The following is a 57,671-nucleotide window of genomic DNA, read 5'->3' on the forward strand; positions in this document are numbered from 1 at the left end:
CCATGCCCTTCAGGTGCTCTTCGGTGCGTTTGACCAGCTCTTTGATCGGCGGCAGGCCGGAAAGCATCATCTTGCCGCTTTCGCGCAGCGTCGCGTACAGCTTGCCGGACAGGATCTGCGCCAGGTGGTTGTTGAGCGCGCCAACGTTCTCGGAAATCGACATCTCGTTGTCGTTAAGGATGACCAGCATGTCCGGCTTTACGTCGCCCGCGTGGTTCATGGCCTCAAAGGCCATGCCTGCGGTCATTGCGCCGTCGCCGATAACGCAGGCGGTGCGGCGGCCTTTACCTTCGCGCTGAGCGGCGATAGCCATGCCGAGCCCGGCGCTGATGGAGGTGGACGAATGGCCGACGGACAGCACGTCATACTCGCTCTCTTCCCGCCAGGGGAAGGGGTGCAGCCCGTTCTTTTGACGGATAGTCGGCATTTCGTCGCGACGTCCCGTCAGGATCTTGTGCGGATAGGCCTGATGGCCGACGTCCCAGACGATGTGGTCAAAGGGCGTGTTGTAGACGTAGTGCAGCGCAACCGTCAGCTCTACCGTGCCCAGACCGGAGGCCAGGTGCCCGCTGGAGCGGCTTACGCTGTTAAGCAGATATTGCCTAAGCTCTTCACACAGCTTGGGCAAACTCTCTTTGGCGATAAGGCGTAAATCGTCGGGGCTGTTGACTAACGCCAGCGTGGGATATTGGGTTATATCAAGGCTCATCCAAAACTCGTTTAAATAGTGTGCTTAAAAGTACGGTTTAATTATCGCGTTCAATAATGAAACCGGCCAGTGTTTGTAGCGCCGTCGTGTTGTAAGACAGAGACGAAAGCTCGGCCAGGGCGTCGACCGCTTCCTGATAAAGCTCCTGCGCCTTGGCCTGCGCGCCGTCTATGCCTAACAGCGCAGGGTAGGTGCTCTTCTCGTGCTGGAGATCCGCTCCCTGACGCTTGCCGGTCTTCTCGGTTGCGCCAATCACGTCCAGAATGTCGTCCTGAACCTGAAACGCCAGCCCAACGGCGGCCGCGTAGCGGTCCAGCAGCGGTAACGCCTTTTTTCCTCGTTCCCCCGCAGCCAGAGCGGAAAGGCGGATCGCGGCGCGGATCAGCATGCCGGTCTTATGGCGGTGGATCCGCTCAAGCTCAGTCAGGCTTACCTTACGCTTTTCTGCCTCCAAGTCCAGCGCCTGGCCTGCACACATGCCGGCAGCGCCGCTGGCCTGAGCCAGTTCGCTGAGCATGGCCAGCCGGTCAGGGGCTTCGACGTCAGACATGTCGGCATCGCAAAGAATGGAGAAAGCCAGCGTTTGCAACGCGTCGCCGGCCAAAATCGCGTGGGCCTCGCCAAACTTGACGTGGCAGGTCGGCTGGCCGCGGCGAAGATCGTCATCGTCCATGGCGGGCAGATCGTCATGGATAAGCGAATAGGCGTGAATGCATTCAATGGCTGCGGCGGGGGCGTCCAGCGTTTCAACGCTTAGCCCCAGCATCTCCCCCGTGGCGTAAACCAGAAAGGGGCGCAGGCGCTTTCCCCCAAGCAGAGCGCCGTAGCGCATGGCCTCAACCAGCGGCGACCGTGGTTCAGGTAGGGCGGAAAGGTAGAGCTCAAGCGCGCGATCGACGCGCGCTCTGTAGCCGGACTGAAGCTGGATAAAGGTCGTCATCAGGCTTCGTCCGGATTAAAAGGAGAGAGCGGCGCTTCGGGGTCGCTGTTGAGCAGGATTTGAACGCGCTGTTCCGCCTGCTGCAGCTGCTGCTGCCCTTGGCGGGCCAGCTGAATGCCGCGCTCAAATTCGTTCAGGGCGTCTTCCAGCGGGAGATCGCCGTTTTCAAGACGGCTAACAATCTGTTCCAGCTCGCTTAACGCGGTTTCAAAACTGGCCGCTTCCGGCGCTTTTTTGGGCATCTTGGGCATATCCGATGGTAACTTTGGTTCGTTTTGGTCTTCAGTCTGGCTTCTGATAGAGCAAGTCTGTCTTCGTGACAAAACCCGGGCAGTATAATATCACGCCGGATTCGCCCGTGCATTTTTCCGCTAAAGACGGGGAAATGAGCACGCCTCCAGGCCGGTGCGGCGATATCATCGTCGAAGAAAAAGTAATAGTGCCAGAGTCTACCACTAAATCGCCTTCGATTGAGCTAAGTTAACCGTCAAATTGTGCGCTTGTACATAATTTTAACATCCAGTTCGTACGTAAAGCCCCGTCACCTCGGGAAGTGGCCGAAAACGCTTATTATTTCCCTACCTTTTGGCGGTGTTAATTATTTGTTTAGAGTTCTACACTGCAAGAGCCACCCACAAAAAGCAGAGAAAAACGATGTCCCAATTTGTCCACAGCTACTTTGACGAACTGCCGGGGTTCTATACGGCCCTGTCACCGACGCCGCTCAAGGGCGCCCGGCTGCTGTACCATAGCCAACCGCTGGCGGCGGAGCTTGGGCTTTCTCCTGAGATGTTTCAGCCGCAGAGCGTCGGCGTATGGGCCGGTGAGTCGCTGCTGCCGGGCATGAAGCCGCTGGCGCAGGTCTACAGCGGCCATCAGTTCGGCGTGTGGGCAGGCCAGTTGGGGGACGGGCGCGGCATTTTGCTGGGAGAGCAGGTGACTAAAGGCGGCGCGAGGCTGGACTGGCACTTAAAGGGCGCAGGATTGACGCCCTATTCCCGCATGGGGGATGGGCGAGCGGTGCTGCGCTCGACGGTCAGGGAGTTCCTTGCCTCCGAAGCGCTGCACGGCCTGGGTATTCCCACCACCCGGGCGCTGACGATCGTCGCCAGCGACGAACCGGTGTATCGTGAAACCGAGGAACGCGGGTCAATGATGATGCGCATTGCGCCAAGCCACGTTCGCTTTGGCCACTTTGAGCACTTTTTCTACGCAGGGCAGCAGGAACAGGTCAGGCAACTGCTGGACTACACGCAGCGCCACCACTGGCCGGAACTGGTAGATGACGCGGATCGCGACTTTCTATGGTTTAAAGACGTCGCCGAACGCACCGGCAGGCTTATCGCCGCCTGGCAGGCGGTTGGCTTCTCCCACGGCGTGATGAACACCGACAATATGTCGATTTTGGGCATCACCATCGACTATGGCCCCTATGGCTTTATGGATGACTATCGGGCCAACTTCGTCTGTAACCACAGCGACTATCAGGGACGCTATGCGTTTTACGCCCAGCCGTCCGTCGCCTATTGGAACCTGCATCGCCTGGCTAATGCGCTGTCGGGCGTGATGAGCGTAGAACAGCTTCAGGCCGGGCTTGCGGCCTATGAGCCGGCGCTGAAGGAAGAGTACGGGCTGCGGATGCGCGCCAGGCTCGGGTTGTTTACGCGGGAAGAGGGCGACAGCGAGTTGCTCAACGGCCTGTTGGACCTGATGGAAAAGGAAGGGCGCGACTATACCTCCACGTTCCGCCTCCTGTCCGAAGTGGAGCAGAGCGGCTCGCCGATGCGGCTTAGAGACGATTTTATCGACAGGGCCGCCTTTGACGACTGGCACCGCCGCTGGTGCGAGCGCCTGAGGCGTGAAGGCATCGACGACGCTCAAAGGCAAGCAAGCATCCGCGCCGCCAGCCCCCGACGCGTGCTGCGCAACTACCTGGCCCAGCAGGCCATCGAAGCTGCCGAGCGCGACGACGTCGCGCCGCTGGCGCTGCTGCACCGCGGCCTGATTGACCCTTATCTCGAAGCGAAAGAGTTTGAATCGCTGGAGGCGCCGCCTTCGGAGGAAGGGAAGGGGATTGAGGTGTCTTGTTCGAGCTAAGGCGAGCGGAGCGTCGCATTGGTTTGGTCTTTTGAACGGATTGCTTAGTGCGCGTCGCCCCCTGCGGGTGTATACTCCCCGCGCGTTAAAAACGACTACCCGTTGAGCCATCTAACTAATTCAATTCGCGACGACCATGAAGTTTATCATTAAGCTGTTCCCCGAAATTACGATTAAAAGCCAGTCCGTGCGCAAGCGCTTCATCAAAATGTTGACCGGCAACATTCGCAATGTGCTGAGGCAGAGCCTGGAAGAGTGCGCCGTTGTCCGCCACTGGGACTTTATCGAAGTCCGCATTAAGGACGATGCCGATGCGCCGACGGTGCGCGATGCGCTGGTTAGGATCCCCGGCATTCACCACATTCTGGAAGTGGATGAGACGCCTTATAGCGACATGCACGACATCTTCGAGCAGACGCTGGCCAACTATCGGGAACAGCTGGAAGGCAAAACCTTCTGCGTGCGGGTCAAGCGTCGCGGCAAGCACGAGTTTTCCTCGCAGGACGTCGAGCGCTACGTCGGCGGCGGGCTGAATCAGCATATCGAATCCGCCAGAGTCAACCTGACGTCGCCGCAGGTGACGGTACGACTGGAGATTGAAGACGACAGGCTGATTATGATCCAGGCCCGCTATGAAGGGCTGGGCGGTTTCCCCATCGGCACGCAGGAAGACGTGCTGTCGCTGATTTCCGGCGGCTTTGACTCCGGCGTTTCCAGCTATATGCTGATGCGCCGCGGCTGCCGCGTGCACTACTGTTTCTTTAACCTAGGCGGCGCGACTCACGAGATAGGCGTTAAGCAGGTGGCGCACTACCTGTGGAGCCGCTATGGCAGCTCCCACAAGGTGCGCTTTCTGGCGGTCGACTTTGCGCCGGTGGTCGGCGAGATCCTGGAGAAAGTGGACGACGGCCAGATGGGTGTGGTGCTCAAGCGCATGATGGTGCGCGCCTCCTCGGCGCTGGCCGAGCGCTATGGCGTGCAGGCCATCGTCACCGGCGAAGCGCTGGGGCAGGTGTCCAGCCAGACGCTGACCAATCTGCGCCTGATTGACAACGCTTCCGACACGCTGGTGCTGCGTCCGCTGATTTCCCACGATAAAGAGCACATCATCAATATCGCGCGCAAGATCGGTACCGAAGACTTCGCCAAGACCATGCCGGAGTTCTGCGGCGTGATCTCAAAGAGCCCGACCGTGAAGGCTGTGAAGGCCAAGATCGAGGAAGAAGAGGCCAAGTTCGACTTCAGCATCCTTGAGAACGTGGTGGCGAATGCGGTCAACATGGACATCCGCCAGATCGCCGAGCAAACGCAGGAGCAGGTCGCCGAAGTTGAGACCGTGGCGGCGTTCGGCGAAAGCGACGTGATTATCGACATTCGTTCGGTGGACGAAGTAGAAACCCGCCCGCTGGCGCTGGAAGGCGTTGAAACCCAGCACATTCCGTTCTACAAGCTCGGCACCGCGTTCGGCGATTTGGACCGGTCCAAGACCTATCTGCTCTACTGCGATCGCGGCGTGATGAGCCGCCTGCAGGCGCTCTACCTGCAAGAGCAGGGGTTTGATAACGTGAAGGTGTATCGGGCGGTGAAGTAGGGTTTGCTTGGTAGATGACGGAAGGGCTCGCTTTGGCGGGCCTTTTCACCGTTGGCCGTGTGGATTGAATATCGGCATGTGGAAAGAATAAAGATCAGAGATCGAAATGAATTGATTTGGAATATCTTTATAAAAGACTCGATTTTGATTAATTAATGCGTTTGTGAATTTTTTAATACATGTCTAAGGGATTGGACTCATTTTATGGAAAGTAAAAAAATCTATACCACTATCCTTATATTACTCTTTTTTGTCTTTTTTCTAGGTTGGTGGATAACTCAATCTGCGATCCGGAACGATAACGACGTAAGAGATGAGGCGAAGAATAGCGTTTCCTCTTTTCAAGAGTTATATAACCAAGGTGAATTTATCCGTATGTATGAATACGGCACCGATAATTTTAAGAAAATAACGGCGAAAGAAGATTTTATTGCGCTGATGGAAAGAGAAAAAGAAGTTTTAGGGAAACATGTAAAATCTGAATTAACGTTTAGTAATGTGATAAATTCTAACGTGGTGATTCTTACGTACCGTTCCACCTATGAACGCTATTCGTTAATAGAAGAGTTCCAGTTTATTAGGGAAGATGAGCAGCATAAATTAAAGTTGGGAACCTATTTTATTGATGATCGAGGTACGCGTGGGAAAGTGATAAAGTTATAACGCTATTTGGTTCAGAAATGAGGAATAAAAACAATATGGACATTATTCCACTCCCCCGCCCGGTGATATTCCTCGAATTCTTCGTTCGTGAAGCCATCTTTCAGGGCAAAGGGACGGTGCGAACTTCGCTGCCGTCGGATGCGTTTTTTTACACCGAAGAGTCAAAGGCGAAATCATATTCTTACTGGCAGAAAACCAGCCGTTCCGCGCAAGATATGGGCGTCGATCGCTGGCAGAAAAAGCAGCCAGCGACGCTTCCTCGCCTGCTCTCTTTTATTGATGAACGCCCGGTGATATCACCAGCGGCCATCGATCGGGCGCAGGAGTGGTTTACCCCCGACGTGGCCGCCGTCGTTTGTATCGGGGAAGAGTTTCTCCATGAAGGGGAATGGTTTCGGAGTCCTGACAGCGTAGTAACCCACCGTTACACAGGAGAACACGACTGCTTTCGCTACGCCAATATGGACGATATTTTCCCCTACGGTGCGTTCGGTTCTATGCTGGACGTTGACGCCGACGGCGTGATATGGCGCAGCGGAGGAATGGCTTTTCCCAAGAAGGTCATTACGCCGGGAGAAACCTTTTGTTATCTTTCTCGCAGGGTGGAAACGGGCCGCAGAAAGCCGAATCTTAATCTGGTGATGTTTGTCAAAAATTACGGCCTGCATACGTCCGTAGGCTGTGTCACCACGCAGGAGGCGGAAGGGCATGACAGCAGCCATTTGTGCCGTGAGCCTTTTGTTCTTAAAGACGGCCGCGTACATCAGCAGGTGTGACGGCATATCACCTATTATTGTGGCGTTGATTGGCGCTAGGCTGTTTGCGATTTGATTTGAGTGATTAAGCTGTTCGTAACGGCCAATGAAGTAAAAGGAATTAAGGGCGTGAAGGGAATAAAGAACAGGTCAGGGTGCCGTTTGGCAATAGTGCCGGTTGTGATATTAGCTACCGTTTTTTATGTTTTTATAAAATCGTTTACTGACGCTATCGAAGTTAACGAGTTTAAATATGACTCTTACTTATCTATCCCGGAAGACTCCGGCGTGAAAACGTGGCTTCCTGACTTTTTCCCAAAAAATGCAAAGGATATCGACTTTTATTCCAATGTCGATCTCAATACGTTTGGCGTGACGTTTTCTCTCGATGATGATGAGAGTAAAAACTTTGAGGCGCAGCTAGTTTATTCAGCGTCTTCAGAAGGCGAAAGCCGCATAAAGAAAGAAGATGACTTAGTGAGCCAGGTCTGGTGTCGACGTGGAATGTACTTGGGCGAGAGTGGAGGGATCTATCTTATCGGAAAGTATCGCGGCATGAATCGTTACTACTTGATAAACGCGACGCGTCACCGTAGTTTTGAAAGTAACTATGATGAAAGGATTGGGGAAATCGAAAAGACATTCTGCATTCTGAGATAAGCACAAAAGTGATATTCAAATAAATACCTAAGGACGGCGGTATGCAAGGACAGCGAGACTATTTCCTTAATAAATCGGAGACTTTTCTTTTACTCTCAGCCCTGACGCTAGCGATCTCTGCCGCGACGGTTCTGGTTTATACACAGATCGCTTCGGCAGGTTTAGGGCAGCACTTTTTCTATGCGAGGCTCTATTTCATTGTCAGTCTTATCATGGGGAGTTTCGCCGTTGCTTATGCGTCATATCGGATAAGCCGTGGACGTCTGCGCTATAGCATAATTCATGGAATTGTCGCTGGGTTTGCGATGTTCTTTGTGATTAGTTTTATTCTTATGAATGTATATGGGTCCTAATTGCTGAGTAGATATTTGACGGCAATGGTTAACTAGTGAAGAGAACAAAGATGATAGATAATAAAGACGTAGCTAGAAACATTAGCGAATTGATGCTAAGAATGGGCGGAGAGCTGAATGATTCTTTATTTTTGGTTAAAGCCCGTTGTAATGAAGATGAATACCTTGTTTATAAAAAGCAAGTAGCAAATCTTATGGCGGATATGCTGTTGAATATATTAAATCCGCTATATAAGAAACATCCGGATATAAAGCCTAAAGAATTAAATTAGATTGTTAAAATGAAGTGTTAATCCCGCCGTTATTACCATTTCCGCACCGCGTTCAGCCACAGCGCGGAAGGTTATTATTAGGAAATATCAGAATTACGATATTCGGAAAGCCTGATATCTCCTATCGTGATTGATTAAAACCCATAAAGCTCCACAGGGTTATCACGCAGTATACGCTGCCGATCGCGGTCGTTTGGCGCCCAAGTCGCCAGCAGGTCGAGGATGGCGGCATCGTCCGGCTTGTTGTCTACCGGCATGGTTGGATGCGGCCAGTCGCTTCCCCACAGCAGGCGTTCGGGGTTGATCTTGACCAGTTCGCGGGCCACCGGTGCGATATCGGCGTAATCCGGCGCGCCGGAATGAGAGCCAATATAAGGCCCGGAGAGCTTAACCCAGGTCTTTCCGCCGTCGAGCAAGCGCCGAATGGCGGCGAACGTCGTCGAGTTTACGCCATCCGGCTGGGGCACGTGCCCCATATGGTCTATAACCAGCGACGTCGGCAGGTTTTTCAGGCGGGACTCCAGCTCTACCAGCTTGTCGCCTGATGACACAACCTGTACGTGCCAGTTCAGCGCCTGCACGCGAGCGGCAAGCGCGTCGAGATCGTCTAAGGACGCGCCGCCGTAGCGCAGGTTAAAGCGAATGCCGCGCACGCCGGCCTGATGTAGCCGCTGTAGCTCATCGTCGGTGACCGACATATCCAATACCGCAATACCTCGCGCATTGCCATTGCTGGCCGCCAGCCCGTTAAGCAGAATGCGGTTGTCGGTGCCGTAGGTTGACGGAGTGACAATCACCATACGCTGAAGGCCCAGCCTTTGCTGTAGCTGGCGATAGTCCTCCAAAGATGCGTCTGCGGGGCGCAATTTTGCCCCCGGAGCGACAGGGTAGCGGCTGTCGTACAGGTGCATATGGCAGTCAACGCTGCCAGCGGGCGGGATTAACGTCGGGCGTTCGTCTCCCCGACTGAATGGAACCCGTGCTCCTGCAGGAAATGAACAGGCTACGGCAAGCGTGGAACTTATTTGTAAAAAGCGTCGACGCGTTATTGGCATTATTATGTTCTCCTTAATTTTGCGAACGTTTCTATTTTTACGATAGCGTGTGGGTTGCGCTTTATTTTTATGGCAGGAAAGGATAGCCAGCGATTATTCATTGCCGGATCAGACTTTCTTTATTTCCATTTATATAGTTAGGCGAATGCGAAAATAAAGAGCGATATCTGCATCATATGATTGTAAAATAAATGATGTCAATAGCGTTAACTTCTATGGTAAATGCAATGCGGGGATATTTTGTGATGAAGATAATATTTCGCATTTATAAATGAAATGCATGAATTTCATTTAGCAATGAAATATGAAGTAGTGAGGAGTAAAGTTTGATTGTAATCACATTTATAATTACGTGGATATTTATTTAGTGTTTTTATATCAATTAGTTATTTTTTCACCACCGTTGATGGTGAAAATACATTTATGATTGGAAAAAATTTAAATTATTTTTTATGTCTATTGGCAAGTTCATGCTGCCCCCCTGTTGTAGAGGCTGTTAATGATGCCGATTAGCGAGCTTGCCATTAAGCTACGTCAATATCCGCACCACCGTAGATGATGCGGATTAGCGTTATCAGAAATTATCTATCAACCATATCGTGAAGGCCAAATCTCCTCTGGCGCCATGCCCAGCGCCTGCGCAATCAGTTTTTCCCCTTTGGGCCAGCGGCGCACCAGCGCGTTGGCGAGCGTTGATGGGGCCAGCCCCGCCTCACGGGAGACGGCGGCGAACGAGGTGCTGCGCTTTTTCAGCGATGCGATAACGTCGGCGGAGTGCCAGTCCTGTCGCTTCACCAGTTTGTTCATAGTGGCTCCTCACTTATCGGCGTCACGCCGTCGGCAGTGCGCACCCAGCGCGGGGCGTTGAGCCCATCGACGAGCTGGCAGACCAGCCCGAACAGCAGTTCGGAGAGGGTTTGTTCCATATCCGGCGGTAGAGTTCGGCTGCTTAACAGCTGTGCCAGCGCGAGGCCGTAGGCGCACAGCCGCTCTGAATCAGGCTCAAAGCCAGGGGAGGAAACCGGGAGCGCGTCGGCGGTGAGGCGCTCAATCAGGTGTGCGGGGATCGGGTCGTCCAGCGTTACTCTGAGCCACGTAAGGCTGGCAGCCAGCCGCCCGCACAGCGCAATGCGCAGCGCCGGATCGTCGCTCTCAGTCAGGGCTTCGGCAAAGCGTTCGCAGCAGTCGGCCAGCGCGATGAAGTCCGCCGCGGCGCTAAGGGGGATGGAAAGTAACGGGTGAGTTTGGTTGGGGATTGTAGCCATATGGCAGCCTCCTGTGACGGTTGTGATATCACCACTTAGAGAGGCTAATCTCGACGGGTGGTGAACTGAACGAAGTTAGCCTTACCGGCGTCACAGGGAACCGGCGCACCTTATGGTGCCTTCGCCCAGCTCACCATAGATGCGCTGAAGCTACCGTACGAAATAGTATGCAGAGCGCATTATATATCGTCTGTGACAAATCCGGGAGGCTAATCTCGTCCGCCTGATTTTGCAGGCGTGCCGCAACGATATAGAGATTGGCTATGCGCCACAAGAAACTGAATTTAATCTCTGGAGATGGCTCGCAAAATAACGAATGGCGGCTATAAATTGGGTTTAAATGGCGCGAAGATAGTGACCTATGAACGACAAGTAACGCGATTGGCCCATTAACACCTTAAGAGACCCTATGCCATACAGAGCGCTTTTACTCTTACTTCTTCTAACCGGCAGCCTGCCCGCATGGGCTAAATCCGCCGTGCCGCACGTCGCTATCGACTGGCGGCCGTGCTCGGCCCCCGCGTTTCGCGGCTGGTTTAAAGAGGGTGCCGTGCCGGAGCTGCAGTGCGGATACGTTAACGCGCCGTTGGTGCGCCCCGCGAGCGCGAGGAAAGCGCGCGGCGCCGCGTCGGGGAAAAAGGTGAGGATTGCCGTCACTCGTCTGCCTGCCACCGGCGTCTCGCTCGGCAGCGTGGTGTTTGTTCCCGGCGGGCCGGGGATGTCCGGCATTGAGCTGCCCGTGGCGGATACGCAGACGGTCAACAGGCTGCGAAAGCGCTACGACCTCATTGGCTACGACCCCCGCGGCGTGGGCCAAACGCGGCCTAAAATTACCTGCGAGCTTAGCGGCGAGGCGCTTTTCACTGAGTCCGAGCAGGCGCTCAGGGCGCGCGTTCAAAACTGCGCTACCCAGATGGGGGCGGATGTGCTGAAAAACATCGGCACGGACAACGCCGTCGACGACCTGGAGGCGCTTCGCGCCGCGCTGGGGGATGAGCGCTTAACCGCCGTGGCCTACTCTTACGGCACTAAGGTAGCGGCGCTGTACGCCGAGCGCTACCCGCAGAACGTTCGCGCGCTGGTGCTCGACGGCGTCGTTTCGCTGGCCGAGGACGATGTAACCCAGCGCATCAATCAGTCTAAAACCTATCGGACCGCCTTTATCCGCTTTGCCAAGGACTGCGCGGCGCGCCAGACGTGCCCGTTTTCCGGTTCCCCACAAGTAGCGGTGGCGCAGTACCAGTCGCTGCTGCGTTCGCTTGCCTATCGACCGCTGTTTTCATCTACCGGTCGGTTCGTTGAGCCGGAGGACGTGATCAACGTGACCAACACGCTGTTGCTGTGGAAAGAGGGGTGGGACGGGCTGGCCTACTTTCTTTCCGCCGTTGCTTACCGGCGCGATGTAGACACGGTTATCGCTGCGATTGATAACGCCCTTCCGGACGACGAAGCGTCGGCGCTGACGGCCATCTCCTGTGCGGACGTCGCTCAGCCGGGCCTGCCGTTAACTGTCTCCTATTGGCACGATCTACAGGTCGCGCAGGCGTCGGGGTTTGCCGATTATCAGCGGATGAACGACGAGATATCGCCCGACGTGTGCAGCCTATGGCCCTATTCGGGAAAAGACGTGGCGCATATTCCTACGTCGTCGCCCGCTCTGCCCAAGCTGCTGTTTGTCGCCCAGACGTATGACGCCACGACGCCTTACCAAAACGCCAGAGACATGGCGTCCTGGTTTAATAGCCCGCTGATAACGCGCCGTCAGGACGGGCACACGCTGGCGCTGACGGGCTTAAGCGAATGCGTGGACGCAGCAGTGGTGGGCTATCTGCTGGATCCCTCGCGGGCGATGAGCGATAAAACCTGCGATTAGGAACGGGAAGGCTCGCGCCGTAGCGTCGCATCGTAAGACAAAATGATTAATGCGCGGCCGACGATTTTGCGATCCCTTCGACAGGCGCAGGGCGGCGTTTTTGCCACAATGTGCCGACGTCGTTGTTTACTCACTTTTCGAGGATAAACGTATGAATAAAAAAGTCGTTGCTTCACTGCTGGCCGTGGCCTGTTTTGCTCCCGGCCTGGCGAGTGCGGCAGCCGCACCGGAAGGCTATCAGCTGGAGCAGGTTTTGCTGATGAGCCGCCACAACTTGCGCGCGCCGCTGGCCAATAGCGGCAGCGTGCTGGAGCAGTCTACGGCTCAACAATGGCCGCAGTGGGATGTGCCGGGAGGGCAGTTGACCACCAAAGGCGGCGTGCTTGAAGTGTATATGGGGCACTATATGCGCGAATGGCTGGCGGAGCAGGGGCTGGTGAAAAGCGGCGAGTGCCCGGCGCCGCAAAGCGTGTATGCCTATGCCAACAGCCTGCAACGCACCGTCGCCACTGCGCAGTTCTTTATTACCGGCGCATTCCCCGGCTGTGACGTGCCGGTTCATCACCAGGAACGCATGGGCACGATGGATCCGACCTTTAATCCGGTGATCGTCAACGATTCGGCGGAATTTACCGAGAAGGCCGTTAAGGCGATGGAGCAGCAGCGCGAAAAGTACCGCCTGGCGGACAGCTATAAGATGCTGGAGCAGGTTGTCACGTATCGAAACTCGCCCACCTGCAAAGAAAAACAGCTGTGTGACTTAACCGCGCAGAAAGACAAATTCAGCGCGGACTCCGGCAAAGAGCCGGGCGTGAGCGGGCCGCTGAAGGTGGGCAACGCGCTGGTGGACGCCTTTACCCTACAGTATTACGAGGGGTTCCCGCTTGATAAGGTCGCCTGGGGAAAAATCAAGACCGACGCGCAGTGGCGCACGCTGTCCCAACTGAAGAACGGCTATCAGGATACCCTGTTTACCTCGCCGGACGTGGCGCGCAACGTGGCGTCGCCGCTGATAAAGTACATTCAGAAAGCTCTGGTGGGTGAGGGAGCGGCAAAGGGCCCGAAGGTCACGCTGATGGTGGGGCATGACTCCAACATCGCTTCTCTTTTAAGCGCGCTGCAGTTCAAACCGTATCAGCTACCGGGACAGTACGAGCGCACTCCGATCGGCGGGAAAATCGTGTTCCAGCGCTGGCATGACAAGGCGAATAACCGCGATTTGATGAAAATAGAGTATGTCTATCAGAGCGCCGAGCAGCTGCGCAAAGGCGAATCGCTGACCTTACAGAATCCGCCGAAGCGCGTAACGCTGGCGCTGGAAGGCTGCCCAACGGACGCCAACGGATTCTGCCCGTGGGACAAGTTTGCCGACGTGCTGAATCAGGCAGTGAAATAGAAAGAAATCAGGCCGCGTACCCCAACGACGGGACGCGGCCTGACGTAAAGCTTTAGGCGAGACGCCGTTAGCCGTTCGCCGTTAACGGCTAAAAATAGGCGTAAATGCCCTGCGCTACGATAAGCTGCTCCGCCACCTCGGCGGCCTTCTCGCGGCTGACCAGCAGCTCAACCAGCTTAAGGCCGAAGTCGATGGAGGTGCCGGGCCCTTGGCTAGTGACCAGATTTACCCTGTCGTCAAAGTTAACCCGGCGGTCGATCCACTGCCCTTCAGGAATGTGGGACTTGAAGCTCGGGTAGACCGCCATGTTGCCGACCGGAAACAGGTCGTGGTAGGCCAGCACTAATGCCGGCGCGGCGCAGATGGCGGCGACGATGTTGCCGCTTAGGTGGGTTTGACGAACCTTTTCTACCAGCAGCGGGCTGTCGCGAAAGCACTCCGCGCCCTTCACGCCGCCGGGCAGAATGACGGCGTCAAACGCCTCGTCGGCCACCTCGACCAGCGGGCGGTCGGCTAAAAGCCGAACGCCGCGCGAGCAGACGATCTCCAGACTGCCGTCGCCTTCCACGCTTGCGGTAGTGACCTCAACGCCGCCCCTGACCAGTATGTCGATCGTTGTGACGGCTTCCATTTCTTCGCTGCCGTGGGCCAGGCAGACGAGTGCGCGCGGTGTCATGTTTTGCTCCTTAACGGGACAAGCCCGGTTAGAAAGATATGGCCCGATATTTTGCAGGCGGGGCGATAACGGTTATCATGCACAAATTACCTATGATGAAAAGCGTCACGTGACGAAAAAGGAAGAGAGTATGCCATCTTTTGATATTGTTTCTGAAATCGATATGCCGGAAGTGCGCAACGGCGTTGAGAACGCCACCCGCGATCTGACTAACCGCTGGGACTTTCGCAACGTCCCGGCCAGCTTTGAGCTGAATGAAAAGAATGAAACCATCAAGGTTGCCAGCGAGTCCGAATTCCAGGTGCAGCAGCTGCTGGACATCCTGCGCGACAAGCTGGCCAAGCGCGGCATCGACGGCGCGGCGCTGGACATCCCCGAACAGATGGACCACAGCGGCAAAACCTACAGCGTCGAGGTCAAGCTTAAGCAGGGCATCGAAAGCGAGATGGCCAAAAAGCTGGTCAAGCTGATTAAAGACAGCAAGCTCAAAGTGCAGGCCCAAATTCAGGGCGATCAGGTGCGCGTTACCGGCAAGGCCCGCGATGACCTTCAGGGCGTAATTGCGCTGGTGAGGGGCGCCGAGTTGGGGCAGCCGTTCCAGTTCAACAACTTCCGCGATTAACCTTTCGATCGGGCCCCGCCGTATCGGCGGGGCCGTCTAAGCCTTCCTGCTCCGTCAGTTGTAGTCGTTGCCGTCTATCAGATCGCTATCGCCAATATTGCAAACCAGCCTGTTGGGGAAATTTTGGTCAAGCGTCGCTTCCAGGTTCAGGTATTCGCCGTTTTTCTCCACCTTCTGGCCGGGAAGAATACAGTTGACGGATCGAGATCTAAACAGGCTGCTGCCGCCATCCCGCTCCGGGCGTTCGCGCAGGGCGGACAGCGTAACCTTGAGCGTAAAATCGTCGGCCAATTGCCACTCTTTCAGCGGCGCCATTTCATAGGCGAAGACTTCAATAGAGCGGCTGGAGGTGAAGTAGCCGTAGGCCTTTTCCAAGTGCGTTATCGGCTGGAAATAGGCGACCTCAACTTGAACACTTCCCCCGTGAAAGAGGCGCGATAAAGCGGCAACACGGCGGCGCATTCGGACGCTGACCAGCAGCGATTCCAGTATGACGGATCCGGTGCTTCAGGCGCGTCCCTTTCTAACGTAACTTTTGCCGCGCTGTATTTACCGGCAACCTTCGCCTCAACGGGGGTGTTTGCCGGCATGATAAAGGCAAAATCTAAGGTGGCGTCAGCGCTTGACGTGATGTGATAAACCGCCTCAACCCAGCATCTGCCATAGTCGCAGTCGACGTCCAGCGTCTCTGACTGTACGACCAGCTGCGGCATTGGCTTTTGCCCCTGTGGCAATGTCAGGGGAGAAGAAGGAAGTTCGATATGGTTGATCGCCGCACGCATATTTGCCCATGCGCCCGAGGCGAATGCCAGAATGAAAACGGCCAACGCGGCCTTTGATTTATACATACGAGAGTTCTTTCTTCATTAGTTGCTTCGGATTTTGTCGGTTTGAAGCCATTTTATATCAATTGACTCGCTGTGGCTTTACTCGCGTTCGTTCGTAAATCAATAAGCTTTTTTGCATAAATGTCGGCTTTTACTACAGGGAAATTTATTTTCCTTAGCAATGCTTACTCCTGTTTTCTAGTTAAACAAAAGAACAAAAAAGGATCATAAGATTATTGTCGGCGCTGGCGACGAGTAAGCGGCGATCTCTCTCAAGCAATAACCGTTTCAGCGCACATTTCTCCCCTTCTAAAGATTAAAACTTAGACATGAAGCACAGCTTTTGACAATGCCATGTTGAATTAATGTGAATTAAAAGGTAGTTTTCAGACCATTCTTAGTTGCTCATATGATATTTAATTGAACATATGATGCGTGATGGGATGCAGAGTAATGCACAGATGTACTGTGTGAATGCAATGAAACCATTCTGAGAGAAAGGCGTCGAGCCTGACGCGCCCGGACGTTCTGAACGCAATGTTTTTATAAATAATTTCTACCAATAAAAAGCAAGTTTCACCCTTCCTTTGGGGCGTCTGGTTTTACCTTCTGTGAGGAAATCGTATGAAACAATATTACGTCATACCGACTCTTCTTTCCCTGCTGGCTTTGTTTTGGATGTATATGGGCGTCACCGCCTATGAAGTATGGGATGAGGGGCCCGGAGGCGGATTTATGCCGCTGATTGCTGGCGGGGTTTTGCTGGTTTTCAGCGTCGTCAGCCTGATTAAAGTCGACTTCGTCTCTCTACATCATTCTCTATACGCTCTGATGCCCGTGGCGATCGTTGCGGCGCTGATTGGCGCTATTCCTATTGTCGGCACGTTTCCCGCGCTGTTTATCATGCTGCTGCTTTGGTTAGCGCTGCTTGCCGGCTATTCGTGGCGCTTCTCGTTTGTGGTGTCGGCGGGCGTGCTGGTGGTCGTTTGGCTGATCTTCAGGCTGTGGTTGAGCGTGCCGTTTCCCACCGGCCTGTTTTACTAAAGGAGGCACGGCATGTCGGACATTTTTTCCTCTCTTGGCATGGGCTTTGGCGTAGCGCTTCAGCCGTATAACATCATGATGGCCGCCGTCGGCGCGATGATGGGGCTTATCGTAGGCGCAATGCCGGGCATCGGCTCGCTGGCGGGCGTAGCGCTGCTGCTGCCGTTGACGTTCAAGCTTGACCCCAGCGCGGGCATTATCATGCTGGCGGCGCTTTACTACGCCAACATGTACGGCGGATCGTTCAGCGCCATTCTGTTGAACATCCCAGGCGATTCTCCCGCCGTGATGACCGCCATCGACGGCTATAAGCTGACGCAGAAAGGCCGGGCGGGAAAGGCGCTGCTGACTGCGATTATCGCCTCTTTTACCGGCGGCACCGTCGGCATCGTTATCCTGACGTTCCTTGGCCCCGGCCTGGCCGACGTCGGCCTGAGGTTCGGCCCCGCCGAAATGACCATGATTATTCTGATGGCGTTAACCTCTATCGGCTGGGTGCTGGGCGACAATCCGGTCAAGGGGCTGGTGACGACCGGCTTAGGCCTGCTGTTAGCCACCGTGGGCGTAGATCTGTCGACGGGGGCGTCGCGCTATTCCTTTGGCGTACCGGAGCTGATGAGCGGCGTCAGCTTTATTCCGCTGGTGATCGGCATGTTCGGCTTTTCCCAGGTGATGCTGCTGATGCGCGACATGAGGCGCGGCGAAGCCGACGAAGCGCCAAAGGAAGAGGGCGTTGTTCAACAAAAGCTGACGATAAAAAACAGCCTGCTGGATAAAAGCGAAGTCAAGGAGGTGGTGCCCACCGCCGTGAAAACCGGGCTGTTCGGCACCTTTATCGGCGTGCTGCCCGGCGCGGGCGCGACGATGGCGGCATTTCTTTCCTATATCGTTGAGAAAAAAACCAACGGTCGCCGCGGCGCGGAAATGGGGCGCGGCGCGCTGGTGGGCGTCGCCGCCCCAGAGGCGGGCAATAACGCGGCTGCGGCGGGGGCGTTTGCACCGCTGCTGTCGCTAGGCATTCCCGGCTCCGGCACTACGGCGGTGCTGCTGGGCGGGCTGATGATGTGGGGGCTGCGCCCCGGCCCGCTGCTGTTCAGCGAAAGCCCTGAGTTTGCCTGGGGGCTGATAGCGTCGATGTACGTAGGGAACATCATATGTGTCTTTATCGCCATTCTGATTATCCCGTTTCTGATGAATATATTGCGCGTTCCCCGCCGCCTGATCGTCGCTATTATCACCGTAGTTTGCGTGGTGGGCTCCTACAGCGTCGGTAACAGCCTGTTTGACGTAGGGTTGATGTTGGCGGCGGGCGTGGTTGGCTACTATCTGGCGCTGTACAACTATCCGATTGCGCCGCTGCTGCTGGCCTTTGTACTGGCGCCGATTCTGGAAAAATCGTTTACCGCATCGTTTGAAATCTCGGGCGGCAGCCCGGCGATTTTCATTCAAAGCCCGATAGCGGCGACCTTTCTGGCGATCACGGTGCTGATTTGCCTGATCCCGATACTGAAAAAAGCAATTATTCGACGGTAACAATACGGCTTACCCGTACACCCTATGGAGTGTGATTATGAAAAATGACGTAATGAAAAAAACGTGGCTCTCTTCCTCCCGCATGGCGCTGGCTTCGGCGCTGGCATTAACGGCCTGCCTGTCCTTCCCCGCCTCGGCGTGGGAGCCGACGGCGGACGTCGAGTTTATCGTTCCCTCCGCGCCCGGCGGCGGCAGCGATCTAAACGCCAGAACGATAGCCGACATCGCCAGGCAGGAAAACCTGATCTCCAAGAACATTATGGTGGTCAACAAGCCCGGTGGTTCCGGCGCGGTCTCTTTTTCCTATATGAATAAGAAAAAGGGCGACGACAATACGCTGATGGTGCTGCACAGCGGCCAAGATCTCGGCTCTTACGTGCTGGACTGGGACGTGAAGGGGAAAGACCTCAGCTACATCGGCATCGTCGCGTTTGACGACATGGTGCTGTGCGCCGTGGCGGGCTCGGAATATACCGATATCAAACAGCTGATAGAAAAAAGCAAAACCCAGCGCATCACCTATGGCGGCTCGCAAAAGGGCAACGGCGATCACCTGTCGTTTCTGATGATGAATAAGAACACCGGCTCGGACTTCAAGTACGTGATGTTCAACAGCGCCGGCGAAGTCACCTCCGCCATGCTGGGCGGGCACGTCAACATCGGCATCTTCAACCCTAGCGAATGCATCGCCCAGGCCAGAGCTGGAAAGTTCGTCCCGCTGGCGACCTTTTCGGACCAGCGCCTGACCGGCGAATTCGCCAACACCCCGACGTTTAAAGAGCTGGGCTACCCTCAGTTGATATTAAGAGAAGCCCGCGCCATCGCCGGCCCTCCGGGCATGTCGGCAGAAGCGGTCGCCTACTACGAGCAGCTGCTGAAGAAAGTGACCGAGACGCCGCAGTGGAAAACCAACTACATCGAGAAAAACTTCCTCACCCCGGTGTTTGTCGACGCCAAAGGCACCAAAGAGTATTTCCTTAGGGAGTCCGAAGGCGCCATGGAGAGGTTTGTTGCGGATGGGTTGATTAAGAAGAAGTAGCGCGGTTTTTCGCAGTTGATTCGAAAGTAAAACGGCGGGCTTTGCCCGCCGCTCACCCAAAGCTAATACAAATGCCCTCCCGGCCGGACACAATGGTGATATAAGCAGAGCGTATTTACGGCCGGAATATCCATAAAAGCCAATTTGGCCGAATCACCATAAAAAAACGGCGGGCCACGCCCGCCGCTCTCTCAATACTCAATCAACCAACTCACTTCGCCTTAGCAAACATCCCCGAAAGATTTACCCCTTTCAGGAAGATAAACGCCAGCAGCAGCCCGCCCCAGAGCGCCATGGTGATATAGCTGCTCACGCCCAGAATGTTCAGGCCGCTTTCCAGCATTTGCAGCAGGATAAGCGCCATCACCATGCCGAACACCTTGCCGAAGCCGCCGTCCGGGTTCACGCCGCCCAGTACTGCCGCCAGGATGGACACCAGCAGATAGGATTCGCCGTAGGACGCCTTGGCGGAGTTGAGCTTGGACATCATCAACAGCCCGGCAATCACGCACAGCACGGAAGAGAGGATATAAACCCAAATCAGCGTCTTGCGCGTGTTGATGCCGGAGTAGTGGCTGGCCTGCTCGTTAGAGCCGATAAGGTAGATAGTGCGGCCAAAGGCGGACTTCTCCAAAATCACCCACATCACGGCGACTACCGCCAAAAACACCAGCAGCGGCGTGGGAATGCCGAAAAGGCTTGAGCTGTTGATGACCAGCACGTAGTCCGGGAAGTTGGAAATCGCCGAGCCTTTGGAGATAAGGATGTTGACGCCGTTGAGCAGCGTCATGATGCCAAGCGTCGCCAGAATCGGCGATACCCGGACGACCGCGATTAAGAAGCCGTTGATAAAGCCGATGACCATCGCCATGGCGAGGCCCGCCAGCAGCATCATGGTCATGCCTATGGCGTCCGGCGCGTAGTGGGTCGCGACCCACGCCATCACCAGCGCACAGGCGTTCATGGTGGCGATAATCGACAGGTTGATGCCGCCGGTCAGCATCGTGACCGCCATGGCCAGCGCCAGCACGCCGAGCACCGGCATCTGGGAGGCGATGGACTGGAAGTTGGCCGCTGACCAAAATACGCCGGGAATAAGGAAGCTGAAGGCGACGACGGTCGCGCCAATCAGCAGGCTTAGGTAAATTTCTACGTTGTCTTTGACTTTTCTGCCGCTCATAGCGCAACTCCCTGACTTTTGCGCTGGCTCCAGGCCGTCATGCTGATGCTGACGACGATGACCAGGCCGGTAACGACGGTATGCCAGTAAGAGGAGATACCGAGCAGGTTAAGGCCGTTTTGCAGCACGGCCAAAAGGATGACCCCCAGCAGGGTGCCAAGCAGCGTGCCGCGCCCGCCGACGATGCTGGTTCCGCCCAGTACGACGGCGGCGAGCACCGTCAGCTCGTAGCCGAGCAGAGAATCGGGCGCGACGGTCAGTACGGTGGCGGACTGAACTACGCCCGCCACGCCGGACATCAGCCCCATATAGCCATAAACGAACAATTGCAGCTTCAGAATGCCAAAGCCCATGCGGGAGGCGGCCTCTTTGTTGCCGCCCATCGCATAGATAGTGCGGCCGATGCTGGTTTTGTTCATGATGATGCCGGTCAGCGCCACTACGGCGATTACCGTCAGGATCTGCAGGCTTAGCCCGTAGTCGTAGCCGTCGGCGGCAGTGAACTTGAACAGCATCACGCCGTGCTCAAACCATTCCGGATAGCTGTACAGCCAAACGCCCTTGGTCAAATACAAAAGCAGGCCGTAGAAAATGTTCAGCGTAGAGATGGTGATGATGATGGACGGTACGTTCAGCCGGTTGACCAGCAGGGCGTTGACCAGCCCCAGCAGCAGGCCAATGCCGCCGCTTAGCGCAAACGCCAGCGCGAAGTTGCCGGTGGTGTTTTGAATTAACGTCACCATCACGTACTGAGAGATGATGGTCATCGCGGGGAACGAAATGTCGATGCCGCCGGAGATCAAAACGATAAACAGCCCGCAGGCCAGGATGGTCAACATCGCGTAGTTGTTGACCAGATCGTAAACGTTGCCCAGCGTCAGAAAGTCCGGGCTTGCAAACGAGAGATAGCCGCCGATGACGAGGATCGTCAGGCCGAGAAACATCTCGTGCTTTTTAATGCCTAATTTGTTAACCATTCACTACCTCTGCCAGCGCGGCTTCCGTGGTTTCTCCCGGTAGGAACTCCGACGTCAGCTCGCCTTTACGCATCACCAGGATCCGGTGGCTGTTAAAGAACGCCTCGTCGATTTCGTCGGTAATCATCAGCACGGCGATGCCGTTTTGCGAAAGCGCCGACACGATTTGGTAAATTCCCGCCTTGTTGGCGATGTCTACCCCAACGGTAGGGGAGTCGAGGATCAGCACCTTGGGCTTAATAGCCAGCCATTTAGCGATAGCGACGCGCTGGGCGTTGCCGCCCGACAGCGTGTTGACCGGAAGGTTTACGCTGCCGATTTTAATCGTCAGCTGTTTAACCAAGCCGTTGACCACCTCGTCGGACTTATTCTTGTCGATAAGCTTCAGCGCGGTTTTCAGGCGCGTCAGGATGGTGGAGATAATGTTGTCGTTGATGGACTGTTCCATCACCAGTCCGGTGCTCATGCGGTCTTCCGACACGTAGCCGATACCGGCGTTGATGGCGTCGCGGTTGCTTGAGAAGCGAACCGGCTTGCCTTCCACCAGAATTTCGCCCGAATCGGGCGTGGTCAGGCCGAACAGGCTCATGCAAAGCTCGGTGCGCCCGGCGCCTAACAGGCCGGTAATGGCGACGATTTCGCCTTTATGCACGCGCAGGGAGACGTTTTGGTATTCGCTGCCGCGGCTTAAGTTTTTCACTTCCAGCGCGACGTCGCCCTGTTCTTTAATCGGCGGCAGGCACTCGTAGGAAAACGCCTGGCCGGTCATCAGGAACGCCAGCTTCTTGTTGTCTATCTCCGAAGCGGGATAGGTGCCGATAAGCTTACCGTCCTTCAGTACGGTAATGCGGTCGGAGATTTCCATCACTTCGTCCAGACGGTGGCTGACGAACACTACGCAGATGTTTCTCTTTTTCAGATCGTGGACGACCTGCAACAGGCCCTTAACTTCCTGCATCGTCAGGGATGCGGTAGGTTCGTCCATGATGATAAGCTTGGCTTCCTGCGCCAGCGCCCGGCAGATGGCGACGATTTGCCGCTGGGCGATAGGCAGAGTTTCGACCGCCGCGTCCAGATCCAGCTGGGCGCCGATGCTTTTCATCGTGAGTTCGGCGACGCGGCGGATTTCGCGATTGTTGACCCAGGCCTTTTGGTGGTACTGATGGATGCCGATATTTTCAGCCACCGTCAGGTTGGGGAACAGGGAGAGATCCTGATAAATAACCTGGACGCCGGCCTTGACGGAGTCAACCGGGGACAGTCGGGAATAGGGGCGGCCGTCGATCTCGATGTTCGCGCCGTCGTCCGGCTGATAGACGCCGGAAATGATTTTTATCAGGGTCGACTTACCGCAGCCGTTCTGGCCGGCCAGACAGTGAACTTCTCCCGGCAGCAGGGTGAGCGCCAGGTTGTCCAGCGCCTTGACGCCGTAGAACGTCTTGCTGATATTCGCCAGTGAAATAAATGGCTTCATGACTACCTCTATGTGAACCAATTAACCCGCCAAGAACCGGTTTGTTTGGGCTCTTGAAACAGCAGAATGGCAAAAGCACCCGGCGCGGGTTAACGCCGGGTGCCTGCGATAAGACCTTAGTAGAGGCTGTCTACGTTGTCTTTGGTTACGCGCAGTACGTTATGGAACTTGATGATGCGCTTGTCCATGTCGACGTCGGCTTTGCCCAGGTTCGGGATTTCCAGATCCTTGGTGATTTCTTCGCCCTTAAGGATCTTGTTAGCCACGGCGGCCAGCGCATAGCCCGCTGTGCCCGGATCGTAGGTTACGCCCATGGTGATGTCGCCGCTCTTGACCAGAGACGCCGCCTGAGACGGGATCATCATGCCGAAGACGAAGACTTTACCGCGTGCGCGCTTCTCTTTCACCGCACGGCCTGCGCCGATCGGGCCTTGAGAACCGAATGCCACGACGCCCTTCATGTCAGGGTGCGCCTTCATCAGGTCCAGCGTGGTGCGACGAGCGTCGTCGATGTTTTCAGCCACCGGCATGCGGCTGGTGACTTCGTACATGTCAGGGTAGTGCGCTTTCTGGTACTTAACGAACAGGTCGGCCCACAGGTTGTGCTGAGGCACGGTCAGGCCGCCAACGTAGATAACGTAGCCGCCTTTACCGCCCATGGCCTTCGCCATTTCTTCCACGTTATCGGCTGCGAACTTTTCGTTATCGATGATTTCAACGTCCCAGTTAGCAGAAGGCTGGCCCGGAGATTCGTTGGTCAGAACGACGATGCCCTGAGCGCGCGCCTTTTTAAATACCGGCTCAAGCACGTCGGCGTCGTTAGGCACGATGCTGATGGCGGAGACTTTCTTGGCGATCAGGTCTTCGATAATCTTAACCTGCTGCGGGGCGTCGGTGCTGGACGGGCCGACCTGATAGGCTTTGATGCCCAGATCTTTACCGGCCTTCTCTACGCCTTCGCCCATGCGGTTAAACCAGGGCATGCCGGCAATCTTAGAGATATTGACGACTTCAATCTCTTTTGCCATGGCTGAGGTGGCACAGACCATTAATCCCAGCACGCTTGCTGACAATAGGTTTTTTAAATTCATTTTACTCATCGCATACCTCTGCTTGGTGGTAAAAACAGGTTGGTTTAAGCGCCTATTCCATTGCCTTTCAGGGATAGGCTCTAAAATAATAACGTATAAAAATGCAGCGCAACGCCGCTTTTCTCTTTTTTAAGACGCGCAATAAAAAGTGGTTAAAAGGTGAAAATCATCCATATTGGACGGGCTTCTCTATGTAATAGTTAGCTACAGAATCTTCACGTGTCGAATGAAAAATCTACCGGCGTTGCTATCGCATCCTTTCTAAAATCCGATTAAACCGCCATTGCGCAAGAGGAATGTAGAGTTTTAAGGGCTAAATCGTTATGTACTTTTTTGTCGTAAATATGGATTCTAGCGCTGCTGTTTCAATTTGAGATATGGATCACAATTTGACGCTATTCCGATTGAAGCGCTACCGTTCCTCTATTTATCGCCCTTTCATTAAGTTTATAAAAAGTAAATACGTGAATAATAGTTTCACCGCTATCTTTTATTTTCTGGTCATCGAAATTAAATATATAGCCTTATATAAAAGCTGAAACGATAAAATAATCGAGATAATGTTGTTTTAGCCCAAAATATAATTAAAAAAAGTAAACCAGACTCTTTTCTATGAACATTTACAGCGGCCGCTTTAAAAAGCAACCGCTGTGGCCTATGGCTCGGTTTAAATGACGGCGTCTCGCTCAGCAGACGAGTACATGGTCAGCTCCAGGTTTCTGCGGCGGAAGTCGCTGGGGCTTACCCCAACGCGCTTGCGAAACACGCGGGAAAAGTAGAGCTGGTCGTCGTAGCCGACGATGCGCCCAACGCTGGCGATGGACTCCTGCGTTGTTTGCAGCAGCAGCTTGGCGCGGATCACGCGCTGGTCTTCCCGCCAGCGCAGCATGTTGACGCCGACCTGCTCGCGAAACAGGTGCGCAAGCCGCGACGGCGACAGGCACACGTGGTTGGCGATGTCTTCGATTCGCACGTCTTCCGACAGGTTGCTGGTCATGTACTGGCAGGCTTCGATGATCCTGGGGTCCATAATTTTCTGCGGCAGCTGCGGGTCTTCTTCAATGCAGCGCAGCAGCAGCCTTTCCAGCAGGTTCATGGCGAGCTCTTCCGACAGGCGGCGGCCCGACTGGTGGGTCTGCTCAATGGAGGTAAACAGCTGTTCGAACTCTTCACGCAGGTCGTCCGTCGGCAGCGTCAGGCGGCCTATGCGGTTAGTCTGGCTGTACCACTCCAGCCAGTCTGCCCAGTAGGCGCGGGGGCGGAAGTAGATCCATCGGTGGTACCAGCACGAGCTGTTCGGCGAGCGGCCATAGTAGTGGGGCTCTTTGGGCTGAAACAGCAGCATGTCGCCGGGGTTGCAGTAGAAGGCGTCTTCTCCGTCAAGCACCTGCCCCTGGCCTTTGGTGGTCAGGTTCAGGATGTAGCCCTTCATGCCGTTAGGACGGTCGATGAAAAAGTCGAGCGGGCCGTCTTTTTCAATCGGCGTAAGCCCCGCAACCAGATAGGCGTTAAAAGCGTAGCCAGGCAGTAGGGGGTTTGGCTGTGAGTCTGAAGCGATTCGTTGATACACGCTTTCCTCCTGAGGCTGACGGTGTAGTTCTGGTATGGTTCCGTGTAGTAAAAATGGGCGCAAAAGCCGATAAGGGATTTTGCGCCATGGTCTAGTGTAACCTTTAGACCTTCTGTTTTGCCAACTGCTTGTAGCGGTCAAAGATAACCGCAGCGAGCAGGATCAGGCCGCGAACCACGTACTGGTAGAACGGCGAGATGTTCAGCAGGTTCATGGCATTTTCGACCGTACCTAAAATCAGCACCCCGGCAATAACGTAGGAGATTTTGCCGATGCCGCCCTTGAGCGAAACGCCGCCCAGCACGCAGGCGGAGATAACGATAAGCTCATAGCCGATGGACGTCATGGGCTGGCCGCTGGTCATGCGGGAGGCCAGAATGATGCCGGCGGCCGCCGAGATAAGGCCGGTCAGAGCGAAGATAATAATCTTAGTGCGAACCACGGGCACGCCCGCCAGTCGAGCCGCTTCCTCGTTGCCGCCTACCGCCAGCGTATTTCGGCCGAAGGTGGTTTTATTTAGCAGGAAGCCGAACAGAATGAAGCAGACCAGCGTTATCCAAATCGGCACCGGAACGCTCAGCCAGCTGGTGTTGCCCAGTTCGAAAAAGCCTTCTTCTTCGATGCCGACCGCTTTACCGTCGGAGATAATATAGGCCAGTCCGCGGGCAATTTGCATAGTGGCGAGGGTCGTTATCAGGGCGTTGATCTTGAGCCGGGCGATAACGAAGCCGTTAAGCAGGCCGAAGGCTAAGCCTAGCAGCAGGCCGGCACCGATGCCGAGGAGAATGCTTTCGGTGTGGTTAATCACCACGGCGGTCGTGACGCCCGCGCAGGCGATGACGGACGCGACCGAGAGGTCGAAGTCGCCGGAGGCCAGGCAGAACAGCATGCCGCAGGCGACCATGCCCGACATGGAAATGGCAAGCCCCAGTCCGCGCATGTTGATCCAGGAGGCGAAGTTGGGCACAAAAATCATACAGGCGATAAACAGGACGGCGAATACCACCAGCATGCCGTAGCTGTCCCAAATGCGGGAGAGGCTGATAGCCGAGGCTGAGCCCTGTTTTTTCACGTTGGTCGATGCGGGCGTAGACGTAGTTGTCGACATGACGAATTCCTTCTTTTAGGCAGCCGCTTCGGCGGCTGTCGTTAACATGGCCAGGCTTAACGCTTTTTCTTCTGTGGCGTCATCGTGACTGAGTTCACCGGAGATAGCGCCTTCGCGCATCACCAGAATGCGGTCGGCAAGCCCCAGCACTTCCGGCAGGTCGCTTGATGCGAATACCACGGCGATGCCCCGCTTGGCCAGCTCATAGATAACGTGATAAATCTCGTGCTTGGCGCCGACGTCGATGCCGCGCGTCGGTTCGTCCAGCAGGATGACCTTCATCTCTTCGGAGAGCCAGCGGCCGAGAATCGCCTTTTGCTGGTTGCCGCCAGAGAGGTTCATAATCAGCTGCGCGGCAGAGGGCGTTTTGATATTCAGTTCCTGAATGCGTCTGTCGGCGTTGCTGTCCTCCCAGGCATTGTTGATAAGGCAGCCTGCGGTCAGCGTTTTGCGGCGCGCGCTGATGTTGATGTTATCGCGCACCGAGTGAACGGGAATGATGCCCTCGGCCTTGCGGTCTTCCGGGCAGAGCATGATGCCTTGGCTAATTCCGTCTATCGGCGACTGAACGTTCAGCCGCTCGCCGTCCAGCGTTATCTCGCCGCCGGTAATGCGGGTTGCGCCAAACAGCGACTTGAGCAGCTCGCTGCGGCCCGCGCCCACCAGTCCGAACAGGCCGACGATTTCCCCCTGGCGCACCTGAAAGCTAATGGGGTGCTTGACGCCGGGCGCTTTGACATTTTTAAGCTCAAGGCGTACCGGGCCGTGCGGCCTTGGGCTGTAGCCATAGATATCGCCAAGCTCTCGGCCAACCATGGTTTGCACCAGTTCGTCGTTGGTGAGGTTGGGAATATCGGTAAAGGTTTTCATGTAGCAGCCGTCCTTGAAGACGGTGATGGCGTCGCTCAGGGCAAAAATCTCCTCCATGCGGTGCGACACGTAGAGGATGACTCTGCCTTCGGCGCGCAGTTCGCGGATAACGCGAAACAGGTTCTCTATCTCTCGAGCGGAGAGGGAGCTGGTGGGTTCGTCAAAGGCGATCACTTTGGCGTTGCGCGCCAGCGCTTTGGCTATCTCCACCATCTGCCACTGGCCGATGGAAAGGTACTTCAGCGGCGTATCGGGGGCGATATCCAACCCTAAGTGTTCCAGCTGCACCTTGGCTTCGAAGTTGAGCAGCTTTTTATTGACGATGCCGCCGGCTTTGGTCGGCAGCTGGCCCAGATAAATGTTTTCCGCCACCGTCATTTCGGGCACCAGGTGGAGCTCCTGATAGATGATGGCGATGCCGGCGTTGAGGGCGTCCATGGTGTTGTTGAACTTGACCGTTTGGCCCTTTAGCCGGATTTCTCCGTCGGTTGGGGTGTAGTTTCCGCTGAGAATTTTCAAAAGCGTTGACTTCCCGGCGCCGTTTTCCCCCATCAGTGCGTGAACCTGGCCCGCGTGGCAGGTAAAGCTGATGTCCTGTAGCGCTTTTACGCCAGGGAAGGCTTTACTGATGCGGCAAAATTCAAGGTAAGGAGGCTGTTGCACAGACATAGGTCGATTCCTTAATAGCGCTTATTGCTCTCAACGAAAGGCCTAAACGGAGGTTGAACGAAGTCCTTCCGGCAGGCGATGGAATAAGCGTGATTCAACTGTCAGCGTACGTAATTATTGGGGTAAGCCTGTCGGGCGGGCAGGGTAGGCCTGCCCGCCGGTAAGGATCACTTAGGCCCTAACCCTTTCTTCTCTAGCTCTGCTTTAAAGTTATCGCGAGTGATTAGAACAACGTCGGTCACTTCGGTAAACTTGGCCGGCTCTTCGCCTTTGGTTTCCCAGTTATAGAGCATCTGGATGCTCTTATAGCCGTGGATGTCCGGGCTGGGCAGCAGTGAACCGTAGAAGCCGGTGGCGCTGGACTTGGACAGCTCGTTAACGGCGTCAACGCCATTAATGCCGATGCCGATGACGTTTTCTGGCTTAAAGTTCTGGCCTTCCGTCGCGCGTACGCCGCCCAGAACGGTGTTGTCGTTCATGCCGACAATCAGCCAGTTCTTGACTTCAGGGTGCTGTACCAGCATGGAGTTAGCGGCGTCAAACGCGCCGGGGATGTCGTTGGACTTGGTGGGAACTTGATAAATCTGCTTTTCCGGGAAGCCGGCGGCCTTCAGCGCTTCCATTGAGCCGCTGGTGCGGCGGCGCGCGGTGTCGAGTTCGTTTGCGGTAATGGCCATAACGCCGGTTTCGGCGACGTTCCACTTACGCTTGTTCATCTCTTTCCACAGCTCTTGGCCCTGACGTTCGCCAATTTTGGTGGCGGCCATCATGACCAAAGGAACGGTTTCCATCGGTTTGCCCTTGGCGTTGACAAACTGGTCGTCAACGGCAATGACCTTCAGGTTATAGCTTTTCGCCTTCGCCATAATAGCAGGGCCGAGCTTGGGATCTGGCGTACAGATAACGAAGCCTTTAGCGCCGCTGGCGGCTAGGCTGTCGATAGCGTTAAGGGTTTTTTCTCCATCGGGTACGGCGATTTTAATCACGCTAAAGCCAAGATCTTTACCGGCTTTGTCCGCAAATGCCCACTCCGTCTGGAACCAGGGTTCCTCAGGTTGTTTAACAAGAAAGCCGAGCTTCATCGTTTCAGCGATAGCTGAATGTGACATAATCGCGGACAATCCTATCGCGGCAAGCGCTTTAGTGAATTTATGCATATCGTCTATCTCTCCTGTTCGTATCCATATAGCTAAAACAGCTGTGATAAAAAGGGTGATGCAGCGAGATGTACCTGAGTTGTAAAAGCCAGACTCGTAACGATTCACCGATATAGCTGGATATTGAGCCGATAGTGTCAAAGTTTTTAACAACGTGGCTTAATTATTAGACGTAAAAAGATATGAGAGATTAGAGCGCCATCACAAACGAGAATTACAGCAATTTAATGCATATATTCAGTTGAAATGTGATGTATTTTGATTTTGAACTGGATCACAATCTGCAGGGAGAAAGCAATATCGTGCATATATCTAGCCAACGGCTCCTCGCCGGTATCGCCGCTTTTTCTTAAGGTATTCCCAAATAATTCTAACTCTATTATTACGCTTGAGGTTTGTATGGCGAAAGATGCGATCGCGCTCGGATTGGACTTTGGCAGCGACTCCGTGCGGGCGCTGGCCGTTGACTGCGTCAGCGGCGCGGAAGTGGCTACCGAGGTTGTCTATTATCCTCGCTGGAAGCAGGGGCTGTTTTGCCAGCCTGCCGATAACCAGTTCCGTCACCACCCGCTGGACTATATCGAGTCAATGGAAGCGGCGATTAAGGCCGTCGTCGCTATGCTGACGCCGTCGCAGCGCGAAGGCATTGTCGGCATCGGCGTGGACACCACGGGGTCGACGCCTGCGCCTATCGACAGAGAAGGCCGCATTTTAGCATTGCGTCCTGAATTTGCCGACAATCCGAACGCCATGTTCGTGCTGTGGAAGGATCACACGGCAATAGAGGAAGCGGAAGAAATTAACCATCTGTGTCACAGCGGCCAGTTCGAAGACTACACTCGCTACATTGGCGGCGTTTACTCTTCCGAGTGGTTCTGGGCTAAAATTCTGCACGTTTCAAGAGCCGACGCGAGAGTGCGCGATGCGGCGGTTTCCTGGATTGAGCTCTGCGACTGGGTGCCTGCGCTTTTGTCCGGCACCGAAGCGCCGGAGAACGTCATGCGCAGCCGCTGCGCCGCAGGCCACAAGGCGCTTTGGCACATGGACTGGAACGGGCTGCCTCCGCGCGACTTCCTGAACGCGCTGGATCCGATTCTGGTTAGCGATCTCGACTACCCTCTGTTTACCGATACCCATACCGCTGAAAAGCCGGTCGGCCAAATCAGCAAGGCCTGGGCCGCGCGTTTGGGCATTCCTGAGAGCGTGATGATTTCCGGCGGCGAGTTTGACTGCCACATGGGCGCCGTCGGCGCGGGCGCTCAGCCCTATACGCTGGTGAAGGTCATCGGCACCTCGACCTGCGACATCCTGCTGGCGGAAGAGAATTTGGTCGGCGATCGCGCCATTGCCGGCATTTGCGGCCAGGTCGATGGCAGCGTCGTACCGGGGCTTATCGGCATGGAGGCGGGGCAGTCTGCGTTCGGCGATATGTATGCCTGGTTCAGCCGCCTGCTGGCGTGGCCGCTTAACTATGCCGCCGAGCAGAACCCCGACATGGCCACCTCTTTAAAGCAGGTGGAGTCCATGCTGCTGCCCGCCCTGACGGAGGCTTGGGCGAAAGAAACGTCTTTAGACCACCTGCCGGTGGTGTTGGACTGGTTTAACGGCCGCCGTACGCCGTTCGCCAACCAGCGCCTGAAGGGCGTGGTGGCCGATCTGAATCTGGGCACCGACGCGCCGACCCTGTTCGGCGGGTTTATCGCTTCAACCGCCTTCGGCGCGCGCGCCATTATGGAGTGCTTCGTCGATCAGAATATTCCGGTAGAAAACGTGCTGGCGCTGGGCGGCATCGCCCGCAAATCTCCGGTCATCATGCAGGTCTGTACCGACGTGATGAACCGACCGCTGCAGATTGTGGCTTCCGATCAGTGCTGTGCGCTGGGCGCCGCCATTTTTGCCGCCGTCGCGGCCGGGGTTTATGAGTCGATCCCGCAGGCGCAGGAGCACATGGCCTGTAAAATTGAACGCACGCTAACGCCGGATCCGGCGCGCGCGGCCAAGTATGAGCAGCTTTATCAGCGTTATCGGCAGTGGGGCGGCGTAGCGGAACCTTGCTATGCCGCAAAGACTAAGTAATCCGTTAAATGTGATGAACGCCTGACGCCATAACGTTGCGCAGGCCCGTCTGTGAGGAGTCGATATGAGTGTTTTTAGTCAGTTAGAAGTCTGGTTTGTCGTCGGCAGTCAACATCTGTATGGGCCTGAAACGCTGAAGAAGGTGGCCTCTCAGGCGCAGGAAGTGGTTGATGGCCTCAATAGAGACGCGGGCTTGCCCATCAAGCTTACGATGAAGCCGTTGGCGACCACGCCGGATGAAATACTGACCGTTTGCCGCGAGGCCAACTATCAGAAAAACTGCGTCGGGATTGTGACCTGGCTGCATACGTTTTCTCCGGCGAAAATGTGGATTGGCGGTCTGAGCGTGCTGGAAAAGCCGCTGCTGCAGCTGCACACGCAGTATCGCAATGAGATCCCCTGGGACAGCATCGACATGGACTTTATGAACCTGAACCAAACGGCGCACGGCGGCCGCGAGTTCGGCTTCATCGGCGCCCGCATGCGCCGCGAGTTCACGGCGGTGGTCGGTTCCTGGCAGGACAAAGGCGTTCATCAAAAGCTGGATCGCTGGATGCGCGTTGCCGCAGGCCTTTATGAGAGCCAAAACCTGAAGGTGGCGCGCTTTGGCGACAACATGCGCGAAGTGGCGGTGACGGAAGGCAACAAGGTCTCGGCGCAAATTGCCTTCGGATACGCGGTTAACGGCTACGGGCTGGGGGATCTGGTTTCCGTTGTCGACGCCGTATCCCAAGGGGACGTTAACGCGCTGATTGACGAATACGAAGCCACCTACCGGTTGACCGACGTGGTGAAAGTGGGCGGCAGCAAGCGCGACAACCTGATCGACGCGGCCCGCATCGAACTGGGGCTGAAGAAGTTCCTTGAGCAGGGCGGCTTTGGCGCCTTTACCACCACGTTTGAAAACCTCTACGGCCTTAAGCAGCTTCCCGGCCTGTCCGTACAGCGCTTGATGCAGCAGGGCTACGGCTTTGGCGCGGAAGGCGACTGGAAGACGGCGGCGCTGCTGCGCATCATGAAGTCGATGGCGCGCGGCCTTAAGGGCGGCACCTCCTTTATGGAGGATTACACCTATAACTTTGCGCCGGGCAACGATCTGGTGCTGGGCTCACACATGCTGGAAGTGTGCCCGTCCATCGCCAGCGAAGAGAAACCGCTGTTGGACGTACAGCATCTGGGCATCGGCGGCAAGGACGATCCGGCGCGGCTCATCTTCACCGCTCCTGCGGGGCCTGCGCTGAACGCCAGCCTTATCGATATGGGCGACCGTTTCCGCCTGTTGGTGAATACGGTCGATACGGTGACGCCGCCGCATGCGCTGCCTAAGCTTCCGGTCGCCAGCGCGCTGTGGAAAACCCATCCTTCGCTGGAAGTGGCGGTCGAGGCGTGGATCCTGGCGGGCGGGGCGCACCACACGGTGTTTACCCAAGCGCTGGACGTCGAGCACATGCGCATCTACGCCGACCTGTGCGGCATTGAGCTTTTGGTTATCGACAACGAAACGCGTATTCCGGCGTTTAAAAATGAAATCCGCTGGAACGAGGTTTACTATAAGCTTTGCCGCTAAGCGTGAGTTCTCGGTGTTCGAGATTACTGACAGAATTTTTGAATAGAATATACATGACTTATGGAGTTAAACGGCGGGAGAGGCCTCCGTTGGGGTCGACTTGGCGTAAGCCAACGACAAACCAGCGCAAGCTGGTTTGAACAGCGCTTGCGCTGGCCCGTTAGGGTGAAGCCGAAAGGCTTCATAACGGCCCGTAGGAGGGCTAGGCCCGCCGCACTCCCAGTGCTAATACAGGCGCTCTTCCGGCCGAGCACGATAGTGATATAGGCAGATTGTATTTTCGGCCGGAATATCCTCTGAAGCCAATTAGAATAGTATGAAGCGCTGATTGCTAGCGCTTAGCTTTTTATGACATTTGGAACACAGACTATGTATCAACAGTTAAAACAGCAGGTGCTGGAAGCCAATCTGGCTTTGCCTCGCCACAATCTGGTGACGTTCACTTGGGGCAACGTCAGCGGCGTCGACCGCGAACGCGGCGTGATGGTTATCAAGCCTTCCGGCGTCGAGTATGAACACATGGGCGTTGAGGATATGGTGGTAGTGAGCCTGTATTCAGGAAAGGTCGTGGAGGGCACGAAAAAGCCGTCTTCCGATACTGACACTCACCTGGCGCTCTATCGCGCATTCCCTGAAATTGGCGGCATTGTGCACACCCACTCGCGCCATGCGACCATCTGGGCGCAGGCCGGTCGCGACCTGTCCGCCTGGGGCACCACGCACGCGGACTACTTCTACGGGCCAATCCCCTGCACGCGCCGCATGACGCCGGAAGAAATCAACGGCGACTATGAGCTGGAAACCGGCCACGTTATCGTTGAGACCTTCAAGTCTCGCGGGATTGCGCCGAAGGACGTTCCCGCCGTGCTGGTGAACTCCCACGGCCCGTTCGCCTGGGGAACCTCGCCGGACAACGCGGTGCACAACGCCGTGGTGCTGGAAGAAATCGCCTACATGAACCTGTTTACCCGCCAGCTCTCTCCCGAGCTTGGCGCCATGCAGCAGGAGCTGCTGGATAAGCACTATTTGCGCAAGCACGGGAAAAATGCCTATTACGGGCAGAAGTAGTGGACGGGATTGAAGTGTAAAAAAACGCGCCTGAAAACGGCGCGTTTATTATACCTGTCATTTGAGAGAGTCATCCGGAGACAGCAACTGATACTCCGTTTCCTGATAATGCCTGAATTCTCTTTTCGTTAGCTCTCGGCCCTGCATGTCCCAATATTTCCACTCGCCGACGTCTTCAGAATAGTGCTGCTCGCCTTCGTGGCTTTTTTGACCGTTGGGGTACCAGTAGGTGGTATGCCCATAGGGCAAGTCTTTATACAGCGAGCCTTTCATCCAGGGCTTGCCGTTGATGTACCAGCTTTGAAACGAGCCGCGCTCTTCGCCTCTTACGTCTTCGCCGTATTTCTTCCCGTTGGGATACCAGGTTGTTATCGTTCCCTTAATGCTTTGGCTGTCTCTTATCGGGCTGATAACGTTAACGTCGGCGCTTTCGCTGAGTTCGTACGGATCGGTGAACTTTCGGTCGGAGTCGCTGTAAAACTCCTGCACCATATAGTGGCCGTTGGGCAGGATGCCGACAAAGGCCCGGTAGATGGGGTAGGAGCGACTAACGCTCTTACTGCCCGCGATGTCGTAGTAGATAAAGCCGTTTCCCTGAGCGACGATTTCTCCCGGTTTCCACGGCGCCGCTTTTGTCGCCTCTTGGTCGAGAGGAATATCGGTAGGCACGTTGGCCGTTTTTGTACACCCGCTTAGGGCAAGCAGGCTGAATAATATCAACAGGCAGTTCTTTAACATGGCAATGTCCTTATAGACGCAAACGGTGCGCTTACTTCTCCACGGGCTCCCGGATGGCGCGATAGTCCAGAATGCAGCCCAGCGCGATCCCCAGCAGGGTTAACAGACTGCCAACAACAAGCAGGCCGCTTTTTAAATAGTAGAAGCCGCTGTGCGCGTCCGCTGACCAAAACAGTAACGCCAGCCAAATGCCAAGCAGCGTTACTCCGGCTACCACTAAGCGAATGGCCTTTTGATAATAACCGGCAAAGCGCGTGCGTGGTAAAAAGCCGCCCGTCTCCTGCGTATAGGCCAGCGTCTGGCGGGCGAAAATCAGCAGGGCCAGGCCGGGTAGGGCGACGATGACGGTAAACAGATAGAACAGCGGCCAGTCGTAGCGCTCGACGAACCAGCCCGCGACCGGCCCGACGTAAACCCGGCCTACGGCCGACAGGGCGGACAGCAGGGCGAACTGGGTGGCGGAAAACGACCTGTTGCACAGCGTCATCAGCAGGGCGACGAAGGCGGCGGTTCCCATGCCTCCGCACAGGTTTTCAAAGAAGATGGCGCTGCCCATGGTGATAAGGCTTTTGTCGGTCACCGCCAGTATCCAGTAGCCGAAGTTGGACACTGCCTGCAGGATGCCAAACAACATCAGCGCGCGAAACAGCGTCAGGCGCTGCATCAGGATGCCGCCTATCAGCACGCCGATAATCGTTGCGAGCAGGCCCAGCGTTTTGTTGACTAGCCCGACTTCACCGGGTAAGAAGCCGACGCCGCGAATAAGGAACGTGGTGCTTAAGCTGCCGGCGAAGGCGTCGCCCAGCTTGTACAAAATGATCAGCAGTAAAATCAGCCAGGCGTTGTTGCGGCCGAAGAAGTCTTTTAGCGGCTCAACGACCGCCAGCTTCAGCGTTTTGGGGGATGGGGTGGTGTCCGGCTCTTTCGCCCACAGCGTGGCGATGATGCCAATCACCATCAGAGCCGCCATCAGCCAATAGGTGCTTTGCCAGCCGATGTAGTAGTCGGCAATCCACAGCGCCAGCCCGCCGGAAACCAGCATCGCCAGGCGATAGCCCAACACCGAAATCGCCGCGCCGTTGCCGCGCTGTTCGGCGCTCAGTACGTCGGTTTTGTAGGCGTCGAAGGCGATGTCCTGCGAGGCGGAGAAAAAGGCGATGAGCACCGCAAGCGCCGCCATCAGCCAGAGATCGTTTTGCGGCGTCAGGCAGCCGAGCGCGAGAATAAGCACCACCAGCGCAATCTGGGTCAGCAGCATCCAGCCACGGCGGCGGCCGAGAAACGGCAGGCGGTAGCGGTCCATCAGCGGAGACCAGAGAAACTTAAATACGTAGGCCTGGCCAACCAGCGAGAAGAAGCCGATGGTGGTGACGTCCATCCCGGCGACGGTGATCCAGGCCTGAAGCGTACCGGACGTTAGCGCCAGCGGCAGGCCCGAGGAGAAGCCCAGCAAAAGCAAAACGGCGGCGTTGCGTTCGGTGAACGCTTTAAAGTAGCTATTTGTCATAATGTTGCGCTCTCCCCGCGTTGAGCGCGGGGAGATACTGTCGCCGTTAGCCGCGAGCGTTTTGGCGAATGAAGTCGCTGATGGAGGTGTCTTCAGCCATATCCTGAATAGTCGAGGTCAGCGCGTCGTTAAGCACGTTTTCAATGTTCTTGTTGGTGGCGCTAAAGGCGCCTTTTACGTTGTGCGTCGAGCGGAAGTTTTTGGTTTGCGTCGCGCCGTTCTTCGCTTGGCAGATAATGGAGATATCTACCTTGGCGGAAATGCTGTAGCGCAGATCGCCTTCCTGCACGTCGGCGAACAGGTTATTAATAACGATTTGAACGTTGACGCTGCCTTCAGGGCCAACCATATAGCCGCGGGCGCGAAGCTGCTTTTCCAATACTTCCTGCATTAAAAAGCGCATGTCGCGAGACGGCGTCAGGCTCAGAAGCTGGCCTTCGCGATTCACTTTGGCCAGTGAAGGATCCTGACGCTGGTCGTCGCCCACCAGGCTTACGGTGGCGCCCATCAGGCTGGCGTCCTGCTGCGGCAGGGCGATGGTCGGATTAATGTTGAGCGTGGTGTCGGGGCGCGTCGCGCAGCCGGCCAAAAGAAACAGCGCCAACAGGGGGAAAAACAGGCGTTGGGATAAAGTTATTTTTCTCACGGTAAACCTTTTGTCGTCAGTTAATTTCCATGTGTACCGCCGGAACGGGGCTGTACCGGTCGTTGTCGCAGTTAATGCGCATATGGCTGTAAAGAACAGGGCATATCATATCACTGCTCTGGACGTGGGAAAGAGGAAAGTATGGGGAAAACGGCGCGTTTTTTACTCGCCGAGTCGCGTCGCGCAATGATTGATGATGGAAAAATGTCTTTTTTATACTTAAAGTCGATAAACAGACTATGATTCGTTTTCGGCAAGCGACAGATGGGCGCCCAAGGGCAAAAGGTAAACAGAGAGGAATGTCGACCCATGATGCAACAACAGATCGAACAAAAGCTGGCGGCGCTGTCGCCGACGTTTATCGAAGTGATTAACGAAAGCCACATGCACCACGTGCCGCCGGGCTCGCAGACCCATTTTAAAGCGATTGTCGTGTCGGCGGAGTTTGAGGGCAAGCGCCCGGTCGCTCGTCACCAGATGGTTTATGGGCTGCTGGCCGAAGAGCTGGCGAAGCAGGTTCACGCTCTGGCGCTGCATACCTATACGCCGCTGGAATGGGAAAGCGCGCAGGACGACGTGCCCGATTCTCCGGTGTGTAAAGGTTAGGGGCGTCGGAGATATTAATATAAACGAGTCGCGGTTCGCCTGTTTTTTGGGCAGTCTCGGGAGCATTGCTGCTGTAAAATGTACTTCTGAGCCCAAAATGACGATTTATCGCCGCTAAGCGCCTCTCTTTTCTCGACTCATAAACAATGCGCAGCTATAATGCGGCGTCTATTTTTTCCTGACTTCATTCGGGATGCTTCTGACGATAAGGGATTGGATTGCGTTCTGTGCGGCCGTCCCGGTCTTAAGAAACGTTTTAGCGTCGGCTAAAAACGGCTTCTGAAGTTGACCGAGCACTGTGATTTTTTGAGGTAATAAGATGCAAGTTTCAGTTGAAACAACTCAAGGCCTAGGTCGCCGTTTATCAATTAATGTCGCAGCGGACGTGATTGAAGAAGCTGTAAAAAAAGAGCTTATCGATATCGCCAAGAAAGTGCGTATTGACGGTTTCCGCAAGGGCAAAGTGCCCATGAACATCATCGCTCAGCGTTACGGCGCTTCCGCGCGTCAGGACGTGCTGGGCGAGCTGATGCAGCGTCACTTCATCGACGCTATCATCAAAGAAAAAATCAATCCGGCCGGTGCGCCGAAGTACGTTCCGGGCGAGTACAAGCTGGGCGAAGACTTCCAGTACAGCGTTGAGTTCGAAGTGTATCCTGAAGTTGAGCTTAAGGATCTGGACGCGATCGAAGTTGAAAAGCCGGTTGTTGAAGTTAAAGACGAAGACGTCGATACCATGCTGGACACCCTGCGCAAGCAGCAGGCGACCTGGAAGGAAATCGACGCCGACGCTAAGGCTGAAGACCGCGTGACCGTTGATTTCACCGGTTCTATCGACGGCGAAGAGTTTGAAGGCGGCAAGGCGAGCGACTTCGTTCTGGCCATGGGCCAGGGCCGCATGATCCCAGGCTTCGAAGAAGGCATCGTTGGCCACAAGAAGGGCGACGAGTTCACTATCGACGTTACCTTCCCGGAAGACTATCACGCTGAAAACCTGAAGGGCAAAGCCGCTAAGTTCGCCATCGTGATGAAGAAGGTTGAAGAGCGCGAGCTGCCTGAGTTCACCAAAGAATTCATCTCTCGCTTCGGCGTTGCCGACGGCACGCTGGAAGGCCTGAAGGCTGAAGTGCGCAAGAACATGGAGCGCGAGCTGAAGGGTGCCGTTCGCAACCGCGTTAAAACGCAGGTTATCGACGGTCTGGTCAAGGCGAACGACGTTGAAATCCCGTCCGCGCTGATTGATGGCGAAGTTGACGTTCTGCGTCAGCAGGCGGCACAGCGCTTTGGCGGCAACCAACAGCAGGCGATGGAACTGCCGCGCGAACTGTTCGAAGAGCAGGCAAAGCGTCGCGTTCAGGTCGGTCTGCTGCTGGGCGAAGTCATCCGTAAAAATGAGCTGAAGGCCGATCAGGCTCGCGTTGGCGCGCTGATTGAAGAAATGGCTTCTGCTTATGAAGATCCGCAAGAAGTAATTGAGTTCTATAATAAGAACAGCGAGCTGATGAACAACATGCGCAACGTGGCGTTGGAAGAAGCGGCAGTGGAAACCCTGCTGGCTGGCGCTAAAGTTACTGAAAAAACCATGTCATTCAGCGAGTTAATGAATCAGACTCCGGCTGCGTAAGGCAGCCTGTGGATGCAGGTTAATAGTTGACTTAATCACTATACTTCTGCAAATATGGCTCGGAGGCTCTGTTTCCGGGCCATTTTTTATCGGGAGACAATAATGTCCTACAGTGGTAATCAAGACCGTTTTTCATCTGGCATGGAGCCGTCTATGGCGTTAGTTCCAATGGTGGTTGAGCAGACTTCCCGCGGGGAGCGCTCGTATGATATTTATTCCCGTCTGTTAAAGGACCGCATCGTTTTCCTTAACGGCCAGGTTGAAGACTATATGGCTAACCTGATAGTCGCTCAGCTGCTGTTTCTGGAAGCGGAAAACCCGGAAAAAGACATTTATCTTTACATCAACTCTCCGGGCGGCGTGATTACTTCCGGTATGTCTATTTATGACACCATGCAGTTTATCAAGCCCGACGTCAGCACTATCTGTCTGGGACAGGCCTGCTCCATGGGCTCTTTCCTGCTTACGGCCGGCGCCAAGGGCAAGCGTTTCTGCTTGCCGAACGCGCGCGTGATGATTCACCAGCCGCTGGGCGGATATCAAGGACAGGCGTCGGACATTCAGATCCACGCGGAAGAAATCGTGAAGACCAAGCGCCGCATGAATGAGCTGATGGCTCAACATACCGGGCAGTCTCTCGAAACGATTGAAAGAGATACCGATCGCGATCGGTTCATGTCGGCGCAGGAAGCCAAAGAGTACGGGCTGGTGGACGATATTCTGACCACGCGCTTGTAAATTCCTTTGATCGGCGCCATATAGGAATTCAGAAACCGAAAAAAGGCGAGGCGTGCTGCGATAGCAGCAGCATGCCCCTTGTTTAGTCGATGTTTCTGGCGCAGGACGCAAAAGAAAAGATGAAATTTAAGAGGTTTGCTGATGACAGATAAAGGCAAAGACGGTTCAGGAAAGCTGCTTTACTGCACCTTCTGCGGCAAGAGCCAGCATGAAGTGCGCAAGCTGATTGCCGGGCCGTCGGTGTATATCTGCGATGAATGCGTCGACTTGTGTAACGACATCATTCGCGAAGAAATTAAAGAGATCGTTCCGCATAGAGAGCGTAACTCACTGCCGACGCCCCATGAGATTCGACAGCACCTGGACGACTACGTTATCGGTCAGGAGCAGGCGAAAAAGGTGCTGGCCGTTGCGGTGTATAACCACTACAAGCGGCTGCGCAGCGGCGACGCCAACGGCGTCGAGCTTGGCAAGAGCAACATTCTGCTGATCGGGCCTACCGGCAGCGGTAAAACGCTGCTGGCGGAAACGCTTGCCCGTTTCCTTGACGTGCCGTTCACCATGGCTGACGCCACGACGCTGACGGAAGCCGGCTATGTGGGCGAAGACGTTGAGAACATTATCCAGAAGCTGCTGCAAAAGTGTGATTATGACGTGGAAAAAGCGCAGCGCGGCATCATCTATATCGATGAAATCGATAAGATCTCCCGCAAGTCTGACAACCCGTCCATTACGCGCGACGTTTCCGGCGAAGGCGTTCAGCAGGCGCTGCTGAAGCTTATCGAAGGCACCGTGGCTTCCGTTCCGCCGCAGGGCGGCCGTAAGTACCCGCAGCAGGAGTTCTTGCAGGTAGACACCTCTAAGATCCTGTTTATCTGCGGCGGCGCGTTTGCCGGCTTGGATAAGGTCATTGACCGTCGCGTGGAGACCGGCGCCGGCATCGGCTTTGTCGCCAAGGTTAAGAATCCGTCCGACAGATCGACAGAAGGCGAGCTGCTCAAGCAGGTCGAGCCGGAAGATCTGATCAAGTTCGGCTTGATCCCCGAGTTTATCGGACGCCTGCCGGTAGTAGCGACTCTGAGCGAGCTCGACGAAGCCGCGCTGCTGCAAATTCTGCAGGAGCCGAAAAACGCGCTGACCAAGCAGTATCAGGCGCTGTTCCGTCTGGAAAGCGTCGATTTGGAATTCCGTGAAGAGGCGCTTAGGGCGATCGCCAAGAAGGCCATGGCGCGCAAAACCGGCGCTCGCGGCCTGCGTTCCATCGTTGAAGGCGCACTGTTGGATACGATGTACGATATCCCTTCTATGGAGAACGTAGAGAAAGTAGTGATCGACGCGTCCGTGATTGACGGACAGTCTAAACCGCTGCTGATTTACGGCCAGCCGGAGCAGGAGGCTCAGGCGGCGGGAGAGTAAAGCAACCGCGTTAAAGCAGAATCGGCGACAGGCGTTTAGCGTGTCGCCGTTTTTTTATCCCTATTTCGGGTTTTTCATTCGAATGGCGCATGTTGACGCGTTGCGCTTTCCCTTCGATAGCCTCGGTATCAACATAACCAACTAATATTAATGAACTTATTTTCATTACCCTTGTTCATGTATATCGATTTTATGGGGTTTCAACATTTTTGAATTTGGTTAATTTGAGTTATTAACATTTTTAAAGTAAATAAGATCATATTTAATGATTATTTTGTAGACACTTCGCCATTTATTATGTTGTGTTAATTTCCTGCGTTAGCTTCTAGGGATTCCCCCTGTTATCCAAATTTAATTCTAATAATTATCTACATTTTGAACTTAACGATTGTGAGTTTTTAGTGTAACCTTTTGCTATAAACACCCATGCCTTACAAGTTATTTATTTGGAGTAAATTTTCATAACATATTGTATTTTTGTAAATTCAATGGGTTTTGTGGGATTTGTTTCATATTGATTTCAGGGTTATTGTTTGCCATTTTAAGGTATTAGGTGGTGATTCAAATAACTTATCTTATTTTTATAAGTAATGAGTAATGTCGATGTTATTTGTGGAATGAAAATAAAAATTAATTTTAACAAATAGATGCGTTGAATAACGGTACGCTTGCGTGCAACGCTTTTTATCAGAAACAGGGACGTTTGTTCATCATGAGTTATTTTACTATCAGGGAACAGGATGGTACTGTTTCCGCATTTTCTCACCGCCGTTTTTCAACGAAGCCAGCGATAATCTTTCAACGTTCAATGCTTGCCATATGTCTGGGGCTAGCCTGTGGCGCCGCTAGCGCTAGGGAACTTACCTCAACGGTAACCTGCGCTAATACGCCAGACTGTAGTCCTACCCTTCAGAATGGGGACACGATCGCGGTTAAAAACCAAAGCGGCCTCAATATGTATGGGACTAGCCAGCGAAGCTTTTCGAACTTAACGATCGGCATGGACGTTGATGGGAGATATATAAGTCACGGGATACAAAACTCGGGAGGCGACCTGGTTTTATCCGATTCTGTGATTAACGCAAAGTTCAGCGATGATATTGACGAGCTGAATACCAACGCTGTAAGCGTCAAAACCTCCGGTTCGAACGGCAGTACGGTTCTTAACAACGTAGATATCAATCTTGATACCTGGGAAGGGGATGACGCCCAGCTTAGGGAGGGGATTGGGAAATATGTAGCGATTAACGTGATGGCATCGCGAGGCGGAGCACCTGCCCTGGAAGCGACGAATACGGACATTGTCGTTAACGATTATTACGGCTATGTTTGGAATAACGGCACGAAATATTCTACGTATACCGGCGTCGGCATCAAGCTCCAGCAGGGGGACGTTAGGTATCACGGCGGTTCCATTACCGTTAACGGCGACGAAGGCATGGGCATTTGGATTACTCCCTGGCTTGGCGATTCGAGGAACGAGGGGCTTTCTTCTCTTTATATCGATGGTGGTACAAAAATAACCGTTACCGGCTGGAATGCCCTAGGAATTGGGCAGTATGACGGAAACGACGTTACTCTCGGCGATGCGGCAGCCGGAAAACAGGGCGCCGACATTCTGGTTCAGGGGGAAAACAGTATCGCGTATGTGAGCGCCTCAACGGGAATGACGAATCGATTTTCCTTTGCTAATAGCTCACTCACCGCCCAGCAGAACCCCGATAATCTCGGCTATTCGACGACCGGCATTTTTGTATCGGGCGGTGATTTTGAAGGCGTTTTGGATAATACAAAGATCACTGCGGACGACGCGCTTTATGTTCAGAGGTCTTATAGCTGTACGTATGAAGGGGTGTATCAAACCTTCTATTCCAAAAACGTTAGTATGCAGGTAAAAAACGGTTCACAGCTGCTAGGAAACGTTAAAGTACAGGATTACTCCAACAGCGTGACGGTGCTGAACATGGACTTGAGCCAGAATTCCTGGCTTAAGGGCGCCGTCAATGCCTACAGTGGAAACAAGACTGTTTATAACAGTTCAACAACCATTAACCTTTCTCTGGATGACACCAGCGCATGGACGCTTACGGATAGCTCTGAAGTGGACCGGCTGGCAAACTCGGGCAGCGTTATTTTTGCTGATAACGACAGCAACGGCGCATTCAGTAAGCTGACGGTGCATGAATACGTCGGCGGCGGCAATATGACTTTTAATGCGGACGTTTCTACCGCAAATCACGGCAGCAACCGGCTGATTCTGGACGGTGCACTGGCAACGCCTCAGCAGGTGACAAAGGTCAGCGTTAACGGCAAGGGCTATAACTCCGACAGCATCGACTACGGCGCCATGATGTTAGTCGATGCTCAAAACGGCGCGACGACGGCGGAAGGCGATTTTATCTTTAATACCGCCGCCAGAAATTACAACCACGACGGCACGGATACGGTAGCCATCGGGGCTTATAACTACAGTTTGGTGCGCGGCAACGGATCGGCCGATGAAAACGACTGGTATTTAAGCTACGCCTCTACGTCGCCAACGCCGCCGGAACCAACGCCGGATCCAGATCCAACGCCAGACCCGGACCCAGCGCCGGTTCCCGATCCTACACCGACTCCGTCGGACCACAACGTGCGGCCCGATGCCGGCGCCTATTTGGGCAACCAGCTGATTGCCCAGTCGATGTTTACCATAACGCTGCACGATCGCCGCAGCTATAACGATACCGACGGTCAGGGCGTCAGTAGCGGTGATGAGCATACTCAGGCGCTGTGGATGCGGTTGGATACGAAGAGTGCTAACGACTACAGCGCGGCGGATGGCCGAGTCGGCTTTGACGTCGACGCCACGGTGTTCCAATTAGGTGGCGACGTGGTGAACCAAAAAACCGACAGCGGCCAGTTTATTCTGGGCGTTATGGGCGGTTACGGCCATGCTAAAACCGATTCGCATTCCAAAACCAACGGCCAGCGCGTAAGCGCCGACGGCAAAGTGGATGGCTATAACGTTGGCCTGTACGGCACCTGGTATGCGAATGCGGAAGCGCAGCAGGGGCTGTATGTGGATAGCTGGCTTCAGTACGCGTGGTTTGACAACAGGGTGAATGGCGCTTTGGCCAGTACCGATAAGTATGATTCCACTAACTGGGCGTTCTCGATAGAGACCGGCTATGCGTGGCAGCCGGAAGAAAGCGTGATGTTGGAACCGCAGGCGCAGGTAATATTCAACCGCTATGATGCCGACAGCCACTATGACGGCGGCGGTACGCGCGTGCGCACTAAGGACAGCGGCGATTTTACCAGCCGTCTGGGCGTTCGCGCCTCCGGCACTGAACGAGTGCAGCCCTATGCGGAAATCAACTGGTGGCATTACGAGGGCGACAACAGCGTTTGGATGAACCGCGACAGCGTTTCAATGAAAAACCAGAGCAACATATATGAAGGAAAGCTGGGGATCCAGGGAAAGGTGACGCCGAAGCTGCACGTTTGGGCTGAGATCTCGACGCAGCTTGGCAGCGGCGATTTTGACGCTTACGGCGGCGCCGTAGGGATTAACTATCGTTGGTAATCTTGGGCGATAAAGCGATAGCCCTATCTTAAATAATGCCCGAATGGCGCGCTGCCGTTCGGGTATTTTTTTCAATATGCGCCGAGGCTGATAGAACGGGGAGCGTTGAACGAAACGCCGTTTTTGATCGCTTTTCCCTGTAGGCATAGAATTTCGTTAGCGGGTGCGCGCTTTCAGTATTTTAACCTGATAATTTTTATCCGTTAATCTTTTTTCCTTCCTTATTGGCGGTCTTTGACAGCGTTTAATTCCCATAATGTTTCTGGAAGTTAATGAATAAATATTTTTAAATTGAATTTAATAATATTTAGCAACCTGTTTGTATATGTTTTAATTTATTCTTGGTTGTGTGATTAATTTTGGTTTATCCAATTGGTTGTATCTTAATTGGTGGTGTTTGGTACTATTTTTTGTTGATATTTCAGACTTAACATCTGGTGATTTTTGATGTAGCATTCCTTGTATAAACACCCTTGCCTTATTTTTGATTTTTTTCTTTTAATGCTAGTTAATTCATTGTTATTAAATAGGGCGTGGTTTTGTAGTGGCCTGTTTGGTTTGAATGATGCTGGTTGTCTTATCGGCGAATAATGCTCATTGCTGTAATGGCATAATAATATTATTCATTTTTATATGAAATGAATAATGGCCAGCCTTAATTATAAAAACGAAACTGAAAATAAATTTTAACAAGCGGGTGCGTTGAATAACATTAAGTCAACGCAGGATACTTCTTACCAGAAACAGGACGTTCGTATACCATGAGTCATTGTACCAATAGGGAACAGGACCGTAGTTTTCCTTCGTTTCCTTTTCGCCGCTTTTCAAAAAAGCCTGCGATAACCTTTCCTCGCTCGATGCTTGCCTTATGTCTAGGGCTGGTTGGTAACGGTGTTAATGCCGAAGAGTTTTCTTCAACGATAGTCTGCGCTTATTCAACGGAATGCAGCGACGATCTTAAAGATGGCGATACCATTACGGTAGAAAATGAGGGCGGTCTCTATATGTATGGCTGGAGCCAAAGAGACTTTTCTCACCTGATAATCAACCTGGATGCTGACGAAGAGGCCGGAAATTACGCCGTAAAAAATACTGGCGGAGATTTGGTCTTATCAGACTCTGTGATTAACGCCAGATTTAGCGACGATATTGATCCTCTGAATTCTGCTGCCTTAGGCGTTTTTACCATAGTGTTTGACGGCAGTACGACGCTTCATAACGTCGATATCAACGTTGGTTCCTGGGAAGGCGCCGACGGTGATATCACTATCGGCGTAGGCCCTTTCGTTGGGATTAGCGTCATGGCCGCGCGCGCGACCAAGCCCGCTCTCGAGGCAACGAATACAAATATTGTCATTAATGATTTCTATGGCAACTACTGGACAGACAACGCCGGATATTCAACATACTCAGGCATCGGTATTAGGCTTCTACAGGGTGACGTTCAGTATCACGGCGGCGCTATTACCGTTAACGGCGACGGCGGGATAGGCATTCGGATCGACCCCCGATTTGACGACGCGCGAGATGAGGGGATCTCCTCGCTTTACGTCGATGACGGTACGAAAATTACCGTTACCGGCTGGGGCGCGCGCGGGATTGAACAATATAACGGAAATAACGTTGTCCTTGGCGATGCCGCTTCAGGCAGGCAGGGGGCGGACATTTTGGTCAGAGGGGAGAGCAGCATCGCTTTTACCAGCGCTTCTGCCGGTATGACCAACCGCTTTTCTTTCGCTAACAGTACGCTGATGGCCGAAGATAACCCCGATGCCCCTCTCTACGCTACGACGGGCATCTTTTTGAGCGGGGGCGATTTTCAGGGCGTATTGGATAACACTACGGTAACGGCCGATAACGCGCTGTATGTCGCTGACCACTATAGCAGTACATACGATAGCGTATACCAGACGTTCTATACCGATGACGTCAACATTACGGTTAAGAATAATTCGGCATTAACCGGCAACGTTAGGATTGATGACAACCCGGCGAGTACGACGGTGCTAAATATGGACTTCAGCGCTAATTCTCTGCTTAACGGCGCCGTTAACGCCTATGCCGGTGATAGCATCGTCTATAACAGTTCAACGATAGTTAACCTTTCTTTTGACGATACCAGCCGTTGGACGGTTACCGGCAGCTCTGAAGTGGATCGGCTGGCAAATGCGGGCAACGTTATTTTTGCTGATAACGACAGCGGCGGCGTATTCAATACCCTGACGGTGCATGAATATGTCGGCGGCGGCAACATCACCTTTAACGCCGATGTCTCAACTGAAAACCACGGCAGCAACCGGCTGATTCTGGACGGCGCATCGGCGACGCCTCAGCAGACGACGAAGGTCAGCATCAACGGTAAGGGCTATAACTCCGACAGCATCGACTACGGCGCACTTATGTTGGTTGACGCTCAAAACGGCGCGATAACGGCGGAAGGCGATTTTGTCTTTAATGCCGCGGCCAGCAACTACAATCACGACGGTACGGATACGGTAGCTATCGGCGCCTATAACTACAATCTGGTGCGCGGTGACGGAACTGACGATAAAAACGACTGGTATCTGAGCTATGCCTCAACGTCGTCGGAACCGATGCCAACGCCCGAGCCGGATCCGACACCGGACCCGATCCCAGACTCGGAGCCCGTCCCGAACCCGGAACCTGCGCCAATCCCAACTCCGTCAGACTATAACGTACGACCGGATGCCGGCGCCTATTTGGGCAACCAGCTGATTGCCCAGTCGATGTTTACCACGGCGCTGCACGATCGCCGCACTAACAACAGTACCGCGGGGCAGGGCGTCAGCAGCGGTGACGACGCCACTCAGGCGATGTGGATGAGGCTGGATGAGCAAAACGCCAACGGCTACAGCGCGGCGGGCGGCCGAATCGATTTTGACGTTGACTCTACCGTGTTCCAACTGGGAGGGGACGTGCTGAACCAACAAACCGGCAGCGGCCGGTTTATTCTGGGCGTCATGGGCGGCTACGGCCACGCTAAAACCGATTCGCATTCTAAAACTAACGGCCAGCGCGTAAGCGCGGACGGCAAGGTAGACGGTTATAACGCAGGCCTGTACGGGACCTGGTTTGCTGACGCAGAAGCAAAGCGCGGACTATATGTGAACAGCTGGCTTCAGTATTCATGGTTTAATAATGAGGTCAGCGGCGCGCTGTCCAGCTCTGATAAGTACGACTCAACCAACTGGGCGTTCTCGGTAGAAACGGGCTATGCGTGGCAGCCGGTTGAAAGCCTGATGGTGGAACCGCAGGCGCAGGCGATATTTAACCGCTATGACGCCGATGACCACTATGACGGCGGCGGTACGCGCATACGCACCAAGGACAGCGGCGGTTTCACCGGCCGGTTGGGGCTTCGCGCATCCGGTACTGCGCTCGTGCAGCCCTATGCGGAAGTTAGCTGGTGGCGCCATGAGGGAGACAACGGCGTCTGGATGAACCGCGACAGCGTTTCAATGGACAACCAGAAGAACCTGTACGAAGCGAAGCTGGGGATTCAGGGAAAGGTGACGCCGAAGCTGAACGTTTGGGCTGAAGCCTCAACGCGGCAGGGGAGCGGTGATTTCGCAAGCTATGGCGGTGCGATGGGCGTAACCTATCGCTGGTAATTTATCGTTATTAGTTTGATAACCCGTTGTTAAATAAAGCCCGGAGCGTCATATTGCGTTCCGGGCATTTTTTCTCTTTATGTACGGTTGAATGTCGATCCGTCGTCCCCATATACTCTTCATGTATTACGCAATTAGCGTATCCCACTTTTCATCGACAGCCCGTCGGTGAAAACGAACAAAGAGAGAGTTCTATGAGTGTTGAGCGTTCCGAACGCATTGAAATCCCTGCGCTGCCTTTAAGAGACGTGGTGGTCTATCCACACATGGTGATCCCGCTTTTTGTCGGCAGAGAGAAGTCTATCCGTTGTCTTGAAGCGGCGATGGAACAAGATAAAAAGGTTTTGATGGTCGCCCAGAAGGACGCCACCATGGACGAACCCGGCGTGAACGATCTGTTTACTGTAGGAACCGTCGCCTCTATTTTACAAATGCTGAAGCTGCCGGACGGTACGGTAAAAGTGCTGGTGGAAGGCTTACAGCGCGCGAAGGTGACAACCCTGAGCGATAACGGCGAGCATTTCTCCGCACAGGCTGAGTACCTGCCGAGCGTCGGGCTTGACGAGCAGGAGCAGGAAGTGCTGATCCGCACTGCTATCAATCAGTTTGACGGCTATATCAAGCTGAACAAGAAGATCCCGCCGGAAGTGCTGACTTCGCTAAACGGCATAGAAGATCCGGCTCGCTTGGCCGATACCATCGCGGCGCACATGTCGCTCAAGCTTAGCGACAAGCAAACGGTGCTTGAAATGGTCGACATTGGGGAGCGTTTAGAATTCCTGATGGCGATGATGGAGTCTGAAATCGATCTGCTGCAGGTGGAAAAGCGCATTCGCAACCGCGTGAAAAAACAGATGGAAAAAAGCCAGCGCGAGTACTATCTAAACGAACAGATGAAGGCCATCCAGAAAGAGCTGGGTGAAATGGACGACGCGCCGGACGAAATCGAAACCCTCAAGCGCAAGATCGAAGCGGCCAAAATGCCAAAAGAGGCGCGGGAGAAAACCGAAGCCGAGCTGCAAAAGCTGAAAATGATGTCGCCGATGTCCGCAGAGGCAACGGTGGTGCGCGGCTACATTGACTGGATGATCCAGGTGCCGTGGAACGCACGCAGCAAGGTGAAGAAAGACCTTATCAAGGCGCAGGAAGTGCTGGATACTGACCACTACGGTCTGGATCGCGTTAAGGACCGCATCCTTGAGTATTTAGCGGTACAAAGCCGAGTGAGCAAAATCAAGGGGCCAATCCTTTGCCTGGTTGGGCCGCCGGGGGTGGGTAAAACCTCTCTGGGGCAGTCTATCGCCAATGCGACCGGGCGCAAATACGTACGCATGGCGCTGGGCGGCGTGCGCGATGAGGCCGAAATTCGAGGCCACCGCCGCACCTATATCGGCTCTATGCCGGGCAAGCTGATTCAAAAGATGGCAAAGGTTGGGGTAAAAAACCCGCTGTTCCTGCTGGACGAAATTGACAAAATGTCTTCGGACATGCGCGGCGATCCGGCTTCTGCGCTGCTGGAGGTATTAGACCCGGAGCAGAATATCGCTTTCAACGACCATTATCTGGAAGTGGATTACGATCTGTCCGACGTGATGTTTGTGGCGACCTCTAACTCCATGAACATTCCTGCGCCGCTGCTGGATCGTATGGAAGTGATCCGCCTTTCCGGCTATACGGAAGATGAAAAGCTCAATATTGCCAAGCAGCACCTGCTGCCCAAGCAGCTTGAGCGCAACGCGCTGAAGAAGGGCGAACTGGCGGTAGAGGATTCCGCTATCATCGCCATGATTCGCTACTATACCCGCGAGGCTGGCGTGCGTAGCCTTGAGCGCGAGATTTCCAAAGTTTGCCGTAAAGCGGTGAAAACGCTGTTGATGAATAAAAAAGTCAAGCATATCTCCGTCAATGCCGACAATCTGAAGGAGTATCTGGGCGTTCAGCGCTTTGACTACGGTCGCGCCGACAGCGAGAACCGCATTGGGCAGGTGACCGGCCTGGCCTGGACCGAAGTCGGCGGCGATCTGTTGACGATTGAAACCGCCTGCGTTCCCGGCAAAGGCAAGCTGACCTACACCGGCTCATTGGGCGAGGTCATGCAGGAGTCCATTCAGGCGGCGCTGACGGTCGTGCGTGCGCGCGCCGATAAGCTTGGCATCAATGAAGACTTCTATGAGAAGCGCGATATCCACGTTCACGTGCCGGAAGGCGCTACGCCGAAAGACGGCCCGAGCGCCGGTACGGCAATGTGCACCGCTTTGGTTTCCTGCCTGACGGGTAATCCGGTACGCGCCGACGTAGCGATGACCGGTGAAATTACGCTTCGAGGTCTTGTTCTGCCGATTGGCGGCCTGAAAGAGAAGCTGTTGGCGGCTCACCGTGGCGGCATCAAAACCGTACTGATCCCGGCGGAAAACAAGCGCGACCTGGAAGAAATTCCGGATAACGTCATTGCCGATTTGGAGATTCACCCGGTAGAACGCATTGAAGAAGTGTTGGAGATTGCGTTGCAAAACCCGCCGTTCGGGGCCCGTCCGGTGGCCTCCAAGAAGGCAAAAAAGTGACATAGAGCAAGAAATCCAGATAAAACCTACTCTGGCAAGAGATTTCTCTCTTGCCAGTTTTTATATGTACCGTTAAATTACAGCGTCAGGTTGACATGCTAACGCTTGTTTTATCTGGTGTAACTGTGTCGCATCCCTATCAACGAATCAGGGACGACAATTTATCGTAAAGGGGATTTTATAGTGAATAAATCACAACTGATCGAACGCATCGCTGCTGGAGCGGATATCTCTAAAGCAGCCGCCGGCCGTTCATTAGACGCAATCATTGACGCAGTAACTGACGCACTGAAGAACGGCGATCAGGTTTCTCTGGTTGGTTTCGGTTCTTTCGTAGTTCGCGAGCGTGCAGCTCGTACCGGCCGTAACCCGCAAACCGGCAAAGAAATCAAAATCGCAGCAGCTAAAGTTCCGGCTTTCCGTCCGGGCAAGGCGCTGAAGGATGCCGTTAACTAAGATTTTTCCCGTTTTTGCCCGGTAAAGGCATTACCTTCCGGCAATGAACTGGTAGAATAGGGGCGCATCAGTTTGATGCGCTTTTTTTATGCCTTTTTAAAGGGCTATCATAAACTGAAACTTGCGTTGCCCGTCGGGAATATTCCGTAAAACGGCTTTCCGTAGAGTTGGAAGCCCCGCAGGCGTTTCATGATGTAGACCAATACAGCGGAGAGTTGTCACCCTATGATGGACAATCTACGCGCGGCCTCTAACAGTGTCGTGCTTAAAGTTATTCTGGCCGCAATCATGCTGTCGTTCATTTTGACCGGCGTCGGCGGCTATCTGACCGGCGGTTCTGCGAATTATGCAGCCGAAGTCAACGGACAAGAGATCAATAGCGCGAATTTTGAGCAATCATTTAACAATGAGCGCAACCGTCTTCAACAGCAGCTTGGCGATAATTTTTCACAGCTGATGGGCAACGATGCCTACATCAAGCAGCTTCGTCAGGACGTGCTTAACCGCATGATTAACGATCTGCTCATCGACCAGTACGCCGCCAAGCTGGGCATGGCTATTGGCGACGATCAGGTTAAGCTGTCAATTCAAAATTCTCCCGAATTCTTTACCGACGGTAAGTTTGATAACGCCAAATACCGCGATCTGCTTAACCGCGTCAACCTTGCGCCGGAGCAATACGCCGAAATAGTGCGTAAGCAGCTGCTGTCTCAGCAGGTAGTCCGCGCATTCGCGGGCAGCGACTTTGCGCTGCCGGTTGAAGCCGAGTCTACCGCCGCGCTGATTCAGCAAAAGCGCGACGTTCGCCTGGCGCCAATCAATACCGCTGCGCTGGCGGAAAAGAAAGAGGCAATGCCTTCCGACGAGCAGGTAAAAGCATTCTATGAGCAGAATAAAACCCGCTTTACCACTCCTGAAAGCGTTAAGGTCAGCTACATTGAGGTCGACGCAGCCTCTCTCGGCGACGGACTGACCGTCAGCGAGCAGGAAATTGCCGACTTCTACCAAAAGAACAAGCCGATGTATATCCAAAAGTCGCGCTTTAACTATAGCGTGATCGTGCTTGATAAAGAGAGCGACGCAAAGGCGGTTCTGGAGCAGTTAAAGCAGGGGGGCGACTTTGCCGCTCTGGCTAAAGAGAAGTCTATTGATAAAGATTCCGGCGCAAAAGGCGGCGATCTGGGCTGGCTGGAGAGCACGGCTATTCCTGACGACATCCTGGCGGCGAAGCTGACGGAAAAAGGGCAGCTGTCCGGCGTCATTCACTCTGATCTTGGCTATCTTGTCGTTCGCCTTAACGGTTCAGAAGAGGCGAAAGAGAAGCCTTTAGCGGACGTGAAGAAAGAGATTACCCAGGCTTTATTGCAGGATAAGTCTTACGAGAAGTATGAAGACCTGCAGACTAAGATGCTGGATGCAACCGCCAACGATAAGTTTTCTCTCGACGGCGCCGCCAAGGCTGCGGGCCTGAAGGTGGTTGAAACCGACTGGTTTACTCGAGACGACGTTCCGCAGGCGCTTAACTATCCGGAAGTTACTCAGGCCGTGTTTGGCGGCGAGCTTTTCGGTGCTAAAGGGGCGCCGGGAGCCAACTCCGATCTGATTACGGTTGAGGGCGATCGCGCCTTTATGCTTCGCATTGCCGAACATCGCCCTGAAGCGGTGAAAAAGTTTGAGGACGTCGCGGCGGATATTACCGCGCTGCTTAAGCGTCAAAACATCACCGAAATGGCCCGCAAGCAGGCGCAGGAGCTGGTAACCGCGCTGCAGGCAGGTAAGGGCGACGAAGCGCTGGCTGCGGCGGGCGTGAAGTTTGGCGATAAGCAGGAGGTTACCCGCTTCTCCGATGACGCCCAAATCTCGGACAGCGTGTTTGCGCTGCCTTTACCGAAAGACGGCAAGCCTGCATTCGGCGTAGCGAGCGATATGAAGGGCAACGTAGTGCTGGTCGCTCTGGATGCGGTAGCGCCGGGTAAACTGGAAGACAAGCAGGCGCAGGCCGTTACTGCCCAGCTGGCTCAGCAAAACGGCAGCATGGCTCTGGATGCGCTGATTAACAGCCTGCGCGCTCAGGCTAAAATTAAAATCGGCGAAGCCGCCGGCGTGAAATAAAGGCGGCATCGCTCGCATTTATATGTAACGCAATGTTCTAATCAAAGGCCGCTTTCGCGGCCTTTTCCATATTCGTCTTTTGCTTATTGTTCGTTGCCTTCTCTACCCGCAATGTATCTCCCGCTGCCATAGGCGGCGTAATCCATTGATGAGACAAAAGGAGTAAGACAATGAAAAAGTTATCTACCGCGCTGTCGTGCGTATTATTTTCCAGCTCTCTGCTTTTTTCCGGCCTGACGCTGGCGCAGACGCCGTCGCAGGAGAGTGTAGCCGCGCCTTTGGCGACGGCGGAACAGCCGGCCGCGCCGAAGGGAAAAAAGGCTTCCGTTGATGCCCAGGTCAATATCAATCAGGCAACGGCTGAAGAGCTGTCTGAGGTGATGTTGGGCATTGGCTTGAAAAAGGCGCAAAGCATCGTTAACTACCGCGACCAAAACGGTCCGTTTTCCAGCATAGAACAGCTGCAGGACGTGCCCGGTATTGGGCTTGCGACGGTAGAGCGCAACCTTTCACGCCTGAAGCTGTAAGGCCGCGCTTTCGCTTTCGCTTACGCAAGCGCGAGCTTGCGCTTTACGTCCTTCAATATTTGCGGCCTGTTTTCCAGATACTGGTTCAGGCCGTTAGCCCTCAGGCGGCAGGCGGGGCATTCGCCGCAGCCGTCGCCCTGAATGCCGTTGTAGCAGGTAAGGGTATGCTGGCGGACGAGCTCCAGGCTGTCGTAATAGTCGGCCAGAGCCCAGGTTTCTGCTTTGTTAAGCCACATCAGCGGAGTGACTAACTCCAGACTGTAGTCCATTCCCAAACGCAGGGCGTGATTCAGGGCTTTGACGAATTCGTCACGGCAGTCCGGATAGCCGGAAAAGTCAGTTTCGCATACGCCGGTGATCACCGCCTGCGCTTTGACCTGATAGGCATAAATGCCCGCCAGCGTAAGGAACAGAATATTGCGGCCGGGAACAAAGGTGTTGGGGATCCCGTTTTCGACCTGCGTCGGCACAGGAATGTTATCTCTGGTCAGGCTGCTTATAGCCAGCTCGTTTAACAGCGTGACGTCCATAACCTTATGGGCCGCCGCGCCAAGCCGCTTGGCCAATATTTTAGCGCAGTCAATCTCCGCCTGATGGCGCTGGCCGTAGTCGAAAGTGACGCAGTGAACTTCATCAAAGTTGGCCATCGCCTGAATGAGGCAGGTTGTTGAGTCCTGGCCGCCGCTGAAGACGACTATTGCACGTTTCATATTTTTATTAACTCCATGGAGCCCGTCATACTTCAGGTTGAATTATTTAGGGCTCGCTCGTTTTAATCATCATGTACTTTCTGGGCGTTCTTCATTACATTGTACCGAATTGGTCGGCAATCACATAAAAAGGAGTGGGTTGTGCGACCGGCGGGGCGCGATGCGGTGCATTGTTTGTAGATGTTTCGGCAAACAAACCGTTTTATCACGGCTGTCGTCGTTTAATTAGGCGGTGTCCCGCAGGGTGCGGGCAACTGAAGAGAGAATAAGCGTGAAAATTCTGGCGGATGAAAATATGCCCTATGCCCGGGAGCTTTTCGGGCGCTTGGGCGAAGTTAAGCTGGTGGCCGGTCGCGGTTTGACGGCGGCTCAGTTGGAAGGCGCTGACGTGCTGATGGTGCGTTCAGTAACGAAGGTTAACGGCGATCTGCTGAGCGGAACCGAGGTCAAGTTTGTGGGGACGGCCACGGCCGGAACCGACCACGTTGACAATCTTTGGTTAAAGCAGCACGGCATTGGCTTTTCCAGCGCACCCGGCTGTAACGCTATTGCCGTTGTCGAATACGTTATTTCCTCTTTGCTGCTGCTTGCAGAGCGGGACGGCTTCCTGCTTAAGGATAAAACCGTCGGCATCGTCGGCGTGGGCAACGTCGGCTCTCGACTGAACGCTCGACTTGGCGCCATGGGCGTGAAGACGCTGCTGTGCGATCCGCCTCGTGAAAAGAACGGGGACAAAGAAACCTTTTGGCCGTTGGAGAAGCTGGTTAAAGAGGCGGATATCCTGACGTTCCATACGCCGCTGATTAAGGATGGCGAATACAGGACTTTCCACCTGGCGGACGAAGCGCTGCTCGGCGCGTTTCCCGATGGCCGCATTCTTATCAACGCCAGCCGCGGCGCCGTCGTTGACAACATCGCACTGCTTCGCGCCCTGGAAAAGGGAAAAAGGATAAGTACGGTGCTTGACGTGTGGGAGCCAGAGCCCGATTTGCTTTTACCGCTGCTGCACCGGGTTGATATCGGCACGCCGCATATCGCTGGCTATTCCCTTGAGGGCAAAGCGCGCGGAACGACGCAGATCTATCAGGCGCTCAGCGAATACCTTGGCCGCCCAGACCGCATTGCACTCTCTTCACTGCTGCCGCAGGCCGAGTTTAACCGAGTTCGCTTTCACGGCGAACTTGATGAAGCGCGGCTAAAACGATTGGTCCATTTGGTGTATGATGTCCGACGTGACGATGCGCCTCTGCGCAGGGACGCGGGGATAAAAGGCGAGTTCGACCGCCAGCGTAAAGAGTACGTTGAGCGCCGCGAATGGTCGTCGCTGCACGTCGAGTGCGACAGGGCGGAAACGGCGGAGCGCCTGCGGCTGATAGGATTTACGACTTCTCTTCTGTAAACGCGATACGTCATAAAATAGAAGCGGAGGCTTTTATCTGCGGGTAAAAGCCTTCATAATCGCGCCCCGCTTATTCTTGACTGCCCGTATACCCTAAATAATTCGAGCTGCATGCAGTCAACGCACAGGCAACTTGAAGTATGACGGGTATATAACGATTTAAACAACGATTTCGGAGAATTCTGTATGACAGACGGATGGCAAATCGCCGTTCTCGGCGCAACCGGCGCGGTAGGTGAAGCGCTGCTTGAACTGCTTGCGGAACGTGAGTTTCCCGTGGGCGAGCTTCACCTTTTAGCAAGCGTTCGTTCGGCGGGTGAAAGCATACGCTTCAACGGTAAGAGCCACGTCGTACAGGATGCGGCCGAATTTGACTGGTCGCAGGCCCAGATGGCGTTTTTCGTCGCCGGCGCCGAGGCTTCTTTACGCTACGCGCAGGCGGCTGCCGACGCGGGCTGCCTGGTTATCGACAGCAGCGGCGTTTTTTCTCTGGAGCCGGACGTACCGCTTATCGTTCCGGGCGTTAATAATCATGCGTTATCCGAGTACCGCAACCGAAATATCATTGCCGTTGCCAGCAGCCTGACCGGCCAGCTGTTGACGGCGGTAAAGCCTCTGTCTGAATCGGCGGGGATCGCCCGTTTACAGGCAACCGTCATGCTGGCGGCCTCGGCTCACGGCAAGGCGGCCGTTGAGGAGCTGGCGGGGCAAAGCGCGCGCCTGCTTAACGGGCTGCCGATTGAAGAGGGTATTTTTAACCGCCAGTTGGCCTTTAACCTGCTTCCTCTGCTGCCGGATGCGGAAGGCAGCGTACTTGAAGAACGCCGTCTGGTTGATGAAACGCGCAAGGTATTGCAGGACGACACGCTGCCGGTATCCGCATCCTGCATTCAGTCGCCGGTATTTTACGGCAGCGCTCAGATCGTTCACTTTGAAGGCATGAGGGAAATGTCTCCCGAAGAGGCCGTTCAGGCGTTGGAAAATGCCGACGACGTGCAGGTAAGCGAAGAGGGCGACTATCCGACGCAGGTCGGCGACGCCACGGGGAACCCGCATTTGAGCATCGGCTGCTTGCGCAGTGACTACGGCCAGCCGGAGCGCTTACAGTTTTGGTCAGTGGCTGACAACGTCCGCTTTGGCGGCGCGCTGATGGCGGTGAAAACGGCCGAAAGCCTGATCCAGGAGTATCTGTACTGATGTCTGAAAGCGTTAAGGTCGCGCTGGGCATCGAGTATGACGGTAGCCGCTACTATG

Annotated in this window: 49 protein-coding genes (2 of these 49 running past the window's edge); 28 read left to right on the forward strand and 21 right to left on the reverse strand. The window is 54.5% G+C overall.

All coding sequences use genetic code 11. From position 1 onward, the window contains the following. The 3 genes in view from dxs to xseB are tightly spaced (at most 37 nt apart) and all read right to left on the reverse strand, a layout consistent with a single transcriptional unit that may run on beyond the window. Positions 1–709, reverse strand: partial view of a 1-deoxy-D-xylulose-5-phosphate synthase gene (gene dxs / locus G544_RS0118525; protein WP_027275961.1) — the beginning only. Its footprint begins 1,157 nt before the window's first position; 709 of the gene's 1,866 nt are visible here — the first part of the coding sequence; the start codon lies at positions 707–709; its stop codon lies beyond the left edge, outside the window. A gap of 37 nt (positions 710–746) precedes the next feature. After that, positions 747–1,649, reverse strand: coding sequence for a (2E,6E)-farnesyl diphosphate synthase (gene ispA / locus G544_RS0118530; RefSeq protein ID WP_027275962.1), 903 nt, complete (start codon positions 1,647–1,649; stop codon positions 747–749). Continuing rightward, the gene (gene xseB, locus G544_RS0118535) at positions 1,649–1,891 is read right to left on the reverse strand and encodes an exodeoxyribonuclease VII small subunit (RefSeq protein WP_027275963.1); all 243 of its coding nucleotides are present in this window, start codon (positions 1,889–1,891) and stop codon (positions 1,649–1,651) included. Before xseB ends, ispA begins: the two co-directional genes overlap by 1 nt. Before the next feature lie 412 nt (positions 1,892–2,303). Here xseB and G544_RS0118540 point away from each other — a divergent pair, with 412 nt between their 5' ends. The 6 genes from G544_RS0118540 (at position 2,304) to G544_RS0118570 (ending at position 8,040) form a co-directional block, all read left to right on the forward strand. After that, entirely contained in the window at positions 2,304–3,746 is a 1,443-nt protein-coding gene (locus G544_RS0118540) for a protein adenylyltransferase SelO (RefSeq protein WP_027275964.1), read from the forward strand. Positions 3,747–3,882: 136 nt separating this feature from the next. Further along, positions 3,883–5,337: a tRNA uracil 4-sulfurtransferase ThiI gene (thiI, locus tag G544_RS0118545; RefSeq protein WP_027275965.1), complete on the forward strand. Its 1,455-nt coding sequence runs from the start codon at positions 3,883–3,885 to the stop codon at positions 5,335–5,337. A gap of 204 nt (positions 5,338–5,541) precedes the next feature. Beyond that, positions 5,542–6,000: a hypothetical protein gene (locus tag G544_RS0118550; protein ID WP_027275966.1), complete on the forward strand. Its 459-nt coding sequence runs from the start codon at positions 5,542–5,544 to the stop codon at positions 5,998–6,000. 35 nt (positions 6,001–6,035) lie between these two features. Continuing rightward, positions 6,036–6,776, forward strand: a complete 741-nt coding sequence (locus tag G544_RS0118555; RefSeq protein WP_027275967.1) for a hypothetical protein — start codon at positions 6,036–6,038, stop codon at positions 6,774–6,776. Between the two features lie 60 nt (positions 6,777–6,836). Continuing rightward, positions 6,837–7,415, forward strand: coding sequence for a YbbD-related protein (locus tag G544_RS21445; protein ID WP_134389120.1), 579 nt, complete (start codon positions 6,837–6,839; stop codon positions 7,413–7,415). Between the two features lie 403 nt (positions 7,416–7,818). Continuing rightward, positions 7,819–8,040 (forward strand): hypothetical protein, encoded by a 222-nt coding sequence (locus G544_RS0118570; protein WP_027275969.1) that lies wholly within the window; start codon positions 7,819–7,821, stop codon positions 8,038–8,040. 134 nt (positions 8,041–8,174) lie between these two features. Here the strand turns inward: G544_RS0118570 and G544_RS0118575 are convergent, their stop codons facing one another. The 3 genes from G544_RS0118575 to G544_RS0118585 all read right to left on the reverse strand — a co-directional run bounded on the left by G544_RS0118575 (position 8,175) and on the right by G544_RS0118585 (position 10,360). Continuing rightward, on the reverse strand, positions 8,175–9,095 hold the full coding sequence (locus tag G544_RS0118575) for an amidohydrolase family protein (protein ID WP_027275970.1): 921 nt from the start codon (positions 9,093–9,095) through the stop codon (positions 8,175–8,177). 588 nt (positions 9,096–9,683) lie between these two features. Continuing rightward, complete coding sequence (locus G544_RS0118580) at positions 9,684–9,890, reverse strand: helix-turn-helix domain-containing protein (protein WP_027275971.1); 207 nt, start codon at positions 9,888–9,890, stop codon at positions 9,684–9,686. An 8-nt stretch (positions 9,891–9,898) separates the two neighbouring features. Then, a complete protein-coding gene (locus G544_RS0118585) occupies positions 9,899–10,360 on the reverse strand; it encodes a hypothetical protein (RefSeq protein WP_027275972.1) in 462 nt (153 codons plus the stop codon). Between the two features lie 409 nt (positions 10,361–10,769). Between G544_RS0118585 and G544_RS0118590 the strand changes: the two genes are divergently transcribed. Together G544_RS0118590 and agp are read left to right on the forward strand one after the other, a co-directional pair. Further along, a complete protein-coding gene (locus G544_RS0118590) occupies positions 10,770–12,233 on the forward strand; it encodes an alpha/beta hydrolase (protein WP_051155837.1) in 1,464 nt (487 codons plus the stop codon). A 151-nt stretch (positions 12,234–12,384) separates the two neighbouring features. Then, positions 12,385–13,629, forward strand: a complete 1,245-nt coding sequence (gene agp / locus G544_RS0118595; protein WP_027275974.1) for a bifunctional glucose-1-phosphatase/inositol phosphatase — start codon at positions 12,385–12,387, stop codon at positions 13,627–13,629. Between the two features lie 88 nt (positions 13,630–13,717). Here the strand turns inward: agp and yajL are convergent, their stop codons facing one another. Beyond that, complete coding sequence (gene yajL, locus G544_RS0118600; protein WP_027275975.1) at positions 13,718–14,305, reverse strand: protein deglycase YajL; 588 nt, start codon at positions 14,303–14,305, stop codon at positions 13,718–13,720. Between the two features lie 130 nt (positions 14,306–14,435). Between yajL and G544_RS0118605 the strand changes: the two genes are divergently transcribed. Then, entirely contained in the window at positions 14,436–14,927 is a 492-nt protein-coding gene (locus tag G544_RS0118605; protein WP_027275976.1) for a YajQ family cyclic di-GMP-binding protein, read from the forward strand. Positions 14,928–14,981: 54 nt separating this feature from the next. Here the strand turns inward: G544_RS0118605 and G544_RS21065 are convergent, their stop codons facing one another. Next, entirely contained in the window at positions 14,982–15,302 is a 321-nt protein-coding gene (locus tag G544_RS21065) for a hypothetical protein (protein ID WP_036024595.1), read from the reverse strand. 5 nt (positions 15,303–15,307) lie between these two features. Continuing rightward, positions 15,308–15,775: a hypothetical protein gene (locus G544_RS21070; RefSeq protein WP_036024597.1), complete on the reverse strand. Its 468-nt coding sequence runs from the start codon at positions 15,773–15,775 to the stop codon at positions 15,308–15,310. A 603-nt stretch (positions 15,776–16,378) separates the two neighbouring features. Here G544_RS21070 and G544_RS0118615 point away from each other — a divergent pair. Genes G544_RS0118615 through G544_RS0118625 form a run of 3 tightly spaced genes read left to right on the forward strand, consistent with a single transcriptional unit; the run spans position 16,379 to position 19,370 of the window. Continuing rightward, positions 16,379–16,798: a tripartite tricarboxylate transporter TctB family protein gene (locus tag G544_RS0118615; protein ID WP_027275977.1), complete on the forward strand. Its 420-nt coding sequence runs from the start codon at positions 16,379–16,381 to the stop codon at positions 16,796–16,798. A 12-nt stretch (positions 16,799–16,810) separates the two neighbouring features. After that, complete coding sequence (locus tag G544_RS0118620) at positions 16,811–18,331, forward strand: tripartite tricarboxylate transporter permease (protein ID WP_027275978.1); 1,521 nt, start codon at positions 16,811–16,813, stop codon at positions 18,329–18,331. A 37-nt stretch (positions 18,332–18,368) separates the two neighbouring features. Beyond that, a complete protein-coding gene (locus tag G544_RS0118625) occupies positions 18,369–19,370 on the forward strand; it encodes a tripartite tricarboxylate transporter substrate binding protein (protein ID WP_036024600.1) in 1,002 nt (333 codons plus the stop codon). 211 nt (positions 19,371–19,581) lie between these two features. Here G544_RS0118625 and G544_RS0118630 read toward each other — a convergent pair whose 3' ends face one another. The 8 genes from G544_RS0118630 to G544_RS0118670 form a co-directional block, all read right to left on the reverse strand. Continuing rightward, positions 19,582–20,550, reverse strand: coding sequence for an ABC transporter permease (locus G544_RS0118630; protein ID WP_027275980.1), 969 nt, complete (start codon positions 20,548–20,550; stop codon positions 19,582–19,584). Then, a complete protein-coding gene (locus tag G544_RS0118635; protein ID WP_027275981.1) occupies positions 20,547–21,527 on the reverse strand; it encodes an ABC transporter permease in 981 nt (326 codons plus the stop codon). The genes G544_RS0118630 and G544_RS0118635 overlap by 4 nt, the downstream gene beginning before the upstream one ends. Next, positions 21,520–23,001, reverse strand: coding sequence for a sugar ABC transporter ATP-binding protein (locus G544_RS0118640; RefSeq protein WP_027275982.1), 1,482 nt, complete (start codon positions 22,999–23,001; stop codon positions 21,520–21,522). The genes G544_RS0118635 and G544_RS0118640 overlap by 8 nt, the downstream gene beginning before the upstream one ends. Before the next feature lie 116 nt (positions 23,002–23,117). Next, positions 23,118–24,050, reverse strand: coding sequence for an autoinducer 2 ABC transporter substrate-binding protein (locus G544_RS0118645; RefSeq protein WP_373876175.1), 933 nt, complete (start codon positions 24,048–24,050; stop codon positions 23,118–23,120). 709 nt (positions 24,051–24,759) lie between these two features. Beyond that, positions 24,760–25,662 carry an arabinose operon transcriptional regulator AraC gene (araC, locus tag G544_RS0118655; RefSeq protein WP_027275984.1) on the reverse strand — a complete coding sequence of 301 codons (903 nt, stop codon included), beginning with the start codon at positions 25,660–25,662 and terminating at the stop codon, positions 24,760–24,762. A 103-nt stretch (positions 25,663–25,765) separates the two neighbouring features. Beyond that, entirely contained in the window at positions 25,766–26,770 is a 1,005-nt protein-coding gene (araH, locus tag G544_RS0118660) for an L-arabinose ABC transporter permease AraH (RefSeq protein ID WP_027275985.1), read from the reverse strand. Between the two features lie 15 nt (positions 26,771–26,785). Further along, a complete protein-coding gene (gene araG, locus G544_RS0118665) occupies positions 26,786–28,309 on the reverse strand; it encodes an L-arabinose ABC transporter ATP-binding protein AraG (protein ID WP_027275986.1) in 1,524 nt (507 codons plus the stop codon). A 167-nt stretch (positions 28,310–28,476) separates the two neighbouring features. Further along, the gene (locus G544_RS0118670) at positions 28,477–29,466 is read right to left on the reverse strand and encodes an arabinose ABC transporter substrate-binding protein (RefSeq protein WP_027275987.1); all 990 of its coding nucleotides are present in this window, start codon (positions 29,464–29,466) and stop codon (positions 28,477–28,479) included. Positions 29,467–29,865: 399 nt separating this feature from the next. Here G544_RS0118670 and G544_RS0118675 point away from each other — a divergent pair, with 399 nt between their 5' ends. From G544_RS0118675 to araD, 3 genes are all read left to right on the forward strand, one after another. Continuing rightward, on the forward strand, positions 29,866–31,542 hold the full coding sequence (locus G544_RS0118675) for a ribulokinase (protein ID WP_081650833.1): 1,677 nt from the start codon (positions 29,866–29,868) through the stop codon (positions 31,540–31,542). A 64-nt stretch (positions 31,543–31,606) separates the two neighbouring features. Further along, positions 31,607–33,109 (forward strand): L-arabinose isomerase, encoded by a 1,503-nt coding sequence (gene araA / locus G544_RS0118680; protein WP_027275989.1) that lies wholly within the window; start codon positions 31,607–31,609, stop codon positions 33,107–33,109. A 369-nt stretch (positions 33,110–33,478) separates the two neighbouring features. Further along, positions 33,479–34,177, forward strand: a complete 699-nt coding sequence (araD, locus tag G544_RS0118685; protein ID WP_027275990.1) for an L-ribulose-5-phosphate 4-epimerase — start codon at positions 33,479–33,481, stop codon at positions 34,175–34,177. Positions 34,178–34,234: 57 nt separating this feature from the next. On the opposite strand, the gene G544_RS0118690 is transcribed toward araD, so the two are convergent. From G544_RS0118690 to G544_RS0118700, 3 genes are read right to left on the reverse strand one after another with little or no spacing between them, the layout of a single operon-like run. Beyond that, positions 34,235–34,915 carry a toxin-antitoxin system YwqK family antitoxin gene (locus G544_RS0118690; protein ID WP_027275991.1) on the reverse strand — a complete coding sequence of 227 codons (681 nt, stop codon included), beginning with the start codon at positions 34,913–34,915 and terminating at the stop codon, positions 34,235–34,237. A gap of 31 nt (positions 34,916–34,946) precedes the next feature. Then, entirely contained in the window at positions 34,947–36,422 is a 1,476-nt protein-coding gene (ampG, locus tag G544_RS0118695) for a muropeptide MFS transporter AmpG (protein ID WP_027275992.1), read from the reverse strand. A gap of 46 nt (positions 36,423–36,468) precedes the next feature. Continuing rightward, positions 36,469–37,059: a YajG family lipoprotein gene (locus G544_RS0118700; protein ID WP_027275993.1), complete on the reverse strand. Its 591-nt coding sequence runs from the start codon at positions 37,057–37,059 to the stop codon at positions 36,469–36,471. A 318-nt stretch (positions 37,060–37,377) separates the two neighbouring features. On the opposite strand from G544_RS0118700, the gene G544_RS0118705 reads away from it, so the two are divergent. From G544_RS0118705 to G544_RS0118755, 10 genes are all read left to right on the forward strand, one after another. Beyond that, complete coding sequence (locus tag G544_RS0118705; protein ID WP_027275994.1) at positions 37,378–37,674, forward strand: BolA family protein; 297 nt, start codon at positions 37,378–37,380, stop codon at positions 37,672–37,674. A 319-nt stretch (positions 37,675–37,993) separates the two neighbouring features. Next, positions 37,994–39,298: a trigger factor gene (tig, locus tag G544_RS0118710; RefSeq protein WP_027275995.1), complete on the forward strand. Its 1,305-nt coding sequence runs from the start codon at positions 37,994–37,996 to the stop codon at positions 39,296–39,298. A gap of 102 nt (positions 39,299–39,400) precedes the next feature. Then, a complete protein-coding gene (clpP, locus tag G544_RS0118715; RefSeq protein WP_036024601.1) occupies positions 39,401–40,036 on the forward strand; it encodes an ATP-dependent Clp endopeptidase proteolytic subunit ClpP in 636 nt (211 codons plus the stop codon). 141 nt (positions 40,037–40,177) lie between these two features. After that, entirely contained in the window at positions 40,178–41,452 is a 1,275-nt protein-coding gene (clpX, locus tag G544_RS0118720; RefSeq protein WP_027275997.1) for an ATP-dependent protease ATP-binding subunit ClpX, read from the forward strand. Between the two features lie 1,072 nt (positions 41,453–42,524). Continuing rightward, a complete protein-coding gene (locus tag G544_RS0118725; RefSeq protein ID WP_161624132.1) occupies positions 42,525–45,020 on the forward strand; it encodes an autotransporter family protein in 2,496 nt (831 codons plus the stop codon). An 857-nt stretch (positions 45,021–45,877) separates the two neighbouring features. After that, positions 45,878–48,652: an autotransporter family protein gene (locus G544_RS0118730; RefSeq protein ID WP_027275999.1), complete on the forward strand. Its 2,775-nt coding sequence runs from the start codon at positions 45,878–45,880 to the stop codon at positions 48,650–48,652. A gap of 194 nt (positions 48,653–48,846) precedes the next feature. Beyond that, positions 48,847–51,213: an endopeptidase La gene (gene lon, locus G544_RS0118735; RefSeq protein ID WP_036024604.1), complete on the forward strand. Its 2,367-nt coding sequence runs from the start codon at positions 48,847–48,849 to the stop codon at positions 51,211–51,213. Between the two features lie 183 nt (positions 51,214–51,396). Further along, positions 51,397–51,669 carry a nucleoid-associated protein HU-beta gene (gene hupB / locus G544_RS0118740; protein WP_027276001.1) on the forward strand — a complete coding sequence of 91 codons (273 nt, stop codon included), beginning with the start codon at positions 51,397–51,399 and terminating at the stop codon, positions 51,667–51,669. A 225-nt stretch (positions 51,670–51,894) separates the two neighbouring features. Next, positions 51,895–53,781: a peptidylprolyl isomerase gene (gene ppiD, locus G544_RS0118745; protein ID WP_027276002.1), complete on the forward strand. Its 1,887-nt coding sequence runs from the start codon at positions 51,895–51,897 to the stop codon at positions 53,779–53,781. A gap of 170 nt (positions 53,782–53,951) precedes the next feature. Further along, positions 53,952–54,308, forward strand: a complete 357-nt coding sequence (locus G544_RS0118755; RefSeq protein ID WP_027276003.1) for a ComEA family DNA-binding protein — start codon at positions 53,952–53,954, stop codon at positions 54,306–54,308. 20 nt (positions 54,309–54,328) lie between these two features. Here the strand turns inward: G544_RS0118755 and queC are convergent, their stop codons facing one another. Further along, positions 54,329–55,018: a 7-cyano-7-deazaguanine synthase QueC gene (gene queC / locus G544_RS0118760; protein WP_027276004.1), complete on the reverse strand. Its 690-nt coding sequence runs from the start codon at positions 55,016–55,018 to the stop codon at positions 54,329–54,331. 271 nt (positions 55,019–55,289) lie between these two features. On the opposite strand from queC, the gene pdxB reads away from it, so the two are divergent. From pdxB to truA, 3 genes are all read left to right on the forward strand, one after another. Then, complete coding sequence (gene pdxB, locus G544_RS0118765; RefSeq protein ID WP_027276005.1) at positions 55,290–56,417, forward strand: 4-phosphoerythronate dehydrogenase PdxB; 1,128 nt, start codon at positions 55,290–55,292, stop codon at positions 56,415–56,417. Positions 56,418–56,603: 186 nt separating this feature from the next. Then, positions 56,604–57,614: an aspartate-semialdehyde dehydrogenase gene (locus G544_RS0118770; RefSeq protein WP_027276006.1), complete on the forward strand. Its 1,011-nt coding sequence runs from the start codon at positions 56,604–56,606 to the stop codon at positions 57,612–57,614. Continuing rightward, positions 57,614–57,671: the start of a tRNA pseudouridine(38-40) synthase TruA gene (truA, locus tag G544_RS0118775; RefSeq protein ID WP_027276007.1), read on the forward strand. The gene runs 752 nt beyond the window's last position; the window shows 58 of its 810 coding nt (coding positions 1–58); its start codon is at positions 57,614–57,616; its stop codon lies beyond the right edge, outside the window. Before G544_RS0118770 ends, truA begins: the two co-directional genes overlap by 1 nt.

This window comes from Leminorella grimontii ATCC 33999 = DSM 5078 (assembly GCF_000439085.1).
In the GTDB taxonomy this organism is placed as follows: domain Bacteria; phylum Pseudomonadota; class Gammaproteobacteria; order Enterobacterales; family Enterobacteriaceae; genus Leminorella; species Leminorella grimontii.

Coding starts and splice junctions, on each gene's coding strand:
- ispA (WP_027275962.1), bottom strand. CDS start 1,649: ATGACGACCTTTATCCAGCTTCAGTCCGGCTACAGAGCGCGCGTCGAT.
- xseB (WP_027275963.1), bottom strand. CDS start 1,891: ATGCCCAAAAAAGCGCCGGAAGCGGCCAGTTTTGAAACCGCGTTAAGC.
- G544_RS0118540 (WP_027275964.1), top strand. CDS start 2,304: ATGTCCCAATTTGTCCACAGCTACTTTGACGAACTGCCGGGGTTCTAT.
- thiI (WP_027275965.1), top strand. CDS start 3,883: ATGAAGTTTATCATTAAGCTGTTCCCCGAAATTACGATTAAAAGCCAG.
- G544_RS0118550 (WP_027275966.1), top strand. CDS start 5,542: ATGGAAAGTAAAAAAATCTATACCACTATCCTTATATTACTCTTTTTT.
- G544_RS0118555 (WP_027275967.1), top strand. CDS start 6,036: ATGGACATTATTCCACTCCCCCGCCCGGTGATATTCCTCGAATTCTTC.
- G544_RS0118570 (WP_027275969.1), top strand. CDS start 7,819: ATGATAGATAATAAAGACGTAGCTAGAAACATTAGCGAATTGATGCTA.
- G544_RS0118575 (WP_027275970.1), bottom strand. CDS start 9,095: ATGCCAATAACGCGTCGACGCTTTTTACAAATAAGTTCCACGCTTGCC.
- G544_RS0118585 (WP_027275972.1), bottom strand. CDS start 10,360: ATGGCTACAATCCCCAACCAAACTCACCCGTTACTTTCCATCCCCCTT.
- G544_RS0118590 (WP_051155837.1), top strand. CDS start 10,770: ATGCCATACAGAGCGCTTTTACTCTTACTTCTTCTAACCGGCAGCCTG.
- agp (WP_027275974.1), top strand. CDS start 12,385: ATGAATAAAAAAGTCGTTGCTTCACTGCTGGCCGTGGCCTGTTTTGCT.
- yajL (WP_027275975.1), bottom strand. CDS start 14,305: ATGACACCGCGCGCACTCGTCTGCCTGGCCCACGGCAGCGAAGAAATG.
- G544_RS0118605 (WP_027275976.1), top strand. CDS start 14,436: ATGCCATCTTTTGATATTGTTTCTGAAATCGATATGCCGGAAGTGCGC.
- G544_RS21070 (WP_036024597.1), bottom strand. CDS start 15,775: ATGTATAAATCAAAGGCCGCGTTGGCCGTTTTCATTCTGGCATTCGCC.
- G544_RS0118615 (WP_027275977.1), top strand. CDS start 16,379: ATGAAACAATATTACGTCATACCGACTCTTCTTTCCCTGCTGGCTTTG.
- G544_RS0118620 (WP_027275978.1), top strand. CDS start 16,811: ATGTCGGACATTTTTTCCTCTCTTGGCATGGGCTTTGGCGTAGCGCTT.
- G544_RS0118625 (WP_036024600.1), top strand. CDS start 18,369: ATGAAAAATGACGTAATGAAAAAAACGTGGCTCTCTTCCTCCCGCATG.
- G544_RS0118630 (WP_027275980.1), bottom strand. CDS start 20,550: ATGAGCGGCAGAAAAGTCAAAGACAACGTAGAAATTTACCTAAGCCTG.
- G544_RS0118635 (WP_027275981.1), bottom strand. CDS start 21,527: ATGGTTAACAAATTAGGCATTAAAAAGCACGAGATGTTTCTCGGCCTG.
- G544_RS0118640 (WP_027275982.1), bottom strand. CDS start 23,001: ATGAAGCCATTTATTTCACTGGCGAATATCAGCAAGACGTTCTACGGC.
- G544_RS0118645 (WP_373876175.1), bottom strand. CDS start 24,050: ATGGTCTGTGCCACCTCAGCCATGGCAAAAGAGATTGAAGTCGTCAAT.
- araH (WP_027275985.1), bottom strand. CDS start 26,770: ATGTCGACAACTACGTCTACGCCCGCATCGACCAACGTGAAAAAACAG.
- araG (WP_027275986.1), bottom strand. CDS start 28,309: ATGTCTGTGCAACAGCCTCCTTACCTTGAATTTTGCCGCATCAGTAAA.
- G544_RS0118670 (WP_027275987.1), bottom strand. CDS start 29,466: ATGCATAAATTCACTAAAGCGCTTGCCGCGATAGGATTGTCCGCGATT.
- G544_RS0118675 (WP_081650833.1), top strand. CDS start 29,866: ATGGCGAAAGATGCGATCGCGCTCGGATTGGACTTTGGCAGCGACTCC.
- araA (WP_027275989.1), top strand. CDS start 31,607: ATGAGTGTTTTTAGTCAGTTAGAAGTCTGGTTTGTCGTCGGCAGTCAA.
- araD (WP_027275990.1), top strand. CDS start 33,479: ATGTATCAACAGTTAAAACAGCAGGTGCTGGAAGCCAATCTGGCTTTG.
- G544_RS0118690 (WP_027275991.1), bottom strand. CDS start 34,915: ATGTTAAAGAACTGCCTGTTGATATTATTCAGCCTGCTTGCCCTAAGC.
- ampG (WP_027275992.1), bottom strand. CDS start 36,422: ATGACAAATAGCTACTTTAAAGCGTTCACCGAACGCAACGCCGCCGTT.
- G544_RS0118705 (WP_027275994.1), top strand. CDS start 37,378: ATGATGCAACAACAGATCGAACAAAAGCTGGCGGCGCTGTCGCCGACG.
- tig (WP_027275995.1), top strand. CDS start 37,994: ATGCAAGTTTCAGTTGAAACAACTCAAGGCCTAGGTCGCCGTTTATCA.
- clpP (WP_036024601.1), top strand. CDS start 39,401: ATGTCCTACAGTGGTAATCAAGACCGTTTTTCATCTGGCATGGAGCCG.
- clpX (WP_027275997.1), top strand. CDS start 40,178: ATGACAGATAAAGGCAAAGACGGTTCAGGAAAGCTGCTTTACTGCACC.
- G544_RS0118730 (WP_027275999.1), top strand. CDS start 45,878: ATGCTTGCCTTATGTCTAGGGCTGGTTGGTAACGGTGTTAATGCCGAA.
- lon (WP_036024604.1), top strand. CDS start 48,847: ATGAGTGTTGAGCGTTCCGAACGCATTGAAATCCCTGCGCTGCCTTTA.
- ppiD (WP_027276002.1), top strand. CDS start 51,895: ATGATGGACAATCTACGCGCGGCCTCTAACAGTGTCGTGCTTAAAGTT.
- G544_RS0118755 (WP_027276003.1), top strand. CDS start 53,952: ATGAAAAAGTTATCTACCGCGCTGTCGTGCGTATTATTTTCCAGCTCT.
- queC (WP_027276004.1), bottom strand. CDS start 55,018: ATGAAACGTGCAATAGTCGTCTTCAGCGGCGGCCAGGACTCAACAACC.
- G544_RS0118770 (WP_027276006.1), top strand. CDS start 56,604: ATGACAGACGGATGGCAAATCGCCGTTCTCGGCGCAACCGGCGCGGTA.